53 protein-coding genes and 1 riboswitch (2 of these 54 cut by a window edge) are annotated in these 56,745 nt (G+C 61.7%); of the genes, 21 read left to right on the top strand and 32 right to left on the bottom strand.

The features are described from left to right. From V9T28_RS22290 to V9T28_RS22275, 4 genes are all read right to left on the bottom strand, one after another. On the bottom strand, positions 1–368 hold the start of the coding sequence (locus V9T28_RS22290; RefSeq protein ID WP_199500163.1) for an ADP-ribosylglycohydrolase family protein. It extends 613 nt beyond the left edge of the window; 368 of the gene's 981 nt are visible here — the first part of the coding sequence; the start codon lies at positions 366–368; the stop codon falls past the left edge of the window. Positions 369–727: 359 nt separating this feature from the next. Further along, positions 728–4,051 (bottom strand): error-prone DNA polymerase, encoded by a 3,324-nt coding sequence (locus V9T28_RS22285; protein WP_116401301.1) that lies wholly within the window; start codon positions 4,049–4,051, stop codon positions 728–730. Further along, positions 4,048–5,622 carry a Y-family DNA polymerase gene (locus V9T28_RS22280; RefSeq protein WP_116401300.1) on the bottom strand — a complete coding sequence of 525 codons (1,575 nt, stop codon included), beginning with the start codon at positions 5,620–5,622 and terminating at the stop codon, positions 4,048–4,050. Before V9T28_RS22280 ends, V9T28_RS22285 begins: the two co-directional genes overlap by 4 nt. Further along, positions 5,513–6,361 carry an ImuA family protein gene (locus V9T28_RS22275; RefSeq protein WP_116401299.1) on the bottom strand — a complete coding sequence of 283 codons (849 nt, stop codon included), beginning with the start codon at positions 6,359–6,361 and terminating at the stop codon, positions 5,513–5,515. The genes V9T28_RS22280 and V9T28_RS22275 overlap by 110 nt, the downstream gene beginning before the upstream one ends. 184 nt (positions 6,362–6,545) lie before the next feature. On the opposite strand from V9T28_RS22275, the gene relB reads away from it, so the two are divergent. The 10 genes from relB (at position 6,546) to V9T28_RS22225 (ending at position 13,489) form a co-directional block, all read left to right on the top strand. Further along, positions 6,546–6,842 carry a type II toxin-antitoxin system RelB family antitoxin gene (relB, locus tag V9T28_RS22270; RefSeq protein ID WP_116401298.1) on the top strand — a complete coding sequence of 99 codons (297 nt, stop codon included), beginning with the start codon at positions 6,546–6,548 and terminating at the stop codon, positions 6,840–6,842. Further along, positions 6,829–7,116, top strand: coding sequence for a type II toxin-antitoxin system RelE/ParE family toxin (locus tag V9T28_RS22265; protein ID WP_116401297.1), 288 nt, complete (start codon positions 6,829–6,831; stop codon positions 7,114–7,116). Before relB ends, V9T28_RS22265 begins: the two co-directional genes overlap by 14 nt. Before the next feature lie 280 nt (positions 7,117–7,396). Further along, positions 7,397–7,657, top strand: a complete 261-nt coding sequence (locus V9T28_RS22260) for a hypothetical protein (protein ID WP_116401296.1) — start codon at positions 7,397–7,399, stop codon at positions 7,655–7,657. 193 nt (positions 7,658–7,850) lie between these two features. Then, positions 7,851–8,159, top strand: a complete 309-nt coding sequence (locus tag V9T28_RS22255; RefSeq protein WP_116401295.1) for a hypothetical protein — start codon at positions 7,851–7,853, stop codon at positions 8,157–8,159. 253 nt (positions 8,160–8,412) lie between these two features. Further along, positions 8,413–8,547, top strand: a complete 135-nt coding sequence (gene rpmH, locus V9T28_RS22250; protein ID WP_116401388.1) for a 50S ribosomal protein L34 — start codon at positions 8,413–8,415, stop codon at positions 8,545–8,547. A 48-nt stretch (positions 8,548–8,595) separates the two neighbouring features. Then, a complete protein-coding gene (rnpA, locus tag V9T28_RS22245; RefSeq protein ID WP_116401294.1) occupies positions 8,596–9,039 on the top strand; it encodes a ribonuclease P protein component in 444 nt (147 codons plus the stop codon). A gap of 59 nt (positions 9,040–9,098) precedes the next feature. Continuing rightward, positions 9,099–10,967: a membrane protein insertase YidC gene (yidC, locus tag V9T28_RS22240; protein WP_116401293.1), complete on the top strand. Its 1,869-nt coding sequence runs from the start codon at positions 9,099–9,101 to the stop codon at positions 10,965–10,967. 41 nt (positions 10,968–11,008) lie between these two features. Next, the gene (gene yihA / locus V9T28_RS22235) at positions 11,009–11,614 is read left to right on the top strand and encodes a ribosome biogenesis GTP-binding protein YihA/YsxC (RefSeq protein WP_245424130.1); all 606 of its coding nucleotides are present in this window, start codon (positions 11,009–11,011) and stop codon (positions 11,612–11,614) included. A 54-nt stretch (positions 11,615–11,668) separates the two neighbouring features. Beyond that, positions 11,669–12,553 (top strand): acetylglutamate kinase, encoded by an 885-nt coding sequence (argB, locus tag V9T28_RS22230; protein WP_116401291.1) that lies wholly within the window; start codon positions 11,669–11,671, stop codon positions 12,551–12,553. 222 nt (positions 12,554–12,775) lie between these two features. Continuing rightward, positions 12,776–13,489, top strand: coding sequence for a pyrimidine 5'-nucleotidase (locus V9T28_RS22225; protein ID WP_116401290.1), 714 nt, complete (start codon positions 12,776–12,778; stop codon positions 13,487–13,489). A 215-nt stretch (positions 13,490–13,704) separates the two neighbouring features. On the opposite strand, the gene V9T28_RS22220 is transcribed toward V9T28_RS22225, so the two are convergent. Further along, entirely contained in the window at positions 13,705–14,574 is an 870-nt protein-coding gene (locus V9T28_RS22220) for a LysR substrate-binding domain-containing protein (protein WP_158554816.1), read from the bottom strand. A gap of 109 nt (positions 14,575–14,683) precedes the next feature. Between V9T28_RS22220 and V9T28_RS22215 the strand changes: the two genes are divergently transcribed. The 3 genes from V9T28_RS22215 to V9T28_RS22205 all read left to right on the top strand — a co-directional run bounded on the left by V9T28_RS22215 (position 14,684) and on the right by V9T28_RS22205 (position 18,002). Continuing rightward, positions 14,684–15,850 carry a M20 aminoacylase family protein gene (locus V9T28_RS22215; RefSeq protein WP_116401288.1) on the top strand — a complete coding sequence of 389 codons (1,167 nt, stop codon included), beginning with the start codon at positions 14,684–14,686 and terminating at the stop codon, positions 15,848–15,850. Between the two features lie 379 nt (positions 15,851–16,229). Continuing rightward, on the top strand, positions 16,230–16,853 hold the full coding sequence (locus V9T28_RS22210) for a Cap15 family cyclic dinucleotide receptor domain-containing protein (RefSeq protein WP_116401287.1): 624 nt from the start codon (positions 16,230–16,232) through the stop codon (positions 16,851–16,853). A 3-nt stretch (positions 16,854–16,856) separates the two neighbouring features. Further along, positions 16,857–18,002: a hypothetical protein gene (locus V9T28_RS22205; RefSeq protein WP_116401286.1), complete on the top strand. Its 1,146-nt coding sequence runs from the start codon at positions 16,857–16,859 to the stop codon at positions 18,000–18,002. A 1-nt stretch (position 18,003) separates the two neighbouring features. Here V9T28_RS22205 and V9T28_RS22200 read toward each other — a convergent pair whose 3' ends face one another. After that, positions 18,004–19,362, bottom strand: coding sequence for an aminotransferase-like domain-containing protein (locus V9T28_RS22200; protein WP_116401285.1), 1,359 nt, complete (start codon positions 19,360–19,362; stop codon positions 18,004–18,006). A gap of 138 nt (positions 19,363–19,500) precedes the next feature. Here V9T28_RS22200 and V9T28_RS22195 point away from each other — a divergent pair, with 138 nt between their 5' ends. Further along, positions 19,501–20,364 carry a DMT family transporter gene (locus V9T28_RS22195; RefSeq protein WP_116401284.1) on the top strand — a complete coding sequence of 288 codons (864 nt, stop codon included), beginning with the start codon at positions 19,501–19,503 and terminating at the stop codon, positions 20,362–20,364. On the opposite strand, the gene V9T28_RS22190 is transcribed toward V9T28_RS22195, so the two are convergent. Beyond that, positions 20,365–20,664 (bottom strand): putative quinol monooxygenase, encoded by a 300-nt coding sequence (locus tag V9T28_RS22190; protein ID WP_116401387.1) that lies wholly within the window; start codon positions 20,662–20,664, stop codon positions 20,365–20,367. Between the two features lie 361 nt (positions 20,665–21,025). Here V9T28_RS22190 and V9T28_RS22185 point away from each other — a divergent pair, with 361 nt between their 5' ends. Continuing rightward, complete coding sequence (locus V9T28_RS22185) at positions 21,026–21,925, top strand: LysR family transcriptional regulator (RefSeq protein WP_116401283.1); 900 nt, start codon at positions 21,026–21,028, stop codon at positions 21,923–21,925. A 93-nt stretch (positions 21,926–22,018) separates the two neighbouring features. Next, on the top strand, positions 22,019–22,324 hold the full coding sequence (locus V9T28_RS22180) for an antibiotic biosynthesis monooxygenase family protein (protein WP_116401282.1): 306 nt from the start codon (positions 22,019–22,021) through the stop codon (positions 22,322–22,324). Between the two features lie 278 nt (positions 22,325–22,602). Here the strand turns inward: V9T28_RS22180 and thiC are convergent, their stop codons facing one another. Further along, positions 22,603–24,447 (bottom strand): phosphomethylpyrimidine synthase ThiC, encoded by a 1,845-nt coding sequence (gene thiC, locus V9T28_RS22175; RefSeq protein ID WP_116401281.1) that lies wholly within the window; start codon positions 24,445–24,447, stop codon positions 22,603–22,605. 104 nt (positions 24,448–24,551) lie between these two features. Continuing rightward, positions 24,552–24,673: riboswitch (TPP riboswitch) on the bottom strand. A 273-nt stretch (positions 24,674–24,946) separates the two neighbouring features. On the opposite strand from thiC, the gene V9T28_RS22170 reads away from it, so the two are divergent. Then, entirely contained in the window at positions 24,947–25,777 is an 831-nt protein-coding gene (locus V9T28_RS22170) for a YiiG family protein (RefSeq protein ID WP_445242139.1), read from the top strand. A 51-nt stretch (positions 25,778–25,828) separates the two neighbouring features. Here the strand turns inward: V9T28_RS22170 and V9T28_RS22165 are convergent, their stop codons facing one another. Together V9T28_RS22165 and hisE are read right to left on the bottom strand one after the other, a co-directional pair. Continuing rightward, positions 25,829–27,028: a serine hydrolase domain-containing protein gene (locus tag V9T28_RS22165; protein WP_158554815.1), complete on the bottom strand. Its 1,200-nt coding sequence runs from the start codon at positions 27,026–27,028 to the stop codon at positions 25,829–25,831. Between the two features lie 610 nt (positions 27,029–27,638). Next, a complete protein-coding gene (gene hisE, locus V9T28_RS22160; RefSeq protein WP_116401386.1) occupies positions 27,639–28,019 on the bottom strand; it encodes a phosphoribosyl-ATP diphosphatase in 381 nt (126 codons plus the stop codon). A 431-nt stretch (positions 28,020–28,450) separates the two neighbouring features. On the opposite strand from hisE, the gene V9T28_RS22155 reads away from it, so the two are divergent. After that, complete coding sequence (locus V9T28_RS22155; RefSeq protein WP_245424122.1) at positions 28,451–29,431, top strand: DMT family transporter; 981 nt, start codon at positions 28,451–28,453, stop codon at positions 29,429–29,431. On the opposite strand, the gene V9T28_RS22150 is transcribed toward V9T28_RS22155, so the two are convergent. The 3 genes from V9T28_RS22150 to V9T28_RS22140 form a co-directional block, all read right to left on the bottom strand. Then, positions 29,376–29,882, bottom strand: coding sequence for an RNA pyrophosphohydrolase (locus V9T28_RS22150; protein ID WP_245424121.1), 507 nt, complete (start codon positions 29,880–29,882; stop codon positions 29,376–29,378). The two genes, V9T28_RS22155 and V9T28_RS22150, sit on opposite strands and share 56 nt — an antisense overlap. Before the next feature lie 178 nt (positions 29,883–30,060). Next, on the bottom strand, positions 30,061–31,464 hold the full coding sequence (locus V9T28_RS22145) for a S41 family peptidase (protein ID WP_116401277.1): 1,404 nt from the start codon (positions 31,462–31,464) through the stop codon (positions 30,061–30,063). Further along, positions 31,461–32,804: a murein hydrolase activator EnvC family protein gene (locus tag V9T28_RS22140; protein WP_116401276.1), complete on the bottom strand. Its 1,344-nt coding sequence runs from the start codon at positions 32,802–32,804 to the stop codon at positions 31,461–31,463. Before V9T28_RS22140 ends, V9T28_RS22145 begins: the two co-directional genes overlap by 4 nt. Before the next feature lie 279 nt (positions 32,805–33,083). On the opposite strand from V9T28_RS22140, the gene V9T28_RS22135 reads away from it, so the two are divergent. Next, a complete protein-coding gene (locus tag V9T28_RS22135; protein ID WP_116401275.1) occupies positions 33,084–34,928 on the top strand; it encodes a monovalent cation:proton antiporter-2 (CPA2) family protein in 1,845 nt (614 codons plus the stop codon). 81 nt (positions 34,929–35,009) lie between these two features. Here V9T28_RS22135 and V9T28_RS22130 read toward each other — a convergent pair whose 3' ends face one another. The 9 genes from V9T28_RS22130 to V9T28_RS22090 form a co-directional block, all read right to left on the bottom strand. Next, positions 35,010–35,579, bottom strand: coding sequence for a tetratricopeptide repeat protein (locus tag V9T28_RS22130; protein WP_116401274.1), 570 nt, complete (start codon positions 35,577–35,579; stop codon positions 35,010–35,012). Between the two features lie 85 nt (positions 35,580–35,664). After that, complete coding sequence (gene rlmH / locus V9T28_RS22125; protein ID WP_116401273.1) at positions 35,665–36,147, bottom strand: 23S rRNA (pseudouridine(1915)-N(3))-methyltransferase RlmH; 483 nt, start codon at positions 36,145–36,147, stop codon at positions 35,665–35,667. Positions 36,148–36,199: 52 nt separating this feature from the next. Then, the gene (rsfS, locus tag V9T28_RS22120; RefSeq protein ID WP_116401272.1) at positions 36,200–36,580 is read right to left on the bottom strand and encodes a ribosome silencing factor; all 381 of its coding nucleotides are present in this window, start codon (positions 36,578–36,580) and stop codon (positions 36,200–36,202) included. A 114-nt stretch (positions 36,581–36,694) separates the two neighbouring features. Next, positions 36,695–37,303, bottom strand: coding sequence for a nicotinate-nucleotide adenylyltransferase (locus tag V9T28_RS22115; RefSeq protein ID WP_116401271.1), 609 nt, complete (start codon positions 37,301–37,303; stop codon positions 36,695–36,697). A 228-nt stretch (positions 37,304–37,531) separates the two neighbouring features. Beyond that, positions 37,532–38,824, bottom strand: a complete 1,293-nt coding sequence (locus V9T28_RS22110; RefSeq protein WP_116401270.1) for a glutamate-5-semialdehyde dehydrogenase — start codon at positions 38,822–38,824, stop codon at positions 37,532–37,534. Between the two features lie 11 nt (positions 38,825–38,835). Further along, the gene (locus V9T28_RS22105) at positions 38,836–39,411 is read right to left on the bottom strand and encodes a hypothetical protein (RefSeq protein ID WP_116401269.1); all 576 of its coding nucleotides are present in this window, start codon (positions 39,409–39,411) and stop codon (positions 38,836–38,838) included. A 144-nt stretch (positions 39,412–39,555) separates the two neighbouring features. Further along, on the bottom strand, positions 39,556–40,683 hold the full coding sequence (gene proB / locus V9T28_RS22100) for a glutamate 5-kinase (protein ID WP_116401268.1): 1,128 nt from the start codon (positions 40,681–40,683) through the stop codon (positions 39,556–39,558). A gap of 431 nt (positions 40,684–41,114) precedes the next feature. Next, a complete protein-coding gene (gene obgE / locus V9T28_RS22095) occupies positions 41,115–42,185 on the bottom strand; it encodes a GTPase ObgE (RefSeq protein ID WP_116401267.1) in 1,071 nt (356 codons plus the stop codon). A 102-nt stretch (positions 42,186–42,287) separates the two neighbouring features. Then, on the bottom strand, positions 42,288–43,370 hold the full coding sequence (locus V9T28_RS22090; RefSeq protein WP_116401266.1) for a zinc ribbon domain-containing protein: 1,083 nt from the start codon (positions 43,368–43,370) through the stop codon (positions 42,288–42,290). A 126-nt stretch (positions 43,371–43,496) separates the two neighbouring features. On the opposite strand from V9T28_RS22090, the gene V9T28_RS22085 reads away from it, so the two are divergent. Beyond that, complete coding sequence (locus V9T28_RS22085) at positions 43,497–44,750, top strand: D-amino acid dehydrogenase (protein WP_116401265.1); 1,254 nt, start codon at positions 43,497–43,499, stop codon at positions 44,748–44,750. Positions 44,751–44,828: 78 nt separating this feature from the next. Here the strand turns inward: V9T28_RS22085 and V9T28_RS22080 are convergent, their stop codons facing one another. The 6 genes from V9T28_RS22080 to V9T28_RS22055 all read right to left on the bottom strand — a co-directional run bounded on the left by V9T28_RS22080 (position 44,829) and on the right by V9T28_RS22055 (position 51,528). Then, the gene (locus V9T28_RS22080) at positions 44,829–45,812 is read right to left on the bottom strand and encodes an ABC transporter substrate-binding protein (RefSeq protein WP_116401264.1); all 984 of its coding nucleotides are present in this window, start codon (positions 45,810–45,812) and stop codon (positions 44,829–44,831) included. 36 nt (positions 45,813–45,848) lie between these two features. After that, positions 45,849–46,775, bottom strand: a complete 927-nt coding sequence (locus V9T28_RS22075) for an ABC transporter permease (protein ID WP_116401263.1) — start codon at positions 46,773–46,775, stop codon at positions 45,849–45,851. After that, on the bottom strand, positions 46,772–47,677 hold the full coding sequence (locus V9T28_RS22070; protein ID WP_116401384.1) for an ABC transporter permease: 906 nt from the start codon (positions 47,675–47,677) through the stop codon (positions 46,772–46,774). The genes V9T28_RS22075 and V9T28_RS22070 overlap by 4 nt, the downstream gene beginning before the upstream one ends. A gap of 245 nt (positions 47,678–47,922) precedes the next feature. Next, the gene (locus V9T28_RS22065; protein ID WP_116401262.1) at positions 47,923–48,708 is read right to left on the bottom strand and encodes an ABC transporter ATP-binding protein; all 786 of its coding nucleotides are present in this window, start codon (positions 48,706–48,708) and stop codon (positions 47,923–47,925) included. Then, a complete protein-coding gene (gene hydA / locus V9T28_RS22060; protein ID WP_116401261.1) occupies positions 48,708–50,135 on the bottom strand; it encodes a dihydropyrimidinase in 1,428 nt (475 codons plus the stop codon). The genes V9T28_RS22065 and hydA overlap by 1 nt, the downstream gene beginning before the upstream one ends. Positions 50,136–50,280: 145 nt before the next feature. Then, complete coding sequence (locus tag V9T28_RS22055) at positions 50,281–51,528, bottom strand: Zn-dependent hydrolase (protein WP_116401260.1); 1,248 nt, start codon at positions 51,526–51,528, stop codon at positions 50,281–50,283. 140 nt (positions 51,529–51,668) lie between these two features. Here V9T28_RS22055 and V9T28_RS22050 point away from each other — a divergent pair, with 140 nt between their 5' ends. Further along, a complete protein-coding gene (locus V9T28_RS22050; protein WP_116401383.1) occupies positions 51,669–52,319 on the top strand; it encodes a TetR family transcriptional regulator C-terminal domain-containing protein in 651 nt (216 codons plus the stop codon). A gap of 65 nt (positions 52,320–52,384) precedes the next feature. On the opposite strand, the gene preA is transcribed toward V9T28_RS22050, so the two are convergent. The 4 genes from preA to V9T28_RS22030 form a co-directional block, all read right to left on the bottom strand. Then, positions 52,385–53,692: an NAD-dependent dihydropyrimidine dehydrogenase subunit PreA gene (gene preA, locus V9T28_RS22045; RefSeq protein WP_116401259.1), complete on the bottom strand. Its 1,308-nt coding sequence runs from the start codon at positions 53,690–53,692 to the stop codon at positions 52,385–52,387. Between the two features lie 11 nt (positions 53,693–53,703). After that, on the bottom strand, positions 53,704–55,065 hold the full coding sequence (locus tag V9T28_RS22040) for an NAD(P)-dependent oxidoreductase (RefSeq protein ID WP_116401258.1): 1,362 nt from the start codon (positions 55,063–55,065) through the stop codon (positions 53,704–53,706). A gap of 118 nt (positions 55,066–55,183) precedes the next feature. Beyond that, complete coding sequence (locus V9T28_RS22035) at positions 55,184–56,530, bottom strand: MFS transporter (RefSeq protein ID WP_116401257.1); 1,347 nt, start codon at positions 56,528–56,530, stop codon at positions 55,184–55,186. Between the two features lie 160 nt (positions 56,531–56,690). After that, positions 56,691–56,745, bottom strand: partial view of a PadR family transcriptional regulator gene (locus V9T28_RS22030; protein ID WP_199500161.1) — the end only. The gene runs 566 nt beyond the window's last position; only the last 55 of its 621 coding nucleotides appear in the window; its start codon lies beyond the right edge, outside the window; the stop codon is at positions 56,691–56,693.

The raw sequence follows: 56,745 nt of genomic DNA, 5'->3' as shown, positions 1-56,745 counted from the left end.
ATGCCCACCGGTGCGACCCGCATCGCCGCGCCATTGGTGGCGCCGGTCCGGCCGGTCTCGTCGGTCGGCATCCCCTGTCCGATCATGGTCAGCGCTTTGCGGGTGGACGGTCCGAGCAGATCGGCCGAACCCGCAGCGATCATGCGGGTCTCCCACGCCAGGAGTTCGTCGGCGAAACGGCGCGGATCGACGTATCCTTTTCCTTCGACCAGAAGCTCGCCTAGGATCACCGCTTGATCCGTATCGTCGGTGACCCGGCCGGCCGGCATGCCGCGACTGATTGGGTTGTCGTCGGGCGCGGGTTCGAAGGTCTCGAGAATGCCGTAGCGCTCCGCCACCAGGGTTCGCGGCATATATTGCGTCGGCATCCCCAGGGCATCGCCGATAGCTAATCCCTGAAGCGTTCCGCGCGCTCGGCTTCGAGCGGATATGGCCATCTTCGCCTTTCGAGAAGCGCCTGAATTATTGTTTGCGTACATACGATCTTCTTGCGCAATTCACCGCCTGTCAAGGGGAGTTCCCTCGGCCCTATTGATTTTTGTGGCGGCCGGCATTGGCGCATATTGAGCACATCGAACGAGGCGCACCAAGCTGGAAGTGTCAATTTTTGACAGGCGCATCCGTGATGGCCCGGAGTCTTGACCTGGAGCGGACTGTGACGGCGAGACCAGCGCCTTGTCGATCTGTTGCCGCTGGCCGCCGGCGGGGAAGAATCATGAGGTTATTGTCACCCCGCCATCCGCGCCGGCACGTGGCGGGTTGCGCGGGCGGGGACGTCGAGGTCGATGGCGATGTCGGGCTCGATCGGCGGGCGGTTCTTCTGGCGTGGGTCGTCGCCCGTGCCGCGCTTGATCTCGTCGGCATGGGCGAGGTCCTGCAGATCGTTTTTGCCGGCCTGCAGGGCGCTCAGGCGCGCGGTCATGTCCTCTAGCGTGTCGGCGACGATGTGCGTGACGCCGCTTTCGCTTTGTAGGCGGCCGGTCGCGCGGATGAAGCGCGCGCCGAGCACGATGGCGCGGAAGATCTCGAAGGTTTTCGGCCAGACGATGATGTTGGCGATGCCGGTTTCGTCCTCGAGGGTCAAGAAGATCGTGCCTTTCGCCGTGCCGGGGCGCTGGCGCACCGTCACCAGCCCGGCGACGCTCACGCGTCGGTCGTCTTCCGTGCGACGCAAATCATCGCAGGGCGAAATGCGTAAAAGCTGCAACTCGCGGCGCAGGAAGCTGAGCGGATGCGCTTTGAGGCTGAGATGCAAATACCGATAATCCATCACCACGTGCTCGCCGGCCAGCATGGGCGGCAAGGCCATGTCGGGTTCGAGCGGCTGTTGTTGCGCGAAGGATAAAAGCGGCAAATCTTCCTTGTCGCCGGCGCGGCCGAGGCCCCGGACAATCCAGAGCGCATCGCGCCGCGACAGGCCGAGCGAGGTGAAGGCATCCGCGTCGGCGAGGCGCTCCAGCACGCTCGGGTGCAAGCGCGTGCGCAGCCACAGGTCGCGGATGGAATCATAGCCCTCGCCGCGATGGTCGGCGATGCAATTCGCATCGTCTTGCGAAAAGCCCTTGATCTGGCGGAAGCCGAGGCGCAGCGCGTGGGTGGTCTTGATATCGCCCACCATGCTCGCGTGTTTTTCATGCGGCGGATGCGGCGGACCGAGTTCCAGCGTCGCATCCCAATGGGACGCATTGATGTCGGGTGCGCGCACCTCGATGCCATGTTCGCGCGCATCGCGCACGATCTGCCCCGGCGAATAAAACCCCAGCGGCTGCGCGTTGAGCAGGCCGGCGGCGAAGACATCGGGATAATAGCATTTGAGATAGGCGGAGGCATAGACGAGCAAAGCGAAACTTGCCGCATGGCTTTCGGGAAAGCCGTATTCACCGAAGCCCTTGATCTGACGGAAGCAGCGTTCGGCAAACTCGCGCGCATAGCCGCGCTTCACCATGCCCTCGATCAACTTGCTTTCGAATTGGTGGATCGTGCCTGCATGCCGGAACGTGGCCATGGCGCGGCGCAATTGATCGGCTTCGGCGGGCGTGAATTTTGCCGCGACGATGGCGATGCGCATTGCCTGTTCCTGAAACAGCGGTACGCCAAGGGTTTTTCCTAAGACGTCTTCCAGTTCATTAGCAGGTCCTTCTTCGGGAGAAGGGCTAGGAAAGACGACAGAACTTGGATTTTGTCGCCGCTGCAAATAGGGATGCACCATATTGCCTTGAATCGGGCCGGGTCGAACGATGGCGACTTCAATGACGAGATCGTAAAAATTCACCGGCTTCAGGCGCGGCAACATCGACATTTGCGCACGGCTTTCGATCTGGAACACGCCAAGCGTATCGGCCCTTTGGATCATGTTGTAAACACGTTCGTGCCCTTCGGGGATGGATGCCAAGGTTTTATGCACGCCATAATGCCGCTTCAGCAAATCGAGCATTTTCTTTATGGCGGTCAACATACCGAGCGCCAGTACATCGACCTTCATCATGCCAACCGCATCGAGATCGTCTTTGTCCCATTCGATGAACGTACGATCGTCCATCGCGGCATTGCCGATCGGCACAGATTCATCAAGACGGTAACGTGTCAACACGAAACCGCCGACGTGCTGCGAGAGATGGCGTGGAAAGCCAGTGAGATCTTTTGCAAGCGTCAAAGCTTTGGCAAGGCGCGGATCGTCTGGATCGAGGCCGACGCGTCGCGCTTCGTCATCGGAAATGCCGCGCGAGGTCGATCCCCACGTCGAATGCGACAGTGCGCCAATTGCATCTTCCGAAAGGCCGAACACTTTTCCAACATCGCGAATGGCACTGCGCGAGCGATAGGTAATGACCGTCGCGGCTATGCCGGCACGCTTGCGACCATAGCGCTTATAAATGTATTGAATGACCTTTTCTCGCTTTTCGTGTTCGAAATCGACGTCAATATCTGGTGGCTCATTGCGATTTTCTGAAACGAAACGTTCGAACAATAGGCCATTCACACGTTCGGGCGAAATTTCGGTGATGCCCAAGCAATAGCAGACGGCGGAATTGGCGGCCGATCCTCGTCCTTGGCAGAGAATATCTTCGCTGCGCGCGAATTTCACGATGTCGTAAACGGTGAGAAAATAAGGTTCGTACTTTAGCCGTGAGATGATCTCCAATTCATATGCGAGCGCTTTTTTGATGTGTTCAGGAATAATTCCGCCGTATCGATTCCGCGCGCCTTTATCAGCAAGGTCGGCCAGAGCCTCACCAGGGCTAGAATAGCCTTCATAAGGCTCATGCGGATATTCGTAGCCCAATTCATCAAGGTTGAAATCAAGCTTGGCTAAAAAGCGCGTCGTCTCTTCAACTGCTGCCGGATCATCACGAAAGAGGCGTGCGATTTCTGCGTGCGGTTTCAGATGCCGCTCGGCATTGGTCTCCAGCCGATAGCCTGCCGCCTCGATTGTCACATGTTCGCGAATACAGGTGAGAACATCCTGCAGGACACGACGTTCCGGCGCGTGATAGAGCACGTCGCCGATGGCGATGAGCTTGATGTGCAAGCGTTTCGCAAACATTCGCAAATTGTGCAGCCGCCGGCGGTCGCTGCCGAGGCGCGGCATGGTGGCGCCGAGCCAGATCTGCTGCGGCAATGCTTCAATCAAGGCTTGCATCCGCGCGGTAAAGGCCGCATCGAGCCGTGCTGGTGGCAGAACGATGAATAGAAGGCCTTCGCTATAGTCGAAAAGATCGGCCTTTGTAAGTTCGCAGATGCCTTTTTTCCCCGTGCGCAGGTTTCCGGTAGTCAAAAGGCGCGTCAAGCGGCCATAGGCGGCGCGGTCGGTGGGATAGGCAAGCATCTCCGGCGTGTCGTCGGCAAAGACGAGATGCGCGCCAACCGCGAGCTTGATCCCTAAGTTTTTGGCCGCCACATGGGCACGCACCATGCCGGCGAGCGAATTGCGGTCGGCGATGCCAATGCCGGCATAGCCTAATTCCTTCGCGCGCGCGACAAGCTCGCCTGGCTTCGACGCGCCGCGCAGGAATGAGTAATTCGTCATCACTGCAAGTTCAGCGTAGCTCATGCGAAAAGCCCGTGAATGAACCAGCGCGGCCGCTGCGTTTCGTCATAGAGCCCGTCGCGGTAGAGCCAGAAGCGGCGGCCTTCGCGATCCTCGACGCGGAAATAATCGCGGGTGAGAGGCTTTCCGTTCAAATCGCGCCACCATTCGCTCGCAAGCCGTTCCGGCCCTTCCGTCAGCGCGATGTCGTGCATCATGCGTCGCCAGCGGAAGCGCACGGGCGGGCCATCGGGCACGCTGGCCATTGTTTCAATGGGTTCAGGTTGGGCAAAGAGCCGGATCGGCCGTTGCGGCGGGCTGCCCGGTTCCGCCTGCATCTTCGGCCAATCGATTTTGCCGATGGAATCATAGGCCGGAAGAACGCGCATTGCATATTCCGGCACATGGCTTTCGACCGGCATGAGCCGCGTGATCCGCGCGCGCCCGATCCGCGCGCCCAAGCGGTCGATGAAGCGGATGACATTTTGCGGATCGTAAGCGGCGCTCAAGGCGAGCGCCTCCTCCGTCACCGGTGCCGCTTCGAGAACGGCGACGGCGATGCAATCGAAGCCGAAGCCCGGATCGATTTCGTCGGCGAGCGCGTCCAGGCGCTGGCACAGAATGTCCTGCATGACGCGCGCGTCACGCATGGCGCGGCTCATGCCCGCTTCTACATGTTTCACCACGCCATCGGCGCGGAACAGACTGAGCCGCAGGCGCAACGCGCCTTCGCCGTGGCGCTCCAGCCGGTCGCGCAAGCATTGCAGCAACTGCAGCGTGCACAGCCGCACATCTTCCTCGCGGGCGATCGGGTCGGGAAAGTTGCGGCTCGTCCAATAGGGCGCGACGGACAAGCGCGGCGAGAACGGCTCGTCCTCGTTGCCGAGCGCGCGAGCCAATTGCTGCAGCAGGATCGTGCCGAACCGCGCGGTCAAAGGCGCGCGTGGGCCGCTCATTACTTCGCCGATACGTTTCAGGCCGAGCCGTTCCAGCGCGGCGAGAAGATCCGCCGGCAGGCGCAACGCGGCCAGCGGCAGAGGGGCGAGCGCCGTGCGTTCCTGTCCCGCAGGCAGAATCGTGCCTGGCCCGTCATGGCTCAGCGCCCAGGCCGCGCCGATCGTCGAGGCGATACTGACGCGCGCGGTAAAGCCCAGATGTTGCAGCCGTGCGATCATGTCGGCAGCTAAGGCATCCTCGCCGGCGAACAGATGCGCGCAACCGCTGATATCGAGGATCAGCGTGTCGGGACCATGGGTCGCCACCAAAGGCGTGTAACGCAAGGCCCAATCGGCCAGTTGCTCGAGCACATGGGCATCCGCCTCGCGATTGCCTTCCAGGATGGTGAGCTTGGGCGTTGCGGTTTGCGGATAAAGCGCGCGCGTATCCGTGAGGCTCAAGCCTTCCCTAAGGCCGAGCGTACGGGCTCTCGCATTGAGATGGGTGACGCGCCAGGCATTGCCGTCCTTGGCGATCAGCGCCAGCGCTTCATCCGGTGCGCAAGATCCCTGCCGCACCAGGCGGTCGCTCGGCAGGGTGGGCAAATACGCCACCAGAAAGCGGTGGGGCTGTTTGCCTTGGTGCGAAGGATTGCTCATCGATACTCCACTCCATCGCCCATCGGCCGGTGCGGCCGCGGCGGTTACGCGTTAATTCCACATCGAAGGTCGGCCGTTCGGGGCCGAAATGCCCGTGGCTCGGATGGGCGCGGATCAGCCAACGGGTCGCGACCGAGCCGGGGATTTCCTGGCCGCCTGAGCGCAACAGCACGCCCATGCAGCCGCTCTCCAGCGCGGCGAGAGCCAGGCGGCGGCTGGCGGTCAGATCCAGTGCTTTCGGGTTGCCCCAGGGCTCCATCAACACGCCGCAAAAGGCATGGGCGCGCAAAGTCTCCTCCGCCACTCGCAGCAGCATCGGGCCATCCGCCGCGCTGATGGCGACGAGCCAATTGGGCGACAAGCCAAGCGCGGCAAGGCCAGGTCCGTAAGGCTCACCCACCTCCAGCCCGGCAAGGTCCTGCCGCAGCCAGGCCCAGGGCTTGCGCGCGGCATGGGCCTGGCTGCGCAAACGGGCGATCAGCCCGAGCGCAAAGCCGGAGGCCGCCGCCATATCGGGTGCGCCCGCCGGCAGCACGTCGTGAATGGCCGCGACGGTGAGGCCGCCGAGCAGATCGTCCGCCTGGGCATGGCCCAGGGTCAGCCGTTCCGCCGCCGCAAACCCGACCTGGCCTTGCAGATGGCGGCGCGCGGCCGAGAAGCCGTGAATGGACCCGGTTTCAAGGGCTTCGATCTCCTGCCGAAGCGCAAAAATCCGTTCCCGTGTCGGCGTAGCGGACATGGGTGACCTCGTCGATTGTTCATTATTTGTTCTAGTATTGGCGATCTGCGAATAGGAGTCAAGGATCAATGGTTTGCGGCAGGATGATCGCGCCGCACTGCGAAGATTTCCGCCGCATGGATTCTGAAGTTGCAAGTATCTCAATTGAGATACATATTATCCGGCGGATAGTAGGAGATTCCTCATGGCTCAGACCTCCATGCTCCATGTTCGAGTGGATGATGATTTGAAGGCGGATGCAACCGAAAAGCTCGCCAATTTCGGTCTGACGATCTCCGATGCGGTGCGTATTCTCTTGGCGCGAGTCGTCAAAGAAGGCGGCTTGCCCGCAGCTTTGACTGCCGACCCGGATGCTTACGACGCGTGGTTCCGCGCCAAGGTGAGAGAAGCAATGGACGATACAAGGCCAACCGTGCCGCACGATCGGGTGATGGATGAAGCGCAGGCTTTGATCAATCGGAAGCATCGTGCCCGTTCTTGAATGGAAAGAAGCGGCCCGCGCCGATCTCCTGGCGATCATCGATTATATTTCGGATGACAACCCAGCCGCTGCTCAGCGATTGAAAGACGATCTTGAGGACAAAGCAGCGCTCTTGCCAGAGCATCCCAAACTCTACCGTTCCGGACGGGTTCCAGGGACTCGGGAAATGGTTGTTAGGAAAAACTATGTGGTCATCTACACTGAAAATGAGCGTGTCGTAACGATTTTACGCGTGCTGCACGGAGCGCAGCAATGGCCTCCAGAAGGTTCATAAGTTGGCCACATCAGGCAGTTTTCGCTCGAACAACCGGACATGAGGGTCGTGACCCGTAACCTCGCCGATTTTAAAGGTGCTGGCGTTCCGTTGCTGAATCCCTTGGCCGCCGCCTAACCGCTCCCCAGCCTAACCGGAAAAGCGCCGGAAACAGCCCGATTCGCCATGAGACACATTGCGAAAATTCCGAAAGCCGCGCTATCTTTATTAAGTGCGGCTTCTTCCCCGCGGCTTGGCTTGCGGGGCGTTCGAAGCACGTGCGCGACAGAAAGGGCCGTTCATGGCCAGTGAGATTGAAACCCTGCTGCTGGAGCAGCTCAAGAGCTTTAAAGCCGGACAGGATCAGATCGAACGCAAGCTCGAGGAGCTTGCCGCCCGTATCGGCAAATTGGAAACGGCGATCGCCGATGCGCAGCCGCACATCCATGCAGGCGACGGCGCCCATCCGGATCGCCGGCCGGATCCGGAAGCCATCTTGCCGTCCGAGGCCGAGGACATCCTGATCCGCGCCGGGGTCAATTCCGTACCCGGCCGGCGGTAACCGCAAAAAGAGCACACCATGTCCATTCCGCGGCAAATCGCAGCAGGCCGCGGTGGTTCGATGCGGGATGAGCGCCGAAAATCCGGCGCTTAGACCGCTGCTTACCGCTTCAGGCGGGCAGGATTGAAACCGGCCTCCGTCTTAGGGCATGATGGTGCATCTGCTTTAACGGGACTTTGATGAGGCTTTGACCATGAAGCTGCTGTTTGCTTGCCTTCCTTTCGTGATGCTCGCCGGCGCGGCGGCGGCGCAAAACGCCGCCGTCACCGATAGTGCGGTCGCCTGTCGCAGCGTCGCCGATATCAAAAAAGCCTACGACCTACAGGCCAAGAGCGCCGCCGCCGCCGATACCTTCGTTAAGGGCAAGGAGAGTTCGGGCGCCTGCCAGCGCCTGGTGCGCGGGCTGAAAGTGACGATCGAGCAAAAGCAGCCGCCCTTCTCCTGTGTCCGTCTGAGCGGCGATTTCGACTGCTATTGGATCATGGGCACGGTGGTCGAATAGGCTTAAAATCGCCATTTCCAAAGCAAAGGCAGGCGGTTAACGGTGTTTCCCGCGCGACCGCGGGAGCCGCGTGCAAGAAAGGCGCGGCTTTTCGTTGACTTCCGGCCGTGCTTGCCCCTATATGCGCCGCTCAGATTTCGGCTCGCGAGGGTCGTTCGACCTGAATCCTTTACCTTTGAGCAGCGTGAGGACAGCAGAGCCCGGTGGGGTTTCTAAAGGCGCGCGTTGTGTATTTAAGACCGGAGTGGATCCCGTGAAACGGACATATCAACCCAGCAAACTCGTGCGCAAGCGCCGCCACGGCTTCCGCGCACGCATGGCCACCGTCGGCGGCCGCGCCGTGATCGCTGCCCGCCGTGCGCGCGGCCGCAAGCGCCTGTCGGCCTAAACGGCTCGCAAGCGCGTTGTTTTTTTAAATAAAGGACACGCGCCCAGCATGGCTCCGGCCAACACGACAGACGAAGCGAGTTCCTCGCATGTTACCAGCCGCCCGGCCCCGCCGGAGCGGCTAAAGGTGCGTCGGGATTTCGTGCATGCCGCCACTGGGCGTCGCTGCCATCTGCCGCCCTTCACGGTGCAAATGGCGGCGCATGCACCGGACAGCCTGCCGCGCTTTGGTCTCACCGTGACCAAGAAGGTCGGCAATGCCGTCGTGCGCAACCGGATCCGCAGGCGCCTGCGCGAAGTCTTGCGTCTCACCGATCTGCCCGCGCAAAAAGGCCACGATTATGTGGTCGTTGCGCGCGAGGCCGCGCTGCACGCGCCATTCGCGGCGCTGCAAGAGGCGTTGAGGCAGGCGCTGGTCCGGCTGCCGCATGCCAAATCGGGGCCGGGCAACGCCCGTAAAAAGGCAAAAAACTCAGTTAAGTCAATTAAATAAAAAGCGCCGACGGCCTGGGGCGGATTGGTCGCGGCAACTTTCAGATCAGGTCGAAGAGCATGAACGAGGACAAAAAGAATCTCTATCTCGCGATGATCCTGTCGGGTCTCGTTCTGTTTGGCTGGACCTATTACGCCGACAAGACCCATCAGGCGCAAGTCGTCAAGCAGGAAGAGGTCCAGCAGCAGGCCAAGGCGATTGCGATCGCCAATGGCCAGGTGCCGCAGGCTTCAAGCGAGCCGCAGCTCAGCCGCGACGACGCTTTGGCGCTCAGCCCCCGAGTCACCGTCAACACGCGCAATCTCAAGGGCACGATCGCGCTCAAGGGTGGCCGCATCGACGATATGTCGCTCAAGACCTATCACGAGACCATCCAGCCCGACAGCCCGCTCGTGAGCCTGCTGTCGCCGGCCGGCGCGCCGAACGCCTATTATGTTGAAATGGGCTTTGTCGCCGCCGGCGCCGCCGCCAAGCAGATGCCAGACAAGAATACGCTGTGGACCGCCGACAGCGACACGCTGACCCCGGAAAAACCCGTCACGTTGACTTATGACAACGGCCAGGGCCTCGTCTTCAAGCGCCTGATCAGCGTCGACGACCAATATATGTTCACGGTCAAGGACAGCGTCGAAAACAAGGGGAGCGCCGATGTCGCGCTCAACCATTACGCGCTCGTCACCCGGCATAGCATGCCGGTGAGCCCCTATGCGAGTGTGTTTGAAGGCCTGATCGGCGTCCTCGGCGAGTCCAAATTGCAGCAGGCGACTTACGCGCAATTGGACAAGAATGCCGAGGGCCCCGAGGCCAAGGCCACCCAGGATGCTGCCGACGGCAATGGCGGCTGGATCGGCTTTACCGACCGGTTCTGGACCACGGCAGTCATTCCCGACAATCAGACCCATGTGAAGGGTCGGTTCCAGACCTGGGCGAGCGACATCACCCGCATGGCCGACCCGACCGTGAGAGCGGAAGAAAAGAACAAGCTGCGCAATTACCAGGCCGACACGATCAACGACGCGCAGGTTCTGGCGCCCAACACCAGTGTCGACGTCACGACCAAGGCCTTCGTCGGCGCCAAGGAAATCGATGCGCTCGACCATTACGAGACCGCCGACAAGATCCGCAATTTCGATCTGATGATCGACTGGGGCTGGTTCGGCATCGTGGTCAAGCCGCTGATGTATCTCCTTATCCGCATCTACGGCATCGTCGGCAATTTCGGCCTCGCGATCATGGCGCTGACCGTCATCATCAAGGCGGTGCTGTTCCCGCTTGCCAACCGTTCCTATCAGTCGATGGCGCGCATGAAGGCGCTGCAGCCGCAGATGCAGGCGATCAAGGAGCGCTATCCCGACGACAAGGTGAAGCAGCAGCAGGAAACCATGGAATTGTACAAGCGCGAGAAGGTGAACCCGCTCGCCGGCTGCTTGCCGATGCTTGTCACGATCCCGGTGTTCCTGGCGCTCGTCAAAGTTATCTACATCACGATCGAATTGCGCCATGCGCCGTTCTTCGGCTGGGTCAAAGACCTCTCAGTCCCCGACCCACTCAACATCTTCAACCTGTTCGGCCTCCTGCCCTTCGATCCGGTGCACATCCCCTACTTCGAGCAACTCCCCGTTATCGGACACGCTCTGTCGCTCGGCCCCTGGCCGGTGCTGATGGGCTTCACGATGTTCCTGCAGATGAAGATGAATCCGGAACCGACCGACCCGGTGCAGAAGCAGATGTTCACCTATATGCCGATCGTGTTCACCTTCTTCATGAGCAACCTGCCGGCCGGTCTGACGATCTATTACGTCTGGAACAACCTGCTCAGCATCATTCAGCAGAGCTACATCATCAGGCAGGCAGGCGGAAAGGTCGAACTGTTCGACAACTTGCGCGGGATGATCGGCTTGAACAAGCCGAAGCAGGCGGATACGTGAGCGAAGCGCAGGTTCTTCCCGATTTTGCCGAGCAGGGGCGCATGTTGTTCGCAGGCCCCTGCGATTTTATCTGGGCGGCGAGCAAGATTGACGGCTTGCCGCCGCTCGGCCCCCCCGAGATCGCCTTTGCCGGGCGCTCGAATGTCGGCAAGTCCTCGCTGCTCAATGCGCTGACCAATCGCAAGACGCTGGCGCGCACGTCGCACACGCCGGGCCGCACTCAGCAATTGAATTTCTTCAACCTGAACGACCGCCTGCGCCTCGTCGACATGCCAGGCTATGGCTATGCCAAAGTGTCGAAGGACAAGATCTCCCAATGGACGCGGCTGATGCGCGGTTATCTGCGCGGCCGCATCACGCTCGCCCGGGTCTTCGTGCTGATCGACGGCCGCCATGGCCTGAAAGAGGCCGATCACCAGATGCTGGAAACGCTGGACGCCGCCGCCATGTCCTACCAGGTCGTGCTGACCAAGCTCGACGAGGTGAAAAAGGCCGACGTGGGCCCACGCATCGAGGCGACGCTGGAGGCGCTGAAGAAGCACCCCGCCGCCTATCCGGAGGTGATCTTCACCTCCTCCGAAAAAGGCGACGGCATTGCCGAATTGCGCGCCGCCATCATGAAAATGTTGCACGAACGCGGCTTATGATGTTTGTGCTGGGGTCCTGTCCCTAAGCGATTTTTCCCACCTCGGACATGCTTCATGAACGATAGTCCTCAGAAACAGGCGGAAATTCTCACCCAGGCATTGCCGCACATGCTGCGCTACGACGACGCGATCGTCGTGGTGAAATACGGCGGCCATGCCATGGGCGACGAAAAGGTCGCGCGCGACTTTGCCCGGGACATGGTGATGCTGGAACAGTCCGGCATCAATCCGGTTGTGGTGCATGGCGGCGGCCCGCAGATCGGCGCCATGCTGACGAAGCTCGGCATCAAGAGCGAGTTTTCCGCCGGCCTGCGCATCACCGACAAGGCGACCATCGAGATCGTCGAAATGGTGTTGGCCGGCGCGATCAACAAACAGATCGTCGGCTTCATCAATGCCGAAGGCGGCCGCGCCATCGGCCTGTGCGGCAAGGACGGCAATATGGTCACCGCCACCAAGGTGACGCGCACCGTCTATGACACCGATTCCAACATCGAGCAGATCGTCGATCTCGGCTTCGTCGGCGAGCCGGCCTATGTCGATTCCACCGTGCTCGACCAGGTTCTCGGCCGCGAGCTCATTCCGGTCCTGGCGCCGGTCGCGCAGGGCAAGGATGGCGAGACCTATAACGTGAACGCCGATACGTTCGCCGGGGCGATCGCCGGCGCGCTCGGCGCCAAGCGCCTGCTGTTCCTGACCGATGTGCCCGGCGTGCTCGACAAGAACAAGCAGCTGATCAAGGAGCTAAAAGTCGACGACATTCGCGGCCTCATCGCCGACGGCACGATCACCGGCGGCATGATCCCGAAAGTCGAGACCTGCATCTACGCACTGGAACAGGGCGTCGAAGGCGTGGTCATTCTCGACGGCAAGGTCCCGCACGCGGTGCTGGTGGAGCTCTTCACCGACCACGGCGCCGGCACGCTGATCACGAAGTAAGGCTGATCGTCCCCCTCGCCCGCGACAAAGCCGTGGGCGAGGGGACCGAACGAAGTGAAGCAGATGAGGGACTTGCGACTAGGTGAGCAATTTCTCTTAACGTTTCGCCCATCGAGAGTATCTTTGATCCTTTCACGTGCAAGCGCCCTTATTCGTCGCGCTATCGCGTGCCATCTTCTCCCTTACGAGGAGAAGGGCGAAATTGACTAAAGTTTATAGCCCATGACCCACCATCCGCGTTCCCTTCACACCGCCTTCCGTCACGTCGACACGTGGGTTTTCGATCTCGACAACACGCTCTATCCGGCCGATTCGGATCTGTGGCCGAAGATCGATGCGCGCATCACCATGTTTCTGATGCATCTGTTCGGCCTCGACGGCCTGACCTCGCGTGCGCTGCAAAAATATTATTACCAGACCTATGGCACGACGCTGAACGGGCTGATGGCCGAGCACGAGATTTCGGCCGACGAGTTCTTGGCGTTCGTGCATGACATCGACCGCTCCTCGCTCAACCCCAATCACAGTCTGGCCAGCGCGATCCTGCGCCTGCCGGGACGCAAGCTGATTTTCACCAACGGGTCGCGCGAGCATGCGCTGAAGACCGCCGAGCAGCTCGGCCTTACCCGGATGTTCGAGGATATTTTCGACATCGTCGCCGCGGATTTCGTGCCCAAACCCGCCGAGCGGACGTATTTGCGTTTCTTCGAGGCGCACGGCGTCGATCCGGCCAGGGCGGCGATGTTCGAGGACATTGCCAAGAACCTCGTCGTCCCGCATGCGCGCGGCATGACGACGACCTTGGTCGCGCCAAAAAAGGGCGCGAAGGACCATCGCGAGCCGTGGGAGATCGGTTCGGGCCGCGAGCCCTATATCGATTTCGTCACCGACGACCTGGGAGCTTTCTTACGCGATCTGCCGGTGTCGAAGATATAAGCACAAATATTGCCGCGCGCCCTTCTCCCATCGGGAGAAGGTGGCCGACGAAGTCGGTCGGATGAGGGGACTCTCCGGCGAGAGAGGCTGCGGCCGAAATTGAGGCGAATATCGATCGTATGTCCCCTCATCCGTCATGCTTCGCATGCCACCTTCTCCCGATGGGAGAAGGATTCGCGCGGCATCATTCGTCCTAATCCGGTATTCCGACGCCGTTATACCCCAAAACTCTGCACCTCGCGCATGAACCACGTCCGGAACCGCCGGATCGACGGTTCATCCCAGCGTTCCTTGCGGGCGCGCAGCATGTAGGGGTTCAGCATCACGCCGGGGCTGGCGAGTTTGATCAGGCTGCCGTGCGCCAGATCCTCGCGCACGAGAAAATCATTGGCCAGCGCCACGCCCTGGCCGAGCTTCGCCGCCTCGATCGACAGATGCGCCTGCCACAGCCGCGTCCCGTGCAGGGCGCTCGCCAGGGTCACGTCGTGCAAACGGAACCAGTCGCGCCACTGGTCGGTCGTGTCCTCGTGGATGAGCTGCGCCTTCAACAGATCGGCGGGCGCCTCGGGCATCGGGTGGCGGCTCACCCAATCCGGCGAGGCGACCGCATAGACCAGAGGCTCGGCGAAAATCGCCATCTGAATCGACGCCGAGCGCGGCGCGCCATAGCGGATATCGATATCGGCCGCGCCGTTGTCGAGGCCGTCGAGTTCGTCCGTCGGCTTGATCAGGATTTCGACGCCGGGCAGCGATTTCGCCAGCGCCGGCAGGCGCGGCGTGAGCCAGCGCAGGGCAAAGCCCGGCATGCACCACACATGCAGCACCAGGCCCTCCTCGGGGCTCGTGAGTTTCGCCGCCGCATTGCCGATGAGATCGAGCGAGCGCGTGACCTGCGCGGCAAATTCCAGCCCCGCCTCGGTCGGCCGGATCCCCTGCGCGGTGCTCGTGTAGATCGGCGTCGCGAAGCGCTCCTGCAGCGTGCGCAAATGCCGGCTCACCACCGAATGGTCGAGATTGAGCTCTTGCGCCGCCTTGCGGATCGAGCCGGTGCGCACCGCGGCCTCGAACGCAAGCAGACTTTTCATGGGCGGCAAGCGACGCGCCATTTTCCCTAAAACCTCGTTGCTGCTGGACAATTCGCGCCCACCGGCCAATCATATAGCCATATTAACGCGAGACAACAGGCTCAACCCTATGCCCATCATCAACCGAATTGCCGAATTGGCGGACGACGTCAAAGGCTGGCGCCACGACATTCATCAAAATCCCGAATTGCTGTACGACGTGCACCGCACCGCCGGGCTCGTCGCGGAAAAATTGCGCGCATTCGGCTGCGACGACGTGGTGACCGGCCTTGGCCGCACCGGTGTCGTCGGTGTCATCAAGGGCCGCAGCGACAGGACCGGCCGCGCCATCGGCCTGCGCGCCGACATGGACGCGCTGCCGATTCTGGAAGCGACCGACCTGCCCTATAAATCGCGCAATGCGGGCAAGATGCACGCCTGCGGCCACGACGGCCACACCGCCATGCTGCTCGGCGCCGCGCGCTATCTCACCGAAACCCGCAATTTCGACGGCACCGCCGTGGTGATTTTCCAGCCGGCGGAAGAGGGCGGCGGCGGTGGCCTCGCCATGGTGGAAGACGGCTTGATGGAGCGGTTCAACGTGCAGGAAGTCTATGGCATGCACAACGCGCCCGGCATGCCGGTCGGCTCGTTCGGGCTCAGGCCCGGCCCGCTGATGGCGGCGGCGGACCGTTTCGACATCGATATCGAAGGGCGCGGCGGCCATGCCGCCAAGCCGCACCAATGTATCGACCCGGTGGTGGCCGGCTCGCAGATCGTCGTGGCGCTGCAGACCATTGCCGCGCGCACCATCGATCCGCTCGACTCGGTGGTCGTCTCGGTCACCTGCTTTCACGGCGGCGATGCTTACAACGTCATTCCGCAAAAGGTGCGCCTCTCCGGCACGATCCGCGCGTTGCGCGAAGAGGTGCGCGCGGGCGCCGAAGCGCGCTTACGCGAGATCGTGGAATTCACCGCGCGCGCCCACCGCGCCAAAGCCGAGGTGCACTATTACCGCGGCTATCCTGTCACCGAAAATCACCCCAGCCAAACGGACTTCGCCGCCGAGATCGCCGGCACGATCGTCGGCGCCGACAAGGTGGATATTGCCATGCCGCCGATGATGGGCGCGGAAGATTTCTCCTACATGCTCCTCGCCCGCCCCGGCGCCTTCATCTTCGCCGGCAACGGCGACAGCGCGGGGCTGCATCATCCGCAATATGATTTCAATGATGAGCTGATTCCGTATGGGATGAGCTATTGGGCGAAGCTGGTGGAAACCGCCATGCCGGTGTGAGGGGGCGGTGGCCTCTCACTTCATCAAAGCCTCCATGTCATCCCGCGCTTGACGCACTATGTGAGAGCCGCAGCGCATGTGAATCGTGATAAGTGCTGCGGCACAGGCTCTTTCTCGCAAGAGCGCGATGGTGTTCTATAAGTGTTTTAGCAAATCCCCAGCAATCATCCTCCAACCATTGATCTGTGCAAACGCTCACACACCGAGATGCTTTACAACGTATAAAATACAGTGAGATGAGGAAGGAAACCGCAAAACGGGGGGATCTAAGAAATCAATTCACTTCCTCTTTTGATCCAAAGCGGACGCGTGACGCCTTGCCCGCTGCAGACGAAGCGAAAATAAGCTTTTCAGCCGTGGGGATGGCATTGGGGGGCGCATGGAGCATGAATACACTGTTCTGGGCGGAGTGAGCCGCGTCAAAGTTGGCCGATATCTAAGCCTTATAGCAGCGGGAATATCCGCATCGACCGTTTTCGTTCTATTATGGGCGGTTGATTTGGCTAAGCGGCTTGGGCTACCCGCCAACTTGCCTCCGTCAATACTGTCTCTAGTGGGCGCCGGGGCGGTGTTTACACTCCTTTCTTGGTTTCTCAATCGCTATGCTTGGAAATGGACGCCGCTTGGGCAGCTTCTGAAAGTGCCGGACTTAAGTGGCGAATGGATGTGCCAAGGCGAAACGATTGCCTCAGCTGGAAACCCTGGCGGCCAATGGCAAGCCAAGATCACTATCGTACAAAGTTGGGACAAAATACGGGTACGGCTTAAGACCCATCAGTCAGGTTCGAATAGCGAAAGCGCAGCGCTAGTCTGCGATGAAGCAGACGGTTACAGACTATTCTACAGCTATCGGAACTATCCTAAAATTGGAGAAGCAGATCTCGCGAGCCATCGAGGTTTTGCTGAAATAATCTTCGACAAGAATCTTCGCAGTGCCGACGGGGAATATTTCAATGGGCACGGGCGATACACTTTCGGCACCATGAAGTTGCAAAGGGCGTGAAGTATGGCGCGCGATATCAACAAGCGTCTGAATCAGCTCAGCGTTCGTCGGCGTGGCACAGATCGACTAGGTAGGCTGGCCGAAGACGCGCAGCGCGTGATCATCGCCAAAAGCATTGGCGATGAAGTTTGGCAAAAACGCGCCACAGGCCAGCCCTACACGCGATATGCCCTTGGCGCCATGCAGGCAGTTGATGAGCAATACACTCGTATCAGCGTTGAGACGGCCGAGCGAGTGGGAAATCAACTCAACGATGGACTGATAAGCGCGGGCCTTTCCGTTCTCTTCAGATTACAAGGATCTGTGCCACTCGACGTTCATATCCGCGGGGTTAGCGATGTTGATCTACTGAGCCTTGATGCCAGCTTTTTGACCTACCGCACAGAAGGCGCTCTCAGCCGCAGCGGTTTCTACACCTCGCCGACCAGCAGAACATCGGTTCAGGTTTTGTCAAAGTTGAGAAGCGAGGCAGAGAAGATTCTGAGGGCACGTTTTCCGGCAGCGGACGTCGACACCAGTGGCGGGAAAGCGATTGGTATATCTGGCGGCTCCCTTGCACGTCCAGTCGATGTGGTGCCGTCGCATTGGCATGACACGATCGACTACCAAACTTCGCTGCTGGAGAGAGACCGTGGTGTGACTATCCTAAATAACAAGGTGCCGGAAACAATCGACAACCTTCCGTTTCTCCATATCCACCGGGTCCACACCCGGGATCAGCTAGCTTCGGGCGGACTGAAGAAAGCAATTCGGCTGTGCAAAAACGTGAAAAACGATGCTATTGAAGAAGGCCGGAAAATCGTGTTTCCGAGCTTTGATATTGCGGCGACTATGTACCATGCGGACATCCCGGCTTTATCCACCGGAAGCTTTTACGAATTGGCGGTTCTCGCCGAGACCCAGAGGTTTCTCGATGAACTTTATCACAATAGCTCAAAGGCAATGGCGTTACGCACGCCCGACGGGTCGAGACAAATTTTCGATACAGCTGAAAAGTACGAGGGACTAAAAGCTCTATCTATCGAGATGGACGATCTGGCTAAAGAGGTGGCTAAGGAGCAGGATTTCAAGCTTCGCCAGACCTCCGAATTGTCCCTACACGATAGTAGGCAAACGCTCCTTAAGGCGTTTGTGGCACCTGCCTCTTAACTTATACCCCCCGCAACGCTTCCCCCAAAACCCGATACACCCGCACATCCCCCGACTGCGCCACATTGAACCGCATGTAACCCGCCGCCGTCTGCGCCGCGCTGAAGATGTTGCCCGGCGCGAGCACGATGCCTTGCGCGATTGCGGCGCGGGCTACGTGAGCGGAATCCTTCCCGTCCGGCAGGCGGCACCAGAGATAGAAGCCGCCGCGCGGAGTTACCCAGGGCTCGAGGCCGAGGCGCTGCAGGCGTTTGGCCGTGTCCGCCCTCGCGCGCGCCAGGCGGCGGCGCAGCTCGTCCATGTGCTTGCGGTAGACGCCGCTTTTGAGCACGTGGGCGATCATGCCGGTCGCGACCGGGCTCGGGCCGCCGAAGTTGATGGCGATCTGCAGGTTGACGAGATCGTCGATCCACTCGGGTTTGGCCGCGATATAGCCGCACCGCACGGAAGCCGAGAGCGTCTTGGAAAAGCTGCCGATGCGGATCACGTGCTCAAGCCCGTCGAGCACGGCGAGGCGGGGCGAGGGCTCGGGCTCGAAATCGGCAAAAATATCGTCCTCGACGACGATGAGATCATGCGCCGCGGCGAGGGTGAGCAGGCGGTGCGCGACTTGCGGCGACAGGGTCGCGCCGGTCGGGTTGTGCAAGGCGGAATTGGTGATGTAGAGGCGCGGGCGCGACGCGGCGAGAACGGCTTCGAAACGCGCGAGGTCCGGCCCCGCCGGCGTGTAGGGCACGCTCACGATTCTTGCCTGGTGCGCCCGCAAGAGCGCGCGGAAATTGAAATAGCACGGATCGTCCACCAGCACCGTGTCGCCAGGGCGCAGCAGGAAGCGGCAGATGAGGTCGAGACTTTGCGTGCCCGACGCGGTGAGCAGGAGATGGTCGGGCGAGGCCTCGAGCCCCTCCTCCGCGAAGCGCGCGATGAGCAGCCGCCGCAGGGCCAGCGAGCCGCGCGTGCTGCCATAATCCGTGAAGGTCTCGTCGCTCGCGCGCGCGACGCTGCGAAAGGCGCGGCGCAGCGCGTCGCCCGGCATCCAATCCGGCGGCAGCCAGCCGCAACCCGGCTTCGGCATGTCCGGGTCGGCGTCGAGCGCCTGGCGCGAGACCCAGAACGGGTCGACCGAGCGGTCGCGCTGCGGCGCATCCACGGTCAGGGTAAGGGGCTGCAGCGCTTTCGGCGCCACATAAAAGCCGGAGCCGCGCCGCGCCAGAATGAGGCCCTCCGCCGCCAGCCGGTCATAGGCTTCGACGATTGTCGAGGGCGACACGCCCATCGTCGCGGCAAAGCCGCGGATGGAGGGCAGCCGGTCGCCCGGGCTCAGCGCCCGGCTCGCGATCCTGGCGCGCACCGCGTTCATCACTTCGGCGGTGCGCGTTCCTGATGTGTCGGGCGCGTGCAGAGACAAGTGTATGGCTCCTCATGCCGGTACAGTTTCGTCAAATTGTACTGAACTGTGTCTGCCTTTGCCAGAGGGAAGGCGGTAAGGCTTGACCGCATGAAAACATCGATACAGGGTTGGGGCAGCGGCCTCGTCGGCGTCGTCATCTTCAGCGGCTCGTTGCCGGCGACGCGCGTGGCCGTGGCCGGCTTCTCGCCTTTGTTCCTCACTTCCGCTCGGGCGGTGATCGCCGCCTTGCTCGGCGCGGCGCTGCTCGGCCTGCTGCGGCAGGCGCGGCCGCGGCGCGAGGACTTTGTCCCACTCGCCATCGTCGCGCTCGGCGTGGTCGTCGGGTTTCCTTTGCTTACCGCGCTGGCGCTGCAGCACATCACCTCTGCCCATTCGATCGTCTATGTCGGGCTTTTGCCTTTGGCGACGGCACTGTTCGGCGCCTGGCGCGGCGGCGAACGGCCCAAGCCGCTGTTCTGGCTCTTCTCCGTGCTCGGCAGCCTGGCGGTCGTCGGTTTCGCATTCGTCAGCAGCGGCAATGGCACGTTCACGGGCGATGCGCTCATGGTCGCGGCCATTCTGCTGTGCGGTCTTGGCTATGCCGAGGGTGGCAAGATCTCGCGCCGCCTGGGCGGCTGGCAGGTGATTTCGTGGGCGCTGGTGCTCGCCTTACCGCCGATGCTGCTGATCGCCGCGATGAGCCTGCCGGCCGCGTGGGACACGATTCGTGCGCCGGCCTGGATCGGCCTCGCTTATGTCTCGATCTTCAGCATGCTGCTCGGCTTCGTCTTCTGGTATCGCGGCCTGGCGCTCGGCGGCATCGCGGCCGTCGGGCAATTGCAATTGCTGCAACCGTTTCTCGGCCTCGTGCTCGCGGCGACGCTGCTGCACGAGCATTTGAGCGTGCTGATGTTCGCCGCCATGGCCGGCGTCGTGTGCTGCGTCGCGGGCGCGAAGAAGTTTGCGGTGTGATTACGTGACGCGCGGCGCGCCGATTTCGTAGCTGCGCAGGTTGCGGTCGCGAATGCCCAAATCCGGCCAGGCGGCGCGCCATTGCGTGAGATGTTCCGACGCGAAATGCCGGTCGAGCGCCGCCTGATCGCGCCAGATTTCGCTCACATGGATCAGGCCGGGATCGAGCACGTCCTCGGCATAGGAGTATTCCACGCAGCCATTCTCGGCGCGGCTCATCTCGACCATGCGGCGCATGATTGGCTTGGCGCGTGCGAGATTTTCGGGTGGAAGGCGGACGGTGCCGATGATCAGGAGCAAATTCACGACTTTTCCAATTTTTGCGACGCTCTCACACACTGCGCACATCTCGGCTGGTCAATCTGTCGAGGCGATTGCTGCTCGCGAGATTCGGCATAACAAGCCGCAACAATGAGCCACCTTTTTCCCTGCAGCACAGGCTTATATCTCAAGGCCGCAGCGATTATTCTGGATGCCACAATTACGTTGACACTTTGTAAATATACAAATTATGAGATCGAAACAAACGTGCTCATCTTTTTTCGAATTCTCGGACCAGATGACAAGTCTGACAACACAAGACGCATGCTTCATAAAGTGGAGACGCAAAAAGAGATCAAATATGCTATCATTGTAATTGCATCTGGGTTAGTTTCTGCTGATGAACCTCCAAGACATCGAAGCATTTGTGGCTGTGGCGGAAACCGGCTCCGTTAATCGCGCGGCCGTCCGGCTCAATCTAACGCAGCCGGCGGTTACGCGACGGGTGCAAAACTTTGAAGCCGCGATGAAGGATGCACCTATTTTCAACCGCGAAGTTAAGCCAGCCGTGTTGACAGCCCTTGGGGTTCATGTACTCGCGCAATGCCGAGATGTTTTGACTGCCGTCGCAAAATTGCAGGCCAGCACAACGAAACATGCCACTCCTGTGGGTGAGTTAAAGATCGGCGTCGCCCATGGTCTCGGCGGTATTGTGTTAACGTCCCCTCTTGATGCGTTGCGCCGAGGCTTCCCACAGATCAAATTGCAGATCGGTTCCAATTGGACCCGCGATCTGATCGAAGATATGCGCTCAGGATCTCTCGATTGTTCCGTCGGTCTTCTGACCGATGATCATATCATTCCAAACACGCTTGTCCGTCATAGGCTTGGTGCGGAACAAGTCGTTGTCGTCTCTGCGAATAAAGCCGCCACAAAAGCCAATGGCGCGCCCTGGCATCTGCGTGATCTTGCTGACGAAGGTTGGTTTTTGAATCCACATGGGTGTGGATGCCGAGCCTTTCTCATGAAAAGTTATGAACGGCAGCAATTGCCTCTTCACATCATAGCAGAAGTCTTTGGTGAAGATTTGCAGTTGTCATTGCTCGCGCATAGTGGCGGGCTCAGCCTTATTCCGCGGCGCCAGTTTTATGAAAGTTCTCATCGGCATCACTTGCAAATATTGGAGGTTTGCGATTTCGCTTTACCAATGCATGTGACTCTCATTCGTCAGGCTGCGCCCGGGCGCTTCGATGCTGTCACCGATCTTCTGACGACTGAATTGAGAGCGAAATTGAGCTAATGAGAATTGTTGCATAATCATTATAGACATTATGCATTTGATTTATTTTGCGCCTGACTGCAATTCTTCCTGACAATTTGCAGGAGCTGACCAATGATTGTTGCAATCTTCCGTTCCAGATTGAACCCTGATGTTCTCGACGAATATTTGCCGATGGCGCAGCGGATGAGTACGCTTGCCCGCACGATACCCGGTTACATTTCTCATAAAGGATTTGTCGCCGAAGATGGTGAACGTGTGACGATTGTTGAATTTGAAAACGAAGAGGCCATGCAACAATGGCGTATTCATCCAGAGCATGCAAAAGCCAAATCGCGTGGCATGCAGAATTTTTTCAGTGAATATAAATATCAGATCTGCAGGATGATGCGGGATCGTGTATGGACGGGACTATATTAAAGGGTTTGGATTATGGTGGCACTCTATTAAATACGCGAAATATCAGTCTCCTCGGGAAGATGAGCCCTTCGCGCGAAGGGACTAAACTGATTGGTCCTCTGCAATTTTCACGGTTTAGTGATACGTCACCACCATCGGTATGGTCTAGAAATACATGCGGCTGGACAACATGTTGCAAGGGAGCGCTCACGCCGCTTCTCCCTCATCCAACCCGCTAACGCGGCTCACCTTCTCCCGCTACGCGGGAGAAGGGTTTGCATTTCATCATTTATGCTGACTTACTCCCCCGTCTCTACATAGATCTGGCTGCCGCTGTCCTTGAACTTCGCGCTCATTTCGGCGAAGCCCTGTTCCTGCTGCGCCTGCATCTCGGCGGCTTCCTTGCGCAGGTCCTGCGTGATTTTCATCGAGCAGAATTTCGGGCCGCACATCGAGCAGAAATGCGCGACCTTGTGCGCTTCCTTCGGCAGGGTCTCGTCGTGATAGGCGCAGGCCGTATCGGGGTCGAGCGAGAGGTTGAACTGGTCTTCCCAGCGGAACGAGAAGCGCGCGCGGCTCATCGCGTCGTCGCGGATCTGCGCTGCCGGATGGCCCTTGGCGAGATCGGCCGCGTGCGCCGCGATCTTGTAGGTGATGACGCCGGTCTTCACGTCGTCGCGGTTGGGCAGGCCCAGATGTTCCTTCGGCGTGACGTAGCAGAGCATCGCCGTGCCGAACCAGCCGATCATCGCCGCGCCGACGGCCGAGGTGATGTGATCGTAGCCCGGCGCGATATCGGTGGTGAGCGGTCCAAGCGTGTAGAACGGCGCTTCGCCGCACTCACGCAATTGCTTGTCCATGTTCACCTTGATCTTGTGCATCGGCACGTGGCCGGGGCCTTCGATCATCACCTGGCAGCCCTTGTCCCAGGCGATCTTGGTGAGTTCGCCCAGCGTCTCGAGTTCGGCAAATTGCGCCCGGTCGTTGGCGTCCGCGATCGAGCCGGGGCGCAGGCCGTCGCCGAGCGAGAACGACACGTCATATTTGCGCATGATGTCGCAGATGTCGCCGAAATGCTCGTAGAGGAAGCTTTCGCGGTGATGCGACAGGCACCAGCGCGCCATGATCGAACCGCCGCGCGACACGATGCCGGTGACGCGGTTGGCGGTCAGCGGCACGTAAGCGAGGCGCACGCCGGCATGGATGGTGAAATAATCGACGCCCTGTTCGGCCTGTTCGATCAGCGTGTCCTTGAACACTTCCCAATCGAGCTTCGCCGCATCGCCATCGACCTTCTCCAGCGCCTGATAGATCGGCACCGTGCCGATCGGCACCGGCGCGTTGCGCAGGATCCAGCCGCGGATGTTGTGGATGTTGCGGCCGGTCGAGAGGTCCATCACCGTATCGGCGCCCCAGCGGATCGCCCACACCATTTTCTCGACCTCTTCCGCAACGGAGGAGGTGACGGCGGAATTGCCGATATTGGCGTTGACCTTCACGAGGAAGTTGCGGCCGATCGCCATCGGCTCGATTTCCGGATGGTTGATGTTGGCGGGAATGATCGCGCGGCCGCGCGCGATCTCCTCGCGCACGAATTCCGGCGTGATGAAAGGCGGGATCGCCGCGCCGAAGCTTTCGCCGTCGCTCAGTTTCTCTTGCGCCTGCTGCAGCATCTGCGCGCGGCCGATGTTTTCGCGATGCGCCACATAGATCATTTCCGGCGTGACGATGCCGGCGCGGGCAAATTCATATTGGGTGACGAGCTGACCGTCGCGGCCACGCAGAATGTCGTGCGGCGCGGGGCAGGACGGCACCAGATGCGCCTCGCCGACATTGCCATTGTCCTCGGGGCGGACATCGCGGCCTGCAATCGTCTCGAAGCCGCGCGCGCCGAGCCAGCCCCCGCGCACTTTCGGCGCGCCCTGGGCGAGGTCGATCTTCACATTCTCGTCGGTGTAGGGGCCCGACGTATCATAGACGCGTAAGGTCGGCATGTCGGGATCGGAGAGCGCAATCTCGCGCAGCGGCACTTTGACGTCGGGCGCGCCGTCATAGGCGGCGTGGACCTTCTTCGAACCGCGCAGGGCGCCGGTCGTGACGGTTTGCGGCGCGGCGACGAGGTTGGATTTGGTTGGTGCGTTCATTTTTGTCTCCCCATCACGGCCCAAAACATGGAACACGTGAATTTATGTGTTTGAACGGGACGCGCCCGGTCCAAAAAGAGAGCCAAACGTAGCGGGGATTATGGGCATCGATTTCATCCCGTCCCTCCGCCGGTATGACCCGGATCAGGTTCAATGGTCATTGCGGGCGGGCGAAACCCAAAGCGCAAACTCTCAGCCCCCTCACGGGGCCCCCATCGGAATGACACTAGTCTTTCGCGATTGTCGGGAAATTGCAAGGCATATTTGGCCGCGTGCCGGCGGGAGGCAGGTGCGCCGGCGCACCTCGCCCGGGGCAAAATGTGGTATGAATGTGGCCGCGCGGCCGGTTTTGCGGCCGTTTCGCGAGCGTTTCGTCATTCTTTGGGGGCATTCCGTGCGCAAATCACTTCTGTCTGTTTTCGTCCTGGCTGCAACGTTGAGCACCGCGGGCGTTGCCTGTGCGCAAAGCGATTCCGGCAAGCCGTCCATCGGCAGTAAATTGCAGGCCTATATCGGCTGCATCAACCGGCTCTCCGAGCGGGCGCACCAATCGGAAGAGCGCTACCGGAGCTGGGCGGCCGCCTCCGGCCCCACCGGCAAGGAGCGGATCATCTACGGCACCTACACGATTTACGACACGAGCGATTGCGCCAAGAAGGTCGAGGCCGCCAATGCGACCGAGCCGCACGATGCGGCACTCGAAGCGGCTGGCACGGCCTATGTGCAGGCGGTGACAACGCTGGAGCCGCTGTTGAAGCAGGCCGACGATTATTACGACCAGAGCAACTACAAAGACGACAAGATGGCCAAGGGCAAGGCGCTGCATCCGCAGCTCATGGCCGCCTGGGCCGCCTTCGACAAGGCGGATGCGGACCTGCGCGGCCGGGTGCAGGCGCTCAACGATCAGGTCCAGGCTGAGCTGCTCGCCGCCATCGAGAAGGAGGAGGGCAAAAACGCGCATTATTACGCGCTCGATCTGATGATCAAAGCCAAGGCGCTGCTGCGCGCCGAGCTCGTCAATGAGCCGGACAAGCCGGATCTCGCCAAGATCAACCCGGCGCTCGACGCCTATGATGGCGCGGTGCAGGCGCTCGACCAATATGCCTCCGCCCATCCAGGCCCGTTCGATTCGGTGCTGGTGAACAGCGCCAAGAGCTATCTCGTCTCGGCCAAGAACTTGATGCGCCGCATCCGCGACAAGACGCCCTACAGCACCGGCGACAAGATGATGCTTTCGCAGCAAGGCGCCGGCTGGATGGTCGAAGGCTCGCCGCCGCGCGTGAACCACGACTACAACCAGCTCGTCGACAGTTTCAACATGAGGCATTGAGGGGGTATTCGCAGGAGAGCCGCAGATCCGCTGCTCTCCGGACGGGATGCTTCACCTCGCGGGCTTGAAGCGTCCGTAAAGCTCTCCGGCCAAAGCCTTGAGCGCCTCGTCGGCCTTCGTTCCTCCGACATTGGTCATGAGCACCATGGCGAAATCTCGCTCCGGCTGCATCATGATGTAGGCGAGGTTCATGCCGTTCGAACCGCCATGAAATATGAAGTCCTCAGATGAGAACGGGAGGCTTGTCGTGCCCCAACCGAGGCCGTAGCTCCCGCTCGGGGGCGTGCCGGGCGGGGCATGGGGGCGGTCCATCGAGATGACCGGCGTGTGCAGCCTGCGCAAGGTTTCCGGGCGCACCAGCGCCGGCCCGCGTTTGCCTTCGCCCGCATTCCAGCTCGCCCAGGCGGCGAAGTCGAGCACGGAGAGATGCACGGTGCCGGCCGGCCCGTAGATCGGTGGGACGTCGCCATCGGGGCCCGCGAGCATGGCTTTCAGCGTGCCGTCGTCGCGGGGGAGGTGTCCGAGCGGCGCGTCGATGCGCCCGAGGCTCGCTTGCGGGCCGAAGCCGGCGCTGCGCAGGCCGAGAGGGCCAAAGACCGAGGCCGCGACGATCTCCTCCCAGGTGGCGCGGCCGGCGCGCTCGATCATGGCGCCGGCGAACGTGTAGCCGAGATTGGAATAGGCGAATTGCGTTCCGGGCTTCGTCTGCGGCTCCTGACCGGCCCATTGCGCGAGAAGCCAGAGTCTCAGTTCGTCGAGATTGAGATCCTGCTGCGCATAGGACTGCTCGAGGAGCTTTGCGATCGCCTCGTCGTCGGTCGGAATGCCGCTCGTATGGGACAGAAGCTGCTCGAGCGTGACCCCGCCGAGCGTTGGATGCAAGCGCGCGGCAAGATCGGGGAACGTCTCGCCCAATGTCGCCTCCCAGCGCAGCTTGCCCGCCTCGACAAGGATCGCCGCCGCGAGCGCCGTCATGGCTTTGGTATCGGAGCCGATGTGGAAACGGTCATTGATAGCGACCGGCGCATCCGTTGCGACGCGGCGCGTTCCAACCGCTCCAGTCGCAACTGTGACGCCGCCCCTGACGACGGCGGCGGCGAGCGCCGGCAGGTTGTGGCTGGCAAGATAGGGCCGAAGCGTCCCAGCGATATCCTCGCGAGCTTCGGTGGCCTCTTGCCCAATCGCTTCCCTCGCGGCGGCCGCGCCGAGCGCGATCCCGGCGAAGGCCATCATCACCTGACGCCGCTGCATGCGATCTCCTGCGTTGCGCGGGGCTTTTCGCCTTTGGCGCGCTATAGCCGTCCCCTGCCCGGCTGCCGTTCGCTTCGCTGCGAGAAGCCTAGCCGCATGACCGCCACTTCGGGAAGGCTGAAGAACGTCCAACCAGAAAAAATCTCGAAAACAAACAGAATGGACGAAATCGGGAGATTCGAGGCTCATGTTCGATTCTGCCCCGTTCCAGATCTCGTTCCACATGAGAAATCACTATTGTCCCGGCTTCGCCACCCGCGCCCGTGCTCGATTTTCAAATGCGGTTGCTCACGGCGAAGCGGCGAAAAATTTGACAAATCCAACATAAGAACATATAGTGAACATGCTTTTTGCCGAGGAATGACAAATGCGTGAATCACCGGGACGGATGCGCGAGAGCAAATGGGAAGCACATAAAAAAATTTGAGAACAAACTAATAGAGGAAATATATATTATTATTCAATATGTTCACGGTGATCGGGGTTAAAAAAGAGCGATTCATAATGGCTTGGGGCAGTCGGCAATCGGGCTTCGCCAACAAGAGCTCTCAAGGCTCGCCGTGTTTCAACCACCCTTCGACGGCCGAACGCCAACGGCTGCGCCGCAAGCTCAGCGCTTGCGTGCCACGCCGCCGCGGGCGCTGAGCGAGCTTACGCGGCGCAGGTGGCCGCCGGCGGCGCTTTTGGGCAGTTTTTCGGCAATGCCGTAGGTGCGCTCGCGCCGGTCGATTTCCGCGTCCACGTCGGAGGGCAGAATGCCGCATTCCGCCCAGATGACCGCGAGATGATAGAGCAGGTCGGCGCTTTCCATGATCACCGCCTCGCGATGCATCTGCACCGCATCGAGACCGACTTCAATCGCTTCCTCGGCAAGCTTCTTCGCCATCTTCTGCACGCCGTCGCGAAACAATTTCGACGTGCGCGACAAATTGGGGTCGCGGTCGCGGGCGGTAAGGACCGTAGCATAGAGGCGGTTGATCGAATCGGTCATGCTGACACCATACGAGAAATAGAGACTTGTTGTGGGAAAATCGGTGGAACGCCCGGAAATACGGGCCACAATTTGTGGCTTTTTGCAAAGCCTATTGTCTCGCGCTTGTCAATTCCCACAGTGTTGTACGCTTGGACAACCGCACCGCACACACGGCAGGTGACATCTTGCGAAGGCGGCCCGCGCGCTGCGAGCGAGCCGCATCGTTTTGAAAATGCGCCTGTATCGCAGCGCTAAAACGGATTCGCTCAGCGCCGTGTTCATTTTGAGCGCAAGAAGCGGAGTGCGGCCTTGGCAGGTGTCCTATACGCCATGCTCATTGCCGGAAAGCCGCCGTCCCGCGACCGATCGGGGTTTCGAGTGGAACCGATGACAAAGATTCGCTGGAACGGTTCGGTCGGCCAAGCATAACGGAAAGGCAAGGAGGAACCATGTCGCAGCCATCCATGGGGTCCAAAGATTGGGCCGAGCTCTTGGTGCTTTCCGTTCTGTGGGGCGGCACGTTCTTCTTCGTGAAGATTGCCGGCGCCGAAATTCCGACCTTCACGCTGGTCTTCGGCCGCGTGGCGCTCGCGGCACTGGTGCTGGCGCTCGCGCTGCCGTTTTTGGGCGAGCGCATCCCGACCGCGCCGCGCGTTTGGCTCGCCTTCTTCGGCATGGGCCTGCTCAACAATGTGCTGCCGTTCAGCCTGATCTTCTACGGCGAGAGTTCGATGCCCAATGCCATCGCGGCGTCGCTCTCGGCCATCCTCAACGCGACGACGCCGTTGTTCACCGTGCTGGTCGCGCATGTGCTCACCAGCAACGAGAAGCTGACCGTGCGCAAGGGTGTCGGCGTTCTGCTCGGCTTTGGCGGTGTTGCGGTGATGATCGCGCCCAAACTCTTCGGCGCGCTCGCGGATGGCGGTAACGACACGCCGGTGCTGGCGATTTTGAGCTGCCTCACGGCGGCGCTGATCTATGGGTTTGCCGCCATGTTCGGCCGCCGTTTCAAGGCCATGGGCGTGCGGCCGTTGCAGACGGCCTTCGGCCAGGTCGCGGCATCAAGCGTCATCCTCTTGCCGGTCGTCGTGCTGGTCGACCAGCCTTGGCAGTATGCAGCGCCAAGCGTCGGCGCGGTCTCGTCGCTCGTCGCCATGGCCGTCGCCTCCACCGCCCTCGCCTATATTCTTTACTTTCGTGTGCTCGCCAATGCCGGCGCGACCAACCTGTCGCTGGTGACGTTTCTCATTCCGGTGAGCGCGATTCTGCTCAGCGCCATCTTCCTCGGCGAGCGGCTGCAATGGGTGCATGTCGCCGGCGTCGCTCTGATCGGCTTGGGGCTTGCGGCGATTGACGGACGTCTTGTCGACTTGCTCAAGGCGCGAGGTGCCGGAAGTCGGCAAGCACCCGCTCATAAACCGCCCGCTTGAACGGGATGATCAGTTCGGGCAGGCGCGCCATCTTCTCCCAGCGCCAGGCGTCGAATTCCGGCTTATGGCCGCCGGGTGCATCAATGTCGATCTCGCTTTCATCGCCCTCGAAACGCAAGGCGAACCACTTCTGCGTCTGGCCGCGAAAGCGTCCTTTCCAGGCGCTCCGGATGATCTCGTCGGGCAGATCGTAGGAATACCAATCCTTCGCCTCGGCGAGCAGGCTGACGGAGGAGATATTGGTTTCCTCGCGCAATTCGCGCAACGCCGCCTCATACGGATCCTCGCCGGGATCGATGCCACCTTGCGGCATCTGCCATTCGTAATTCGGCGCCGTGTGTTCGACCTGGCGCCTGTTCTTGCGCCGGCCCATGAACACCAGCCCTTTGGCATTGAGCACCATGACGCCGACGCAGGGACGGTAGAGCGAATTGGTCTCGGTCGGCATCATGAAGTTTGCTCCTTTTCGCGCGCGTATCACCCTTAGCTATAATGTCCATCGCCCACGCAGATAGACAACCCTCGCCGGGTCAAATTTCGGCGGCCCAGACATCGCCGCAAATCGTGGCGCGCATAAGAAAAGCGGCGAATCGCTTCGCCGCTTTCTTAAATCCTTGGCCGGAGGTGCGTCAGTTCGGCGAATCCGTTTTCGGCGCATCGGGCTTGGCCGGATCGGCCGGCTTCGCCGCATCGGCGGCCGGAGCCTTCGCCGGATCGGGCTTGGGCGCGAATTCCGCCGCGACCTCGGCCGGCTTCTTGCCGTGCAGAATTTCCATCGCAGCGATCAATTGCTTGTCGTCCTTCGGGTCCGGCGGCACATAGGCCTGCGAGCCATGCTCTTCCGGACCGCTGTTGAGCAGGTGGCCCTTCAGCGAAGCCTCGCCCTCGATCTGGTCCTTGCCCTTCAGATCGTCCGGCACATCCTCGAGCACCTGCACGTCGGGCTCGATGCCCTTGGCCTGGATCGAGCGGCCCGACGGCGTGTAGTAGCGCGCTGTGGTGAGGCGCACAGCGCCGCCCGATTGCGGTAGCGGGATGATCGTCTGCACCGAGCCCTTACCGAAGGAGCGGGTGCCGAGGATGATCGCACGCTGGTGATCCTGCAGCGCGCCCGCGACGATTTCAGAGGCCGAGGCCGAGCCGCCGTTGACCAGGATGATCAGCGGCTTGCCCTTCGACAGATCGTGCGCGCCGGCGTTCCAGCGCTGGGTGTCTTCGGGGTTGCGGCTGCGGGTCGAGACGATTTCGCCCTTGTCCAGGAAGGCGTTCGACACGGCGATGGCCTGGTTCAGCAGGCCGCCCGGATCGTTGCGCAAGTCCACGATATAGCCCTTGAACTTGTCATCCGGAATGTCGGCGGCGAATTTCGTCATCGCATCCTTCAGACCGTCGAAGGTCTGTTCGGTGAATTGGGTGATGCGGATATAGCCGATGTCGCCCTTCTCCTCGAACTTCACCGACTTGACCCTGATGATGTCGCGGGTGAGCTTGAATTCCTTCACTTCCTTGTTGGGGCCGCGCAGGATCTTCAAGGTGATCTGGGTTTGCGGCGCGCCGCGCATCTTGTCGACCGCCTGATTGAGCGTCAGGTCCTCGACCGATTGGCCGTCGATGGCGATGATCAGGTCACCCGAGAGAATGCCGGCCTTGGCCGCAGGCGTATCCTCGATCGGGGAGACGACCTTGATCAGCTTGTCTTCCTGCTGCACCTCGATGCCGAGGCCGCCGAACTCGCCGCTGGTCTGCTGGCTGAATTCCTTATAGGCCTTGGCGTCCATGTAGGACGAATGCGGGTCGAGCGAGGTCAGCATGCCGTTGATCGCGGCTTCGACCAATTTCTGCTCGTCGGGCTTTTCGACATATTCGTTCCGGATCTTGTCGAACACGTCGCCGAAGAGGTTGAGTTGCCGATACGTATCGGAAGCGGCCGCCTGGGCGGAAGCCCCGGTAAAAATCTGGGTGTGGGTCGCAAATGACACGGAGCCCGCGCCGAGCGCCATACCAAGAACCAACAATGAAACCTTGCGCATCATCCGCGAACCTTTTCCAAGTCTGCCTTGGCCCACCAAGGGCCAGGATCAATTGCTGCCCCGTCTTTTCTGAACTCTATATATAGAATGGGCTGCGCCGCGCCAATGGCGATTGCGGCCGCGGTTCGGGCCGAACCGTCTCCCATGGTGGCGACCGGTTCCCCGGCCAACACGAACTGTCCGACATTGACGTTAATTTTTTCCATTCCCGCCAAGACGATATAGTATCCGCCACCGGCATTAATGATGAGCAATTGCCCATAGGTCCGGTAGGGGCCGGAAAAGGCCACCCAGCCGTCGGACGGCGCCGAAACACTCGCGCCCGGCCGCACGCCGACCGAAATTCCGCTCTCCTGGCCGCCAAAACCGTCCGGCGCGCCATAGGCCTTGAGCAAAGTGCCCGACACCGGCATCGGCAGCAGCCCCTTGGTCTCGGCAAAAGGCAGGGCGGGCGCGAGACGGGCCGGATCCTTGAACGGCGCGGCGGCCAGGCGCGAGCGCAGGCCGGCCGCCTCGGCGCGGCGCTGGTCCGCATCTGACTGGCGGGCCGCCTCGGCCGCCTGCGAAGCCGACGCGATCTGGGTTTCCATCTTGGAAATCAGGTCCTTGAGGCTGGTTGCCTGCTTGGCGAGATCGGCCGCGCGGGCCTGTTCGGCGCTCAAGGCCTGCTCCGCCTCGTTGAGCGATTGCTGGCGCGCGGCGACCAGCGCATTCAGCTTCGCCTGTTCTTCATTGAGACTGGCAAGATCCTTGGTTCGGCCGTCGCGCTCATTGGCGATATTGGCGCGCAGGCGCACCAATTCGCTGAGATCGGAGGTCAAGTCCTCGATTTCCTTGCGCATTTCGGGCAGGACGGCACCGAGCAGCATGCTGGTATGGATGGCGGACAGCATATCCTCCGGCCGGGCGAGCACGGCCGGTGGCGGCTTGCGGCCCATGCGCTGCAGCGCGGCCAGGATTTGGGCGATCACGTCCCGGCGGCCCTCCAGCGAATGGCGAATCGCCTCTTCGCTGCCCGTAAGCGTGGCGAGGCGCTGGTCGGCGTCGTTCACCTTGGCCTCGGCCGCATGCACTTTCGCCGCCGTGTCAATCAGCGCCGCATTGAGCCGGGCGCGGTCGGCCTTGATCGATTCGACCTCCGCCTCGATCTTCTTGCGCTGCTCCTCGGAAGCCTGCAGCGTGTCCTGCACGCCTTTCAGCTCCTGCTCGTGGCCGGATTTTTCCTTCGTCAGCGTGTCCGTCGGGCTGGCGGACGGCGCGGGGGGATTGGCCGGCGCGGGCTGATCCTGTGCCCGGGCGGCAGTGATTGAGGCGGCCAAAAGCCCGGCGAGCAGACCCGCCAAAGGTCCGCGCCAAGCCCGTGCCGATCTCTTGATTTGCCGCCGCACCAAAATCCGTTTTCTCAGCCGAATCGCCTGGCGCACGATAGCGCAAGTCGTGATTCGACCGCAAAAGCGCTGTGTGAATCGTCTCCTGCCGCGCAAAGCCGTCGCCCGCGCATCATGCGAATCGATCGGATATCAGCGAAGACGATCAAAACTGTGGCAGCACATCCCGATCGTGCGACGGTCCCGTCCGCGGCCGGCATTGACCGCACTGTCGAAAGCACGGCATGAAAAGGCATGGAACATGCGAACGGCGAATTTCTTTCAAGCTTGCTTTTGTTTCTCGGCGCGGCCGTCGTTGCCGTGCCGATTTTCAAGCGCCTCGGCCTTGGCGCCATTCTCGGCTATCTGATCGCCGGCCTCGCCATCGGGCCGTCCGGCTTCGGCCTGTTCACCAACACGACGTCGATTCAACATATTGCCGAACTCGGCATCGTGCTGCTGCTGTTCGTCATCGGTCTCGAATTGCAGCCCTCGCGCCTGATCGCCATGCGCCGCGATATTTTTGGCCTCGGCGCCTTGCAATTGGGGGTCTGCGCGCTGGTGATCGGCGGCATCGCCTCGGCGCTGGGGCTCTCGGCCCTTGGCGCCGCCATCGTCGGCATCTCGCTGGCGCTTTCGGCCACCGCCATTGCGCTGCGCGTTTTGAACGATCGCGGCGACTTGCAGGCATCCTACGGCCAGCGCAGCTTCGCGGTGCTGTTGTTCCAGGATATGGCGGTCGTGCCGATTCTCGCCTTGGTTCCACTGTTTGCCGTCGAGACGGCGGAAGTGGCGCGGGAATCCAATAGCCTGATCCATGCGGGCATCATGGTCGGGTCGATCGCCATCGTCGTCCTGGCGGGGCTCTATCTTCTCAATCCACTCTTTCGCCTGCTCGCTTCGACCGAAGCGCGCGAGGTCATGACCGCCGCTGCCCTGCTCCTCGTTCTTGGCACGGCGCTGCTGATGCAATGGGCTGGCATGTCGATGGCGCTCGGCGCGTTCCTCGCCGGCGTGCTCCTCGCCGAATCCAATTTCCGCCACGAGCTCGAAGCCGATATCGAGCCGTTCCGCGGCCTGCTGCTCGGCCTGTTCTTCATGAGCGTCGGCATGGACATCGACCGCAAGCTCGTTCTTGCCCATTGGCTTGTGCTTGTCGTGCTGGCGCTGGGGATGACCTTGGTCAAATCCGTTTCGATCGCCGCCGTGTTCCGCCTCACCGGCTCGAGCAAGATCGATGCGTTCCGCGCCGGCGCGCTCCTCTCGCCAGCCGGCGAGTTTGCCTTCGTGCTCATTCCGCTCGGCGCGAGTTACAACTTCCTGGAGCCCGACCAGGCGGCGATGGCCAAGGCGCTCGCGGCCCTGACCATGCTGTTCGGCCCGCTGGTCGCGGCGGGGATCGACCGCCTGCTCAAATATTTTGCGCCGGCGGCTGCGGTCGCGGAGCAGGACTTTTCCGATGCGCAAGGCAAGGCGCTCGTCATTGGTTTCGGCCGGTTCGGCCAGGTCGTCGCGCAGGTGCTGCGCACCGCCAATGTCGAGACCACGATCATCGACAAGGATGTCGAAATGATCGATGTCGCCGCGCGCTTCGGCACCAAGGTCTATTTCGGCGACGGGGCGCGGCTCGACGTGCTGCGGGCCGCCGGCGCCGCCGAGGTGCGCGTGATTTGCATCGCGATCGACAATCGCGCCGACACGGTCAAGATCGTCGAAATGGCCAAGGCGGAATTTCCGCTGGCGCAAGTCTATGCCCGCGCCTACGACCGCCAGCATGTCCTGGCGCTGCTCGATGCCGGGGTCGATTATCACATGCGCGAGACCTACGAGAGCGCGCTGGCTTTCGGCCATCAGACGCTCGAAGGGCTCGGGGTAGACATGGCCGAGGCGGAAGACATTATCGAGGACGTGCGCGACCGCGACGCGCGGCGCATCTCGGCGCAGCAGCAGGGCGGCATTTACGCCGGCATGGACCTGATCAATTCCAAGCGCCTGGTGAGGCCGGAGCCGTTGGAGCGACCGGAGAAAATCGGCGTCACCGTCAACCGCGACGAGATCGAAGCCGCGGAGGCGGCGAAAGAGGAAGAGGAGACGGGGTAAGGCGCTGGCGCATGCGTCTGGGCGCGGATGAAAGGCGATGGCCCCTTCCGAGGGCGGGAAATCGCCCTTTCACCGTGCCACCTATTGTTGAGTCCGCGAGCCGATCTCTTTTATAAGACGTTCGAGCTTATCTTGAGCAGGCTTAAAGCCTTGATCTGCAGCCTTGCGATACCAAAATTCTGCTTGAGAATAATCCGGCGCAAACCCAACGCCCCCGCTTTCATACACTGAACCCAGCGCACTTTGCGCAATGGCAAATCCATGTTTGGCAGCTTTCTTGTACCAAACGGCCGCCAGCAGATCGCTTCTGTCCACGCCGTGACCAAATCGATACATACCTCCGAGAAGATATTCTCCCTCCGAGTCGCCCTGCTTTGCCGCCTTCACATACCAAGAAAACGCGGCATTGTAGTCCTGAGCGGTTCCGTGCCCGTAGTCATACATCAGACCCATGTCGTCTTGAGCCTTTGCATTTCCTTGAGCGGCGGCGATCGCGCAATATTTTAGCGCGACCTCAAAGTCGCGTTTGGAAAAGGCGGCCTCGCATTGTGAGCTTTCCTCCTGAGCAAGGCCCCTGCTAAGGCTGGACAACACGATAGCGGTACAAAGTGCGATGACTTTAGCTGACGTGCGTGGGGCGGCCTTACTCAAGGGGCAGGTTCGCCGACGAAGCTAGTTAACATTTATAATGTTGTCTCGCCCTTTTAGGCGAGCTGCAAGCTCGCGGTCCAGATCATCACACCCGATGATACGGATGCCCTGCCAGAATCGTTGCAGTGCGATAGAGTTGTTCCGCCGCCAGCACCCGCACGATCTGATGCGGCCAGGTCATGGCGCCGAAGGCGAGGACGGCTTGGGCGGATTGGCGCAAATCCGGATCGAGCCCGTCGGGCCCGCCGATCACCAGCGCCAGTGCCGGGGCGCCCCGGTCGCGCTCCTGGCCGATGCGCGCGGCGAAATCTTCGCTGGAAATATTTTTGCCGCGCTCGTCGAGCAGCATCAGAACGGCACCGGGCGGCACCAGCGCGCGGATCGCTTTCGCCTCCTCGCTTTTCCGGTCCTCCGGCCGGCGCGCGCGGGATTCGTCGATCTCGCGCATGTCGAATCCGGTAAGGCCGATGCTCCGGGCGATGCCCTGCAGCCGGTCCGCATAGCGCGAAACCAACTCCCGCTCGGGCCCGGCCTTCAGCCGCCCGACTGCAATCAGCAATAGCTTCACGCCAGCTCTTTAGTTGCGACGCATGAAGGGAACTTCACACGTCATTACCGCATTACCGCGCGCGCGTCTCTTCAGGCCGGTCGCCGCCCCACATCTTTTCCAGATTGTAGAACTGGCGCACTTCGGGCCGGAAGACATGGACGATGACGTCGCCCGCATCCACCAGCACCCAGTCGCAAGCCTGTTCGCCTTCCACGCGTGGCGCGGGCAGGCCCTGCTCTTTGACTGCCTTGATGACGCGGTCGGCAATGGCGCCCACATGGGTGTTGGAGCGGCCAGAGGCGACGAGCATCGTATCGGCGAGGCTGGTTTTTCCGGTGAGGTCAATCGTGACGATGTCTTCTGCCTTGGCGTCGTCGAGGCTCGTCAGAATGTTCCGCACAATGAGTCCGGCCGCAGGGCTATGGCTGGGGGCCGGTTGAGAGGGCGTCATGCCCGCTCGGTCAAGAACCGTGATGGACAGTGCTTCAATCCTCAAATTAGCGAGTCGCAAACCCGCGACTCAGAATGTAGGCTCGAAACCTTAAAGTTTCAATGACACGAAAGGTTATGCGAGTCCCTTGCCAGCTTCGCGCAGCGCTGTCGACGACAAAGGCGAGCGCGGCCCGTGCAAAAAGACAAAAGCCGGGGTGGCGTGGCCGGGCAGCAACATCGCGTCGCTTTCGTCGAGCCGGTGGCGGGCCAAAACATGGCCCGCCTGCCCGCCCCCTGCGCGCAGGGTCGAATCGGGCCGGTCGATCACGGCGATCGGGATGAGGGCGGCGATTTCGCGCCAATGCTGCCATCGATGAAACTGCCGCAGATTGTCGGCGCCCATGAGCCAGACGAAATCGACCTGCGGACAATGACGCTTCAGCCAACACAACGTGTCGTAGGTGAAACGCGTGCCGATCTGCGCCTCAAAACCGGTGACATCGATGCGCGGATGGTTCGCCACGAGCTTCGCGGCCTGCACGCGCGCCGCAAGCGCAGGCAAGTGGCCATTCGACTTGAGCGGATTGCCGGGCGTGACCATCCACCACACGCGGTCGAGGCCGAGGCGTTTCAGCGCGATGAGCGAAGCGAGCCGATGGCCCTCGTGCGGCGGATTGAACGAGCCGCCGAAAAGACCGATGCGCATGCCGGGCGCGTGGGCGGGAAGACGGGGGAGGGTCATGAAAAGGATTGTGAAAAAAGATGCCGCGCGGACCCTTCTCCCCGCAAGCGGGGGGAAGGTGTCCCGAAGGGACGGATGAGGGGCAGCCACGACGTTGCGAGATTTGCGCCGGTGGCTGTCGGACAGCGATAATTCATCCGTGCGCCCCTCATCCGTCGCACTTCGTGCGCCACCTTCTCCCCGCTTGCGGGGAGAAGGGTTTGCGCTTCATCATCGCAGCAAAATCACTCACCCGCGCACCTGTCCGGTGCCGCGCACCATGTATTTGAACGAGGTCAATTGATCGACGCCCACCGGCCCGCGCGCGTGCATGCGGCCAGTGGCGATGCCGATTTCGGCGCCGAAGCCGAATTCACCGCCATCAGCAAATTGCGTCGAGGCGTTGTGCAGCACGATGGCCGAATCCACTTCGCGCAGAAAGGCTTCTGCCGCAGCGCGATCCTCGGTCACGATGCAATCGGTGTGATGCGAGCCATAGGTCTCGATGTGATCGACCGCGCCGTCCAAACCATTCACCACTTTCACGGAAATGATGGAGTCGAGATATTCGGTGCGCCAATCGTCTTCCACCGCCGGCGTGACGCGCGTATCGATCTGGCGCGTCGCGTCATCGCCACGTACGCCGCAGCCGGCGTCGAGCAGCATGCCGACCAAAGGCGCGAGACACGTTGCGGCACAGGCCTGATCGACAAGCAAGGTTTCCGCCGCGCCGCAAATGCCGGTGCGGCGCAGTTTCGAATTGAGCACGATGGTTTTTGCTCTTTCGAGGTCAGCCGCTGCATGGACGAAAATATGCACGATGCCTTCGAGATGCGCGAAAACCGGCACGCGCGCTTCGTCCTGCACGCGCGCGACAAGGCTTTTGCCGCCGCGCGGCACGATCACGTCAAGGGTGCCGCCGAGGCCTTTGAGCATTTCGCCGACGGCGGCGCGGTCGCTCACCGGCACGCGGCTGATCGCGGCATCGGGCAGGCCCGCGTGGCGCAGACCATCGACTAGGCACGCGTGAATGACGCCGGAACTGCGGAAGCTTTCCGAGCCGCCGCGCAGAATGGCGGCATTGCCGGCCTTCAGGCACAGGGCGCCGGCATCGGCGGTGACATTCGGGCGGCTCTCGTAGATCACGCCGATCACGCCGAGCGGCGTCGCGACGCGCGAGATCTCGAGCCCGTTCGGGCGGGTGAAGGTTTCGAGCACCCGGCCGACGGGATCGGGCAAGGCGGCAATGTCCTCGACACCATTCGCCATCGCCTCGATGCGCGCGGCATCGAGCGTCAGCCGGTCGATGAAGGACCCGACCGTGCCGCGCGCCTTGGCGTCGACGACATCAAGGGCATTGGCGGCGAGAATCTCGGGTGCGCGTGCGCGCAAGGCGGCGGCGGCGGCCATGAGCGCGGCGTTCTTCTGGTCGGCGCTCGCCAGGCTCAGGGCGCGCGCGGCTTTCCGCGCCGCCTGCCCGAGGCCGAGCATCAGGGCGTGGATGTCGTGATCCGGCTCAACCGCCTTCAGGATCGCACTCATCAAATGTCCGTTCAAACCGTCAAAAAACGCCGCCGCTCGATGGTGAGCACCATGATGCTGTTGGCCGTCATAAGATAGAGCGGAAAGGCAAGGGACGCAAAAGTCCAATGCTCGATCACCGGCAAGGCGCTGAGCGAACTGCAGACCGCCAGGGCGAAGGGCACGGGGGTTTCACTGTCCGGATGGGTCCAGGTCTTGAACAGGGTCGGCAGCAGGGCTGCGCCGTCGCTCAGCACCGCGAACAGGATGGCGATATCGGGATCCTTGGTGATCTGCCACAGGATCAGTGCCAGAAAGGAAAAAACGCCGCAGGCATAGTCGCGCGGCCGCGGCACCCAGGTGGAATGGTGCGTCAATAGCGCGACGCACGTGACGCAGAGCGGCCCGAATCCGGCCATGAAGACCGGCAGGACCGCCCAGGTGACGCCGGAATAGAGTTCCGCCGCAACGCCGATCAGCGGCGCGAGCGCCCACATGATCCAGGTGACGAGATTGGGCTGGACCCGGCCGGCGAGGATGGCGCGACAATAGCGCCACGTGCCGATCAGGTTCAGGCAAGACCCCAGGAGAACGATGAAATGGCTCATGCGAACGGACCAGAGGTAAATGGACCGCGGGCTTCCAGCCCGCATGACGAGGCGCCGGGATGTTCGGGGATTGGATGGAGACTGAGGAAACGCATCTGAACTTACCGGCTGCCTTTTTCTGCGGCCTGGAAGGCCGCGCTCCATTCACTCACCCGCGAGGACCATGTCGTCACGGTGAATCATCTCGGCGCGGCCGGTAAAGCCCAGCACCGTTTCGATCTCCTGGCTTTGCCGCCCCTTGATCTGCTCGGCGTGCAGCGCGTCGTAGGCGACAAGGCCGCGGCCGATTTCGCGCCCCAACGCGTCGCGGATCGTCACGCAATCGCCGCGCGCGAAACTGCCGTCGATGCGGGTGACGCCGGCCGGCAGCAGGCTCTTGCCCTGGCGCAGCGCCCGCGCCGCGCCGGCGTCGATATGCAACGTGCCGCGCGGCTCCAACGAGCCGGCGATCCATTTCTTGCGGGCGGTGACGGGGTTCGACGGGGTGAGGAACCAGGTACAGGGCTCGCCGTCGGCGATGCGCCGCACGCAATGCAACTCGCGGCCATCGGCGATGACCATATGGGCGCCGCCGGTGACGGCGATCTTGCCTGCCTCAATCTTGGTGCGCATGCCGCCGCGCGACAATTCGGAGGCCGCGCCCCCCGCCATCGCCTCGATCTCGGCGCTGATGCGCGGCACGAGCGGGATGAGCTTGGCATTGGGATCGCTCTGCGGCGGCGCCGTGTACAGGCCGGTGATGTCGGAGAGCAGAATGAGCAGGTCCGCCGAGGCCATGGTGGCGACGCGGGCGGCCAGCCGGTCATTGTCGCCATAGCGGATTTCGCTCGTCGCGACCGTGTCGTTCTCGTTGATTACTGGAACTGCACGCGCCTCCATGAGGCGGGCGAGCGTCGCACGGGCGTTCAGGTAACGCCGGCGCTCTTCGGTGTCGCCGAGGGTCAGCAGAATCTGCCCGGCCGTGATGCCGCGGCTGCCGAGCGCCTCGGCCCAGGTCTTGGCGAGCGCAATCTGCCCGACGGCGGCGGCGGCCTGGCTGTCCTCGAGCTTGAGATCGCCGGGCGGAAATTTGAGCACAGTGCGGCCGAGCGCGATGGCGCCGGAGGACACGACAAGCACGTCGGCGCCGGCCCGATGCAGGCCGGCAAGATCGTCGGCCAAGGCATCGAGCCAAGCGGCGCGCAACGCGCCTTTGGCGCGATCGACAAGGAGTGACGAGCCGACTTTGACGACGATGCGGCGGAAGGAGGAGAGGCGGGGGAGTTTGGTCATGGGGGAGCGTCGAACGGGAGCACGAAATCAACAAGGACGGCAAAAATGACGAGGCTGAAGAAAACGCACAGCAAGATCCAATCAAATGTAGGACCCAGCATACCATCAGGCGTTTTGTCTCTTAATTCTTGTAGACGTCGCGCCCAAAAAGGCCGCTCGTATAGAGAAGAACTCCAAAGAAATGGGCTTAGTGGCATCATAATGAGAAACGCGCCAAATATCACTTTTGGCGTTTCAATGTGTCTTGCAAGCGCTACGCTCAGTAAAAATAAGATCGCGTTTATCGTGCTACAAATGTAGCACCAATACTTAGTTATTTGAGGAATTTCATCGCGTTTATAGGAAGAAGTGCGGCAATTTATTTGGTCTAGCCACGGGGGACCCTTCGGCAGAAGATCTTTTAATCGGGTCATATCCAGCCTCGATTCGCCCTACGGTCGCCAGTCCTGCTCGACTGCGGCGCGTTTCTCCGGCTCCTTCGCCAAATCAATCACCTGCTGCAGCGCGCGCAAGGTCTCCACCACATGGGTGTTGGTGGCGGATGAGAGCGTGATCGGGGCACGCGGCTTTTCGCCGTCCTCGAGCGCCGGGCCGCTCGATTTGATCGCGCGCTTCAGCCGGTCCATTTGCTTTTTCAAGGTCTCGGCATCCACCGTGTCAACGCGCGACAGCGCGACGATTTCGGGCTTCGCCTCGAGCCCCTGGCCATAGGCTTCGAGCTCGCCGCGCACGGTCTTGTAGGCTTTGCCCGCGTGGTCGCCGGCCGCATCGATCAGATGCAGCATCACCCGGCAGCGCTCGATATGGCCTAGGAAACGGTCGCCGAGGCCGAGGCCTTCATGCGCGCCCTCGATCAAGCCGGGGATGTCGGCCAGCACGAATTCGCGCCCGTCGTTGCGCACGACGCCAAGGCCCGGGTGCAGCGTGGTGAAGGGGTAATCGGCGATCTTCGGCTTGGCGGCGGAGACGGTTGCGAGGAACGTGCTCTTGCCCGCGTTCGGCAGGCCGATCAGCCCGGCATCGGCGATCAGTTTCAGCCGCAGCCAGATCGTCATCTCGATGCCCAACTGGCCGGGATTGGCGCGGCGCGGCGCCTGATTGGTCGAAGTCTGGAAATGCGCATTGCCGAAACCGCCGTTGCCGCCCTTGGCGAGAACGACGCGTTGGCCGATCTCGGTGAGGTCGGCGATCAGCGTCTCGTTGTCCTCTTCGAAGATCTGCGTGCCGGCCGGCACTTTCAGCACCAGATCGGCGCCGCGCGCGCCGGCGCGGTTCTTGCCCATGCCGTGCACACCGGTCTGCGCCTTGAAATGCTGTTGGAATCGGTAATCGATGAGCGTGTTCAGGCCCTGCACACATTCGGCCACGACATCGCCGCCGCGGCCGCCGTCACCGCCGTCCGGCCCGCCGAATTCGATAAATTTTTCGCGCCGGAACGACACGCAGCCGGCGCCGCCGTTGCCCGAGCGGATGTAGATTTTTGCTTGATCGAGGAATTTCATGGCCTTCCCCTAGAGAAGTCTCGGGGAAAGCGCAAGAAATCCGTTACGGGCCGACCGGGACTGCGCCCTCGCAAGGCCGCGGTCCCAGTGAAGTTACGACGGTTAGGTTGGCGCCTGCTGCGCGCTGGAGGCGGGCGCTCCCGGTGCCGTTTCGGCCGGTGTGCCGCATTTCATACAATAGCGGAAGAAGGCCAGTTTTCGGGTATCGCAAGATTTGCAGGTGTCAAACAATTGCATCCCGCAATGGACGCAATAATTGGCCAGTACATCGCCCGTCGTCGCCACCGGCCGTTCGCAGCCGGGGCAGATATTGGCGGACATTTTCCGCAAGGCGTCCTCGTATTTGATCGATTGTTTGCGCTCGACCTCGGCCTTCTGTTCGTCGCTGGCCCGTTTGGCCAGATAAACTTGCATCCATTTGATGAGATAATGGCTGGCGATGATGGTGAAGACAATGCCGACCACATAGCGGACGTAGCCGCCATAGCTCGGCAAATAAGGGACAAGCTCAAAGAAGAATGCATAAAAGGCGAAGAGCGCGAAGCCCCGCATCAACGGCCAATAGGCGCTTTGCCGCTTTTTCAGGATGAACCAGCAGGCGAGGAGCAGCAACGGCAAGGTGAAAGCCAAGCGCAGGCCAAAGACTTTCAGGTCCCGCACGGATTGCGCGTGTTGCGCCAGGGCTTCGGCAGCCGCGCGTATTATTTCCTGGCGCTGTTCGAGCGCGCTGAGATCTTTTCCAATCGCGACACGCTCGACATTGAGCCCGTCCATCACGCGCTCGGCGCTGCGAACTTTATCGTTCAGGCCGTCAAGTTCTTGCGTGCGCGCGATCACTTCCGGATCTTGGCTCGCGTTTGCCGTCACGCCGCGCGTTGCCAGCCAATTGTCAAAAGCTTCGCGCTTGGAAGTATAATCTTTGCCGATCGTCTGGAGCGCCACGCCGGCTGCATCGCTCTTTCCCTGATTTTCCGTCGACCGTGCCGCGACTTTGGCGCGCTCCGCATCGATCTGCGCCTGCGCACCCGGATCGATAAATTGCTCGACCGAGATCTCCTGCTCGGTCAGGGGCAAATCGCCCAGCACCAATTGGCCGAAGCCCAATAAAAATGCTGCGAAAGCCAGCGAAACGGCCCACATCGCAATTCTGAAGGCCCGCTCAGGCGTGAACAAACGTTTGAACATGGCGGCCTCCACTGGTGCAACAACACACTACAAGCTTCGGTCCCGTGGGCAAGGTGCCGCACACGCCCGGACTTGCGCCAGCCTGCGCAAGAGGCTTAATAAGCGCTTGAGGTCAGGGGGCCCTTCATGAAAATCGCGATTCTCGGCAGCGGTGTGATCGGTACGACGGCGGCTTATTACCTGGCCAGGGCCGGCCACGAGGTGACGGTACTCGACCGGCGGCCGGGCCCCGCGCTCGAGACGAGCTTTGCCAATGCCGCGCAGGTCTCGCCCGGCTATTCCGCGCCCTGGGCCGGGCCGGGCGTGCCGATCAAGGCGATCAAGTGGCTTCTGATGAACCACAGCCCGCTGGTGATCAAGCCAATGCTCGACCCGGCCATGTGGCTGTGGGGCCTCGCCATGCTGCGCAATTGCACCGAGGGCGCCTACAAGATCAACAAGGCGCGCATGGTGCGCGTCGCTGAATACAGCCGCGATTGTCTCAAAGAGCTACGCGCCGAGACCGGGATCCAATATGACGACCGCGCGCAGGGCACCTTGCAATTGTTCCGCACGCAAAAGCAGCTCGACGGCATCGGCAAGGATGTCGAGATCCTCAAACAGTACAACGTGCCCTATCAGGTGCTCGACCGGGCCGGCTATCTGCAATATGAGCCGGCGCTTGCCGAGGTGAAGGAAAAGTTCGTTGGCGCCTTGCGCCTGCCTGGCGACGAGACCGGCGATTGCTTCAAGTTCACCAACACGCTCGCCGAGCTTGCCAAGGGGCTTGGCGTGCAGTTCCGCTTCGGCACCGCGATCCGCGGCATCGTCACGGACGCGAGCGGCGTGACCTCCATCGCGACCGATCAAGGTGCGATCCAGGCCGACAAATACTTGCTAGCGCTCGGCTCCTATTCCACCGCCATGTTGAAGCCGCTGGGCCTGCGCATTCCGGTCTATCCGGTGAAGGGCTTCTCCATCACAGTGCCGATCACGGACGCCAGCAAGTCGCCGGAATCGACCATCATGGACGAGACGCACAAAGTGGCGGTGACGCGGCTCGGCGACCGCATCCGGGTCGGCGGCACGGCGCAATTGTCCGGCTTCGATCTGCAATTGAACGACGAGCGGCGCAAGACGCTGGAATTCGTCGTCACCGATCTCTTCCCCAAGGGCGGCGACGTGACGGCAGCCTCGTTCTGGACCGGCTTGCGGCCGATGACACCGGACGGCACGCCGATCATCGGCCCGACCCGCTACAACAATCTCTGGCTCGCCACCGGCCACGGCACGCTCGGCTGGACCATGGCGACCGGCACCGGCCGGTTGCTCAGCGACTGGATGGTGGGCAACAAGACCGCGATCGATACGGAAGGTTTGAGCATCGACCGCTACGCGTAAAATGAAGACCGCGCATTGACGAGATCTCCCCTCTCCCACAGTGAAACTGTGGGAGAGGGGAGCGGCTCTCATCACTCGCTACTTCATCTTATCCGTTACGGCGCTTGTCCAGGCACCCGTCGGCTCTTTCGAGATCACCGGGTCGGACGAGCCGGCGAGCAGGATCTTCACGGTGCGCTCGTAATCGGCCTTGTCCAACGCGCCGGTGCTGCCGGCGGTGAGCTTGTTGATTTCGCTCATCATGCGCACCTGGTGCTTCTCGGTCTGGGCGCCGGTGGAATCGTTGTCCAACACGATTTGCGCGGCTTCCTTCTCGTGCTCGCGCGCCCAGGTCCAGCCCTTCATCGAGGCTTTGACGAAGCGGGCCATTTTGTCGACGAAGGCCGGATCCTTGAGCTTGTCCTCCATCACATAGAGGCCGTCTTCCAAGGTGGCGACGCCCTGGTCTTCGTATTTGAAGACGACGAGCTTGTCGGCCGGGATGCCGCCGTCGATGATCTGCCAATATTCGTTGTAGGTCATGGTCGAAATGCAATCCGCCTGCTTCTGCAAGATCGGATCGACGTTGAAGCCCTGTTTCAGCACTTTCACGCCGGCGGCGGAACCATCGGTCTTGAGGCCGAGCTTCGACATCCAGGACAGGAACGGATATTCGTTGCCGCCGAACCACACGCCGAGGGTGCGGCCTTTCAGATCGGCGGGCGCCTTGATGCCGGTCTCGGCGCGGCAGGTCAGCTCCATGCCGGAGCGCTTGAACGGCTGTGCGATATTGACGAGCGGCACGCCCTTCTCGCGCGAGGCGAGCGCGGACGGCATCCAATCCACTACCACGTCGGCGCCGCCTCCGGCGATCACCTGCGGCGGCGCGACATCCGGCCCGCCGGGCTTGATGGTCACGTCGAGGCCGGCGTCTTTGTAGAAGCCCTTGTCCTTGGCGACATAATAACCGGCGAATTGCGCCTGCGTGACCCATTTGAGCTGCAGGGTGACTTTGTCCGCCGCATGGGCGGCGCCCGCCGCCAGCCCCATGAGCACAAGCATCGAAGGAACCAGTTTCTTCATTTTCACTCTCCCCTTTTGCGCCAGGCCTGAAACGCTTCAGGCCCTTTCCCGATATGACGCATGCCAGAACGTCGCCCGCCGCTCAATGAGCGACAAGGCGAGGTAAAAGACCGACCCGAAAACAGCCGCCACCAGAATGGTCGCCCAGACCATGTCGATATTGGAGCGGCCGACCTCGATATTGATGCGAAAACCCATGCCCGCTGTCGGCGAGCCGAAAAATTCGGCCACGATCGCGCCGATCAGCGCCAGCGTCGCGTTGATCTTGAGACCGTTGAAGATGAAAGGCAAGGCGGCGGGCAGGCGGAGCTTGAGCAGCGTCTGCATATAGCTTGCGCCATAGGTTTTCATCAGATCCTGTTCCATCTTGCCGGCGGCCTTGAGGCCCGCGACCGCATTCACCAACATCGGGAAGAAGGTCATGACCACGACGACGGCGGCTTTCGACTGCCAATCGAAACCGAACCACATGACCATGATCGGCGCTATGCCGACGATGGGCAGCGCCGAGACGAGATTGCCAAGCGGCAGCAATCCGCGCTGCAGGAAGGGAATGCGGTCGACGAGAATGGCGCACAGGAAACCGGCCGCGGAGCCCATGATATAGCCAGCAAGAACGCCGCGCGCGGTCTGCAGGAAATCGTCACCGAGGATCGGCAGCGAGTCAGCGAAGCGCGTGCCGATGGCAGAAGGCGCAGGCAGAATCACCTGCGGCACATGCGCGCCGCGCACGATACATTCCCACAAGACGAGAACGGTGGCGCCGAAGATCACGGGCACAGCGAGGGAGCAAAGGGTTTTCAGCGGGCCGCGCGTCGGCGTCGCTGCGACGATGGAATCGACGCAGAACCAAGCGAACATCCAAAAGGCGAAAACCCAGGCCCAGAAGCTGATGCCGATAAGAGCAGCAATCGCCGCAAGGCAGGCGAGGATGAGTTTCGGGTTCAGCAGCAGGGCTTTCATCGTGCCGCCCCCATCCGTCTCGCGACAAGGTTGTCCGCCAAACCCACCAGGGCCACGAGCAAGCAGGCACACAACGCCGCCGTCATCAGCGCCGCCCAGATCTGAATCGTCTGGCCGTAATAGGAGCCCGCCAGCAGCCGCGCGCCAAAGCCGCCGTCCTCGCTCTTCGTCATCTCGGCGACGATCGCGCCGACAAGGCTCGCCGCCACGGCAACTTTCAGGCTGGTGAACAGGAAGGGCACCGAGGCGGGCAGGCGCAATTTGAAAAATGTCTGCCAGCGGCTCGCCGAATAGGTGCGCATCAGATCGAGCTGCAACGGATCGGGCGAGCGCAAGCCCTTCACCATGCCAACCGTGACCGGAAAGAAGGAGAGATAGGCGGAAATCGCTGCCTTGGCCGCAATGCTCGGCACGTCGAACTGGTTGAAGATCACCACGATCATCGGTGCGAGCGCGAGAATCGGAATCGTCTGCGACATGACGATCCAGGGCATCAGCGAGCGCTCCAGACTCTTCATATGCACGATGAGAATGGCGAGCAGGATACCGAACAGCGAACCGACGATGAAGCCGGTGAGCGTCGATTCGAGTGTGATCATGCCGTGGTAGACGAGGCTGCGCTTCGACGTCATCGGCATATCGACAATTGTCTTCTGCATCTCGGCAACGATCTGATGCGGCGCCGGCAGATTGGGCTTCTCCATATCGAAAGCCGCGCCGGCAAGATCGCTGAATGTATAGGCCTGATTGTTGTTCTCGAAAGTGGTGCGCAGGCGTTGCGCATTCATCGGAATGACCATCGCGTACCAGAACGCGAGAACAAGCGTGACGACGACGACGACCGGCAGAGTCTGCCCCGCCCAGAGACGGCCAACAAGCGATGGTGCGGGCCGGTTAGTCATGGGCGACTCTTCTGTCTCCTGGCCTATCGCCGTGCGCGTCGCCGTCATTGCGAGCGAAGCGAAGCAATCCATCCACACCTGTGAAAATTTTACTACGGATGACGCCGTCGCCGCGCGCGGTTCGGTAACAGAGGCGATCACCGGCCGGAGGCGAGGAGATGGATTGCTTCGCTTCGCTCGCAATGACGGGAGAGGTGAGCGGATTCTCCGTCGCGCGGGGAGAAGGGATGCGCAGAGTGTCGCGCTCAATCATAGGAATGCCCTTCCCTCAGACCTTGCCGCACCCGGTTGGCGATCTCGATGAATTCCGGCGTCTCACGAATGTCGAGGTTGCGATTCCGCGGGAAATCGCAAGTGATGATGTCGTGGATCTTGCCCGGGCGCGGCGACATCACGATGATTTTCGTCGACAAGAACACCGCTTCGGGAATCGAATGGGTGACGAAGACAACGGTTTTTTGCGTCTTGTCCCACAGGCGCAGCAATTGCTCGTTCAATTTGTCGCGCACGATCTCGTCGAGCGCCCCGAACGGCTCGTCCATGAGCAAGAGATCGGGATCGAACGACAAGGCGCGGGCGATCGATGCGCGCTGCTGCATGCCGCCCGACAATTGCCATGGGAACTTTTTTTCGAACCCGGTCAGATCGACCAGCGCTAGGCCCTTGGCGATGCGCGCATTCTGCTCGTCCTTGGGATAGCCCATGATTTCGAGCGGCAGGGCAAGATTCTTCGCAATCGACCGCCACGGATACAGCGCCGGCGCCTGGAACACATAGCCATAGGCGCGCTTGAGCCGCGCCTCGTGCGGCGAGAGGCCGTTGACGCGAATCGTGCCCGCCGTCGGTGTTTCGAGGTCGGCGATCACCCGCATCAGCGTGGTCTTGCCGCAGCCTGAGGGGCCGATGAAGGACACGAAATCGCCCGCCTCGATGGCAAGATCGATATTGCTCAACGCGTGCACCGGGCCGTCGGACGTCTCATAGGTCAGCGACAGTTTGGCAATGTCGACGACGCGCTTTGCCTCTTTCATCAACGCGCAACCTTCTGCACCGCGTTCACTTCTTTCCAGCGCGACAGCGCCTTGGAATCGGCCGGGAAGGGCTGGCGCGCGACGAAGCGGCCGCGGCCCGGAGTCACATGCAGCTTGCCGCCATCGTAGACCACCTCGCCGCGCGAGATCGTGGTGCGCGGCAAGCCTTTCAGTTTCACGCCTTCAAAGACGTTGTAATCGATGACGGAAACTTGTGTCGCGGCTGAAATCGTCTTCGTGGCCTCGGGATCCCAAATCACGAGATCGGCGTCGGACCCGGCGAGGATCGCGCCTTTCTTCGGATAGAGATTCAGGATGCGGGCGATGTTGGTCGAGGTGACGGCGACGAATTCGTTCATCGTCAGCCGGCCAGTCGCAACGCCGCGGGTCCACAGCACCGGCATGCGGTCTTCGAGGCCGCCGGTGCCGTTGGGGATCTTGGTGAAATCGTCGCGGCCGAAGCGCTTTTGCTCCGTGGTGAAGGCGCAATGGTCGGTCGCGACCACTTGCAGCGAGCCCGCGCGCAGGCCGTTCCACAAATCTTCCTGATTCTTCTTATCGCGGAAGGGCGGCGACATCACGCGCCGCGCCGCATGGTCCCAATCCTTGTGGTGATATTCGCTTTCATCGAGCACGAGATGCTGAATGAGCGGTTCGCCATAGACGCGCTTGCCTAAAGCCCGCGCGCGGCGGATCGCCTCATGCGCCGGAATCGACGACGTGTGCACGATATAGAGCGGCACGCCGGCCGTGTCGGCAAGCATGATGGCGCGGTTGGCTGCCTCGCCCTCGACTTCCGGCGGGCGCGAATAGGCATGGCCCTCGGGGCCGGTGATGCCGCGTCCCAACAGGCTCTTTTGCAGGGCCGCGACCACGTCGCCGTTTTCCGCATGGACGAGCGGCAGCGCGCCGAGTTCAGCACAGCGCAGGAAAGACGCGAACATTTCGTCGTCGTTCACCATCAGCGCGCCCTTGTAGGCCATGAAATGCTTGAAGGTGGTCACGCCGCGTTTCACCACTTCCGCCATGTCGGCGCGCACCTTGTCCGACCAATAGGTGATGCACATGTGGTAGGAATAATCGGTGCAGGCGCCGGCCGAGCGGCGGTCCCAATCGGCCCAGGCATCGAGCAGCGGCTGGCCGTTGCCGGGAATACAGAAATCGACCACCATGGTCGTGCCGCCCGAAAGCGCCGCCTTGGTGCCGCTTTCGTAATTGTCGGCCGAGGTCGTGCCCATGAAGGGCATCTCCAGATGGGTGTGCGGATCGATGCCGCCGGGCATGATGTAGCAGCCGGTCGCATCGATCACCTCGTCACCGGCAAGATCCTTGCCGATCGCCTTGATGCTCTCGCCTTCGATGAGAATATCGGCCGCATAGGTGCGGTCTGCCGCGACAATTGTGCCGCCTTTGATGACCCGTGACATGTTCCCCTCTCCCAATTCCTCCACCGCGTCATTGCGAGGAGCGAAGCGACGAAGCAATCCACCATGACGTTGGCCGAATGGCAAAAGGTTGGCCATTCACCCGGTCGCTAGATGGATTGCTTCGCTTCGCTCGCAATGACGCGCATCACCCAACAATCTCCGCCTTCTCCAACACCGCATGCATGAGCACATTGGTGCCCATTTCGGCCCATTCCTGGCTGATATCTTCCGCCTCGTTGTGGCTGATGCCGTCGACGCAGGGCGTGAAGATCATCGATGTCGGCGCGACGCGCGCGATGTAACAAGCGTCATGCCCCGCGCCCGACACGATGTCGCGATGCGAATAGCCGAAATGCTGCGCCGCGCGGCGCACGGCGGCCACGCATTCGGCGTTGAAAGTCACCGGCGCGTAGTAGAAGACCTGCTTGATGTCGTAGGTCAGGCCGATCTCGGCGCAAATCTTCTCGACGCCTGCGTGCAAGTCGGCATCCATGCCCGTGAGCGTGTCGTCATCGGGATGGCGGAACTCGCAGGTCAGGAAGACTTCGCCCGGAATGACATTGCGCGAATTGGGATAGGGATTGAGCATGCCGGTCGTGCCGACGCCGTTCGGCGCCCGGGCGAGGGCGATTTTGTTGACGAGCTCGACGATGCGCGCCGCGCCGAGCAGCGCATCCTTGCGCCGCGGCATGGGTGTGGAGCCGGCATGGCTCTCGAAGCCGGTCAGGTTGATCTCGTACCAGCGCTGACCCTGGCCATGAGTGACGACGCCGACGTCTTTGTTCTCGATTTCGAGGATCGGCCCCTGCTCGATATGCAGTTCGAAAAAGGCGTGAATCTTCCGCTGGCCGACCGGTTCGTCGCCCTTGAAGCCGATCCGCACCAATTCGTCACCAAGCGTCTTGTGGTCCTGATCCTCGCGCGCATAGGCATATTCTTTGGTGTAGACGCCGGCGAAGACGCCGCTGGAGACCATTGCGGGCGCAAAACGCGAGCCCTCTTCATTGGTCCAATTGGCGATTTCGATCGGATGTTTGGTCTTGATCTTCAGATCGTTGAGCGAGCGCACTACCTCCAAGGCGCCGAGCACACCGAGCACGCCGTCGAATTTGCCGCCCGTCGGCTGGGTGTCGAGATGCGACCCCATGACGACCGGCGCAAGAGTCGGGTCGCCGCCAGCGCGATGGGCGAAAAGATTGCCCATCTCGTCCACCGCCACCGTGCAGCCGGCCGCCTCGCACCAGGAGATGAACAATTCGCGCCCCTGCTTGTCGAGGTCGGTCAGCGTCAGTCGCTTGCACCCGCCCTTGGGCGTGCCGCCGATCTTCGCCATTTCCATGAGCGAATCCCACAGCCGCGCCGAATTGATGCGCACGTTCGATAGATCCGCCATCCCTCTCTCCCAGAATTGTCCGGATACCACAACGCTAGTATGACTTTGACCAAATGGTCAACTCGATAGATAGTAGTCGCAGGCCGCTTTCCGGATAAAATCGCAGCGGCGCACAGGCGTTGGTCAAAGATGAGTTGCTCATGGGCATAAAGGTGGAAAAAGAGGCCGACTCCGTGAAAGGTGCGATCCGCACGGAGAACGAGCGGCTGATCCTGAGCGCGGCCGAACAAGTCTTCGCCGAAATGGGGTTCAAGGGCGCGACGACGGCCGAGATCGCCCGGCGCGCGAAAGTGCCGAAGGCCAATCTGCACTATTATTTTTCCACCAAGGAAGACCTTTATCGCATCCTGATGGAGCGGCTGATTGCGATCTGGATGAACGCCGCCTCGACGCTCGACGAAACCGACGATCCGGTTGCCGCCTTGTCCGGCTATATCGGCGCCAAGATGGACCTGGCGCGGCAATATCCCTATGGCTCGAAGATCTTCGCCAGCGAAATCATGCGCGGCGCGCCGCTCATTCAAGGCTATATCGAAAACACGATGATCCCCTGGCTCGATCACCACAGCGTAGTCATTCGGGGTTGGATCGCCGAGGGCAAGCTGCGCCCGATCGAGCCGAAATATCTGTTCTTCATGATCTGGGCCGCAACGCAGCATTACGCCGATTTTTCTGTGCAGATCGAATTGTTGAATGACGGCCGGGCGTTGTCGGACAAGCAATTCGCGATGGCCAAGGCGCAGGTGATCACGACGATCATGAATGGTGTGCTGCCGGACGGGAAAGCGTGACAGCGGCGAACAGAGGCGTGAGATAACCCTTCTCCCCGCTCGCGGGGAGAAGGGTTTCGCGGAGCCTATGCGATTACTTTCGCCATGGGGTTGTTCGGGTGCTCCGTCCAATTCCCATACGGCCGGCCGTAATCGAGCCCCGTGCGCGGGTCGATGCCTTGGTGTTGCGGCACCATAGTGATGCAATTCTCGATCGGACACACCGTGGCGCACAGGTTGCAGCCGACGCATTCGTCATCCTTGACCACGAATTTGCGCACCCCATCGACCATATTGGTGATCGCCTGATGTGACGTGTCTTCGCAGGCGATATGGCAGCGGCCGCATTTGATGCACAGATCCTGATCGATCGCCGCCTTCACCACATAATTCAGATTGAGATATTGCCAATCCGTGACTTTCGGCGCGGCGCGGCCGCGGAAATCGTCGAGGGTCGCGTAGCCCTTCTCGTCCATCCAGTTCTTCAAACCGGAAATCATTTCCTGCACGACCTTGAAACCATAGGTCATCGCGGCGGTACACACCTGCACAGTGCCGGCGCCGAGCGCAATGAATTCGGCCGCGTCGCGCCAGGTGGTGATGCCGCCGATGCCGGAGATCGGCAGGCCTTGCGTTTCCGGGTCGCGGGCGATTTCCGCCACCATGTTGAGCGCGATCGGCTTCACTGCGGGGCCGCAATAGCCGCCGTGCGAGCCCTTTCCGTCCACATGCGGCGACGGCGCCATCATGTCGAGGTCGACGCCCATGATCGAGGAGATCGTGTTGATGAGCGACACCGCATCGGCGCCGCCGCGTTTGGCCGCGCGCGCGGGAAAGCGGATGTCAGTGATATTGGGGGTCAGCTTTACGATGACCGGCAGGTTCGAATGCTCCTTGCACCAGCGCGCCACCATCTCGATATATTCCGGCACCTGGCCGACGGCCGAGCCCATGCCGCGTTCCGACATGCCGTGGGGGCAGCCGAAATTGAGCTCCACGCCATCGCAGCCCGTGTCGACGACGCGGGCGAGAATGTCTTTCCAGGCCTGCTCGACGCAGGGCACCATCAGCGAGACGACCATCGCCCGGTCGGGCCAGTCGCGTTTCACCTGCGCGATTTCGGCCAGGTTCACTTCGAGCGGCCGGTCGGTGATCAGTTCGATATTGTTGAGCCCCATCAGCCGGCGGTCGGGCCCATGCCAGGCGCCGTAGCGCGGACCGCTGACATTGACGACCGGCGGACCTGCTTCGCCAAGCGTCTTCCACACGACGCCGCCCCAGCCGGCCTCGAAGGCCCGCACGACATTGTAAGCCTTGTCGGTCGGCGGCGCGGAGGCGAGCCAGAAGGGATTGGGTGATTTGATGCCGAGGAAATCGGTCGCAAGATTGGCCATGGTCTCTTTCCTCACGCTTGAGTTCCGCGCAGCGCGCGATCGATCGAGAGGGCGGCCTGTTTGCCGTCCTCCACCGCCGAAACGGTCAGGTCCTGGCCGCCGAAGATGCAGTCGCCACCGGCCCAGACATCTGGCAGCGACGTGCGCCGCTCGGCATCGACCACGATGCGGCCGGCCTTGGTCGTCAACCCGTCTTCCGCGAAGGTCAGGACCTGCCCGATGGCGCTGAACACGACATCGGCCGCGAGCGAGATCGTTTCGCCGCTGCCCTTGAGCTGGCCGTCTTCGTCCTGCATGCGCTCGAAACGCATGCCCTCCACATTACCGTTCACGCCGATGAGTGCCTGCGGCGCCAGCCAATGGCGAATGACGACGCCGTCGCCGAGCGCAAGTTCCTGCTCGTAGCCGCTCGCCTTCATCTGCTCCGGGCCGCGGCGGTAGACGATCGTCACCTCATCGGCGCCAAGGCGCTTCGATTGCACGGCAATGTCAACCGCGGTCATGCCGCCGCCGATCACAACGACCCGGCGGCCGACGGGCAGATCACCAAGGCTGGCAGCCTGCCGCAATTGCGCGATGTAATCGACCGCGTCGCCCGTGCCGCTCAAATTGGCCTCGTCCTCGAGGCCGAGCTTGTTGGTGCCGCCGAGGCCGACGCCAAGAAACACCGCATCGAACCCGTGCCGCAGCGAGGCGAGATCCATGTCCTGGCCGAGCCGGTGCCCGGCCTTCACCTCGATGCCGCCGATGCCGAGCACGAAATCGATCTCGCGCTGGGCGAAATTATTCGTCGTCTTGTAGGCGGCAAGACCGAATTCGTTGAGACCGCCGAGCTTATCGCGCGCGTCAAAGAGCGTCACGGCGTGGCCAAGTTCGGCGAGCTTGTGGGCGCAGGCGAGGCCGGCCGGACCGGCGCCGACCACCGCAACGCGCTTGCCGGTCGAGGGTCCTTGCTTGAACGGCTGGCGGCCGGCGCTTAGGAGCGCATCGGTGGCGCGCCGCTGCAGCAGGCCGATCTGCACCGGCTTGCCTTCGGCCGCCTCGCGCACGCAGGCCTCTTCGCACAAGGTTTCGGTCGGGCAGACGCGGGCGCACATGCCCCCTAAGATGTTGGACGACAAAATCGTCTCCGCCGCGCCGATCTCGTTGCCGGCGGCGATCTCGCGGATGAATAACGGAATGTCGATCGAGGTCGGACAGGCGGCCTGACACGGCGCGTCGTAGCAAAAATAGCACCGCTCCGCCTCGACCCGCGCCTCATGCAAGGTCAGCGGCGGATGCAGATCGGTAAAATTCGCCGCATAATCCTCCGCCGATAAACGACCGGCCACAATACCCGGCGCGTAGGCCAGGTCCCCTTTCCCCTCGTCCATGCCTGCCTCTCCCTGACAGCAAATGCGGATTTTCGGTAAATCCTGACCATTTGGTCAGATTTCCGCACGAAAGCGCGAGGCTGTCAAGTCTATGTTGGCGCCACGAGGATTGTAGAGATTACCGCACGGCGGTTTTGCGCAGGCCGCTCGCGCCGGCGGCGATCAGCGCGAGCAGCGCGGCGATGCTCGTGATGATCACGGTTTGGTGCCCGCGCACGACGCCGAACACGACGGCGACCGTCACTGCGCCCATTGATTGCCCGAGCAGCCGCGCAGTCGATTGAATGCCGCTGGCGCCGCCGCTGCGTTCGCGCGGCGCGCTGCCGATGAGGATCTTGTTGTTCGGCGACTGGAAAATGCCGAAGCCGAGGCCGCAAATGGCCAGCCGCCAGCCGATATCGACGCTGGACGGCTCCGCGCCCATGGTGGCGATCAGAATAAGGCCGATAGCCAGGATGGTGAGGCCGATGCTGCCGAGCCGTTCGGGCGGAATCTGGTCCGACAATTTGCCGGCAATCGGTGCCGTCAGCGCGGTCATCAGCGGCCAGGGCGTCATCAAGAGGCCGGTCGCCGTTTCGGAGCGGCCGAGGTCCTGCTCGAAAAAGAAGGGCAGCGCCACATAGGCCATGCTCTGCGCGGCGAAAGAGCCGATCGAGGTCACGACCGACAGGGCGAAGACCGGCAGGCGCAGCAAGTCCACCGGCAACATCGGGATGGTCAGGCGCCGTTCGCGCTGCACGAAAATCACGCCGAAGACCGCGGCGATGGCAATGAGGATAGCGCCGCGCTCGCCGTGGCCTTCATCGCTCAAAGCGTTGAGGCCGGCGATGAGCGCGCCGAAGGTGATGGCGTTGAGCAAGGCGCTGAGCACGTCAAAGCGGTTGCCCGAGGCCGGCGTCACTGGCAGCGCCCGTGCGGCAATAACGAGTGCGGCCAGACCGAGCGGCACATTGACGAGAAACAGCCATTGCCAATGGCCGACCGAGAGAATCGCCGAGGCGACGCTCGGCCCCGCCGCGGACGAGACGGCAACGACCAGCGCCGTATAGCCGACGCCAATCCCGAGCTGGGCGCGCGGAAAGATAAAGCGGACCAAAGCGATGTTGACGCTCATGACGCCGGCTGCGCCAAAGCCCTGCACGACCCGGGCGAGGGACAGAAACAAAAGACTATGCGCATTGGCGCAGGCAAAGGACGCCACGGTGAAGACCGCAAGGCCGGTCCAGTAGCATTTCTTGTAGCCTACACTGTCGCCGATCGAGGCGAGCGGCAGTAGCGAAATGGTGACGGCGAGCTGATACGCGTTGACCACCCAAATCGTTTGCGCCGGGGTGATCGCGAGGTCCTGGCCGATCGAGGGCAGAGCGACATTGACGATGGCGCCGTCGAGCACGGCCATTGTCAAGGCGATGGCAATCGTCAGAAAGGCAAACAGGCGCTGGGGATTGGGCAAGCCGTCGGTCACGGGAAACTCTGTCGATGAGTCGGGAAAAGCAGGACGGGAGCAAGGCAAAACGCCCGGCGGGGAGATCACCGGGCGGTTCTTTATGGGCGCTGGAAGGCGTGAGATGAAATGCTTAAGCAGGGACGCAGGGTTGCCGGTGGCGTAGAACCGGCGACCGGGTTCAGCCCTGCCCGCCGGCGATGTCGCGCGCGGCTTTTTCGATGATCGCGCGGACG

It is taken from the genome of Methylovirgula sp. 4M-Z18 (assembly GCF_037890675.1).
In the GTDB taxonomy this organism is placed as follows: domain Bacteria; phylum Pseudomonadota; class Alphaproteobacteria; order Rhizobiales; family Beijerinckiaceae; genus 4M-Z18.
This window is presented reverse-complemented; position numbering and strand designations above follow the sequence as displayed.

Excerpts from the sequence above, each read along its gene's own strand:
- V9T28_RS22285 (WP_116401301.1), bottom strand. The coding sequence starts at position 4,051 with ATGAGCTACGCTGAACTTGCAGTGATGACGAATTACTCATTCCTGCGC.
- V9T28_RS22280 (WP_116401300.1), bottom strand. The coding sequence starts at position 5,622 with ATGAGCAATCCTTCGCACCAAGGCAAACAGCCCCACCGCTTTCTGGTG.
- V9T28_RS22275 (WP_116401299.1), bottom strand. The coding sequence starts at position 6,361 with ATGTCCGCTACGCCGACACGGGAACGGATTTTTGCGCTTCGGCAGGAG.
- relB (WP_116401298.1), top strand. The coding sequence starts at position 6,546 with ATGGCTCAGACCTCCATGCTCCATGTTCGAGTGGATGATGATTTGAAG.
- V9T28_RS22260 (WP_116401296.1), top strand. The coding sequence starts at position 7,397 with ATGGCCAGTGAGATTGAAACCCTGCTGCTGGAGCAGCTCAAGAGCTTT.
- V9T28_RS22255 (WP_116401295.1), top strand. The coding sequence starts at position 7,851 with ATGAAGCTGCTGTTTGCTTGCCTTCCTTTCGTGATGCTCGCCGGCGCG.
- rnpA (WP_116401294.1), top strand. The coding sequence starts at position 8,596 with ATGGCTCCGGCCAACACGACAGACGAAGCGAGTTCCTCGCATGTTACC.
- yidC (WP_116401293.1), top strand. The coding sequence starts at position 9,099 with ATGAACGAGGACAAAAAGAATCTCTATCTCGCGATGATCCTGTCGGGT.
- yihA (WP_245424130.1), top strand. The coding sequence starts at position 11,009 with ATGTTGTTCGCAGGCCCCTGCGATTTTATCTGGGCGGCGAGCAAGATT.
- argB (WP_116401291.1), top strand. The coding sequence starts at position 11,669 with ATGAACGATAGTCCTCAGAAACAGGCGGAAATTCTCACCCAGGCATTG.
- V9T28_RS22225 (WP_116401290.1), top strand. The coding sequence starts at position 12,776 with ATGACCCACCATCCGCGTTCCCTTCACACCGCCTTCCGTCACGTCGAC.
- V9T28_RS22220 (WP_158554816.1), bottom strand. The coding sequence starts at position 14,574 with ATGAAAAGTCTGCTTGCGTTCGAGGCCGCGGTGCGCACCGGCTCGATC.
- V9T28_RS22215 (WP_116401288.1), top strand. The coding sequence starts at position 14,684 with ATGCCCATCATCAACCGAATTGCCGAATTGGCGGACGACGTCAAAGGC.
- V9T28_RS22210 (WP_116401287.1), top strand. The coding sequence starts at position 16,230 with ATGGAGCATGAATACACTGTTCTGGGCGGAGTGAGCCGCGTCAAAGTT.
- V9T28_RS22205 (WP_116401286.1), top strand. The coding sequence starts at position 16,857 with ATGGCGCGCGATATCAACAAGCGTCTGAATCAGCTCAGCGTTCGTCGG.
- V9T28_RS22200 (WP_116401285.1), bottom strand. The coding sequence starts at position 19,362 with ATGAACGCGGTGCGCGCCAGGATCGCGAGCCGGGCGCTGAGCCCGGGC.
- V9T28_RS22195 (WP_116401284.1), top strand. The coding sequence starts at position 19,501 with ATGAAAACATCGATACAGGGTTGGGGCAGCGGCCTCGTCGGCGTCGTC.
- V9T28_RS22185 (WP_116401283.1), top strand. The coding sequence starts at position 21,026 with ATGAACCTCCAAGACATCGAAGCATTTGTGGCTGTGGCGGAAACCGGC.
- V9T28_RS22180 (WP_116401282.1), top strand. The coding sequence starts at position 22,019 with ATGATTGTTGCAATCTTCCGTTCCAGATTGAACCCTGATGTTCTCGAC.
- thiC (WP_116401281.1), bottom strand. The coding sequence starts at position 24,447 with ATGAACGCACCAACCAAATCCAACCTCGTCGCCGCGCCGCAAACCGTC.
- V9T28_RS22165 (WP_158554815.1), bottom strand. The coding sequence starts at position 27,028 with ATGCAGCGGCGTCAGGTGATGATGGCCTTCGCCGGGATCGCGCTCGGC.
- hisE (WP_116401386.1), bottom strand. The coding sequence starts at position 28,019 with ATGACCGATTCGATCAACCGCCTCTATGCTACGGTCCTTACCGCCCGC.
- V9T28_RS22155 (WP_245424122.1), top strand. The coding sequence starts at position 28,451 with ATGTCGCAGCCATCCATGGGGTCCAAAGATTGGGCCGAGCTCTTGGTG.
- V9T28_RS22150 (WP_245424121.1), bottom strand. The coding sequence starts at position 29,882 with ATGATGCCGACCGAGACCAATTCGCTCTACCGTCCCTGCGTCGGCGTC.
- V9T28_RS22145 (WP_116401277.1), bottom strand. The coding sequence starts at position 31,464 with ATGATGCGCAAGGTTTCATTGTTGGTTCTTGGTATGGCGCTCGGCGCG.
- V9T28_RS22135 (WP_116401275.1), top strand. The coding sequence starts at position 33,084 with ATGGAACATGCGAACGGCGAATTTCTTTCAAGCTTGCTTTTGTTTCTC.
- rsfS (WP_116401272.1), bottom strand. The coding sequence starts at position 36,580 with ATGACGCCCTCTCAACCGGCCCCCAGCCATAGCCCTGCGGCCGGACTC.
- V9T28_RS22115 (WP_116401271.1), bottom strand. The coding sequence starts at position 37,303 with ATGACCCTCCCCCGTCTTCCCGCCCACGCGCCCGGCATGCGCATCGGT.
- V9T28_RS22110 (WP_116401270.1), bottom strand. The coding sequence starts at position 38,824 with ATGAGTGCGATCCTGAAGGCGGTTGAGCCGGATCACGACATCCACGCC.
- V9T28_RS22105 (WP_116401269.1), bottom strand. The coding sequence starts at position 39,411 with ATGAGCCATTTCATCGTTCTCCTGGGGTCTTGCCTGAACCTGATCGGC.
- proB (WP_116401268.1), bottom strand. The coding sequence starts at position 40,683 with ATGACCAAACTCCCCCGCCTCTCCTCCTTCCGCCGCATCGTCGTCAAA.
- obgE (WP_116401267.1), bottom strand. The coding sequence starts at position 42,185 with ATGAAATTCCTCGATCAAGCAAAAATCTACATCCGCTCGGGCAACGGC.
- V9T28_RS22090 (WP_116401266.1), bottom strand. The coding sequence starts at position 43,370 with ATGTTCAAACGTTTGTTCACGCCTGAGCGGGCCTTCAGAATTGCGATG.
- V9T28_RS22085 (WP_116401265.1), top strand. The coding sequence starts at position 43,497 with ATGAAAATCGCGATTCTCGGCAGCGGTGTGATCGGTACGACGGCGGCT.
- V9T28_RS22080 (WP_116401264.1), bottom strand. The coding sequence starts at position 45,812 with ATGAAGAAACTGGTTCCTTCGATGCTTGTGCTCATGGGGCTGGCGGCG.
- V9T28_RS22075 (WP_116401263.1), bottom strand. The coding sequence starts at position 46,775 with ATGAAAGCCCTGCTGCTGAACCCGAAACTCATCCTCGCCTGCCTTGCG.
- V9T28_RS22070 (WP_116401384.1), bottom strand. The coding sequence starts at position 47,677 with ATGACTAACCGGCCCGCACCATCGCTTGTTGGCCGTCTCTGGGCGGGG.
- V9T28_RS22065 (WP_116401262.1), bottom strand. The coding sequence starts at position 48,708 with ATGAAAGAGGCAAAGCGCGTCGTCGACATTGCCAAACTGTCGCTGACC.
- hydA (WP_116401261.1), bottom strand. The coding sequence starts at position 50,135 with ATGTCACGGGTCATCAAAGGCGGCACAATTGTCGCGGCAGACCGCACC.
- V9T28_RS22055 (WP_116401260.1), bottom strand. The coding sequence starts at position 51,528 with ATGGCGGATCTATCGAACGTGCGCATCAATTCGGCGCGGCTGTGGGAT.
- V9T28_RS22050 (WP_116401383.1), top strand. The coding sequence starts at position 51,669 with ATGGGCATAAAGGTGGAAAAAGAGGCCGACTCCGTGAAAGGTGCGATC.
- preA (WP_116401259.1), bottom strand. The coding sequence starts at position 53,692 with ATGGCCAATCTTGCGACCGATTTCCTCGGCATCAAATCACCCAATCCC.
- V9T28_RS22040 (WP_116401258.1), bottom strand. The coding sequence starts at position 55,065 with ATGGACGAGGGGAAAGGGGACCTGGCCTACGCGCCGGGTATTGTGGCC.